A 56,146-nucleotide genomic window follows, 5' to 3' on the forward strand; every position below is an offset into this window, starting at 1 on the left:
GTATCCGGTCGGGTATCAATCACTGTGGGCGCCTTCCCGCCTTGTGCGCCTCTCACCGTTCTCTCCCGAACCGACCGCTTCACATCGCAGTACCGCGATCGCAGCAGATCATTCATGCCCCGGACCCCACCCGTCCGCCCGACCGGACCTCTTCCATCCGCCCGGCCGGGCCGCCGGACGGTCCGCCGGACCGGCCGTCGAGCGGGGCCGGTCACCGGCCGGTGCAGGCCCTCCGGCGCTGCCCCGGCCACCCGCATTGCCCTGGGCCTTCCCCGCGCTCCCCGCGCCTTAGGGTGTGCTGCGTCCCACAGTGACGAGGAGAAGGCGAGGCAGCCCCGATGCCGCAGCGATCCCCGCTGGACCTGCCCGAAGGCGACCCCTTCGGCCCGCACAACCTCCCCTATGGCGTCTTCACCGCGCCGCACGCTCCTCAGCTGCGGAAAATCGGGGTGCGCTACGGAAACCATGTGCTGGACGTGGGCGCCGCCGCGGCCGCCACCGCCTCCCCGCACGCCGAGCCGCTGGGCGCCGACACCCTCAACCCGCTGATGGCCGCCGGCCGCCCGGTCTGGCAGGCCGTGCGCGCCGAGGTGCTCGACTGGCTCACCGACCCCGCGCACCGCTCGACCATCGAGCCCCTGATGCATCCCCTCCCCACCGTGGCGCTCCATCTCCCCTTCGAGGTGGCCGACTACGCCGACTTCTATGCGAGCGAGCACCACGCCACCAACACGGGCAGGATCTTCCGCCCCGACGGCGATGCGCTCACCCCCAACTGGAAGCACATGCCGATCGGCTACCACGGCCGGGCCGGCACCATCCTCGTCTCGGGCACGCCCATCGTCCGCCCGCAGGGCCAGCATCTGCCCCCGGCCGATACCTCCGCACCACACGCTTCCTCCCCCACTCCGGTCTTCGGCCCCTCCCTGCGCCTCGACTTCGAAGCGGAGGTGGCCTTCGTCGTCGGCGCCCCTTCCACTGTGAATACACCGGTGCCGCTCTCCGGGTTCCACGACCACGTCTTCGGCGTCTGTCTGCTCAACGACTGGTCCGCGCGCGACATCCAGGCGTGGGAGTACCGCCCGCTCGGCCCCTTCCTCGGCAAGTCCTTCGCCACCTCGCTCGCCGCGTGGGTCACCCCGCTGGACGCCCTCGTCGCGGCCCGTACCGGCCCTCCCGCCCGCGACGTCCCGCCCCTCCCCTACCTGGACGACAGCGCCGCCGAGCCCGGCGGGCTCGATCTGCGCCTGGAGGTCGCGCTCAACGGCCACCCGATCTCCCGCCCGCCCTTCTCCGCCATGTACTGGACCGCGGCCCAGCAGCTCGCCCATCTGACGGTGAACGGCGCCTCGCTGCGCACCGGCGACCTCTTCGCCTCCGGAACGGTCAGCGGTCCGCGCCCGGACGAGCTCGGCTGTCTCCTCGAACTCACCTGGGGCGGCCGCGACCCCCTGCGGCTCCCCGACGGCGCCCGCACCTTCCTGGAGGACGGCGACGAGGTGACCGTCACGGCCTGGGCGCCGGGCCCGCAGGGGACCCGTATCGGCCTGGGCGAGGTGACCGGCCAGGTGGTCCCGGCCGCGCCCTGACGCGGCTGCTAATTTGTCGTGCTCCTGCCCTGACGATCCCGGACGATCGAGGAGAAGCACGTGAAGAAGGCAGTGAGCATCGCCGGCACGGCGGCGGCGGCCGCCCTGCTGCTGACCGCATGCGGCAGCGACGGTGGCGACGACAAGAAGGACACATCCAAGGACCCCTCCTCCGCGTCGAGCGCCCCGGCGGAGGGGGGCGCGGACACGAAGGTCTCCGGCACCTATGTGGCGAAGGCCGGTGAGGGGGCCGTCATCCTGTCCATCAGCGGCAAGAAGGCCGTCCTGATGGCCGACAAGCACATCTGCAACGGCGAGTACGCCGACATGGGCGGGAAGATGCTCATGCTCAAGTGCGCCGACGGAAACACCGACCGCAGCGCGGGCAAGGTCACCGCGAGCGCGGACGGCAAGACTCTCACGGTCGACTGGGACGCGCTCGCCAAGAACGACACGTTCATCAAGGCGACATCGCCCGGCGACCTCCCCTCGGGCCTGCCGACGTCGCTGCCCTCCGGCCTTCCGACCGATGTGCCGACCGACCTCCCGACCGGCTGAACCACGGCGCCGGACCCCCTCCGGCACCCGGGCCCCTGGCGCGCAGGCGCGCCGGGGGCCCGTCGCGCACCGTGGCAGATCTTGCCGCCGCGGACACGAAACCGCAGGCAGAAGCCCGGCGAGCCGTCTCACCGCGCCTCCGCCTGCCCTTCGGCCCGTGCCTCCGTCGGCACCTCGGTCTGGGCGTGTGGCAGGCGGCGGACGGACGGATAGGCCAGGGGGAGCAGGGCCGCGGCCGCGTAGCAGAGGGCGGCGCAGGTCGCCACGTCGAAGCCACCGAAGGCGTGCGCGAGCGGGCCGACAGAGAGCTGGCCGATGGGATTGGAGATGTAGGAGAGCAGATCGTTGTAGGCCGCGACGCGGGAGAGGACGTGGGATGGGATGTGCTCCTGCATGGAGGTGTCCCAGGCGGTCCCCGTCAGCGAGGTACCGAGCCCGGCCAGGAAAGCGGCGGTGATCAGCCAGGGCTCACGCAACTGCGCGCCGATTGCGAGAAGCGGGAGAGCGCCGAGGGCGCAGGCGAGCAGACCGGCGCGGAGCAGGTGCCGGACCGCGAGCCGATAGATCAACGTGCTCATCAGCAGCATGCCGGCTCCTCGGGCGCTGAGCAGGAAGCCCCACGTCGCCTCGCCGCTGAGCTGCTTGGTGAGTTCCGGGCCGAGGACCTGCCACGTACCGGTCTGCACGAGGTTGATCACGCAGAAGGAGAGGGTGACGGACCAGACCCAGCCGGTTCCTCGGAACCGCGCCCATCCCTCGCGCAGGTCGCGCCGGAGCGTGACCCGGCGTGCCGCAGGGATGGTGGTCCCCACGGCGGCCGGGAGCCGGGCGAGGCAGCCGGCAGCCAGCAGGTACGTCAGCGCGTCGAAGCCGATGGCCGGTCCGCCGCCGACCGCGACAACCAGCAGTCCTGAGATGCTCGGCCCGAAGACCTTGGTGCCGTTGCGCACGGAGGCCAGCAGCGAGTTGGCCTGCCGGAGTTCGCCCTTGGCGACCAGCTCCGGGACCAGTCCGCGCAGCGCGGGCGTGGTGAATGCGGCGAGCACCCCGTTGAGGAACTCCAACCCGGCCACCACGGGCAGTGAGTAGTGACCGGTCAGCAGGACCGCGGCGACACAGCCCTGGGTGAGCGCGGAGCCGAGGCTGGCGGCTACCAGGACGGTCCGCCGCGGCAGGCGGTCGGCGGTGGCGCCCCCGATGAGGAGGAAGACGAGCAGCGGCACCATGCGCGCGGCCAGCACCGCACCGAGGTCGCCGGCCCGGCCCGACGCGTTGAGCACCGCGAGGGACAGCGCGACGGGCGCCATCGAGCTGCCGAGCAGCGACACAAGCTGTCCGGTGAAGAACCAGCGGAAGTCTGTCTGCCGCAGAAGGGGAGGAAGCACCGCTGGAGTCTGCGGGACCGGTGCGGGCGGACACTATCGTTTCGGCAGAGGGCGAAAGAAGAGCCATGGGGAAAGGGCCGATGGACGGATGGTGCTGCTGCGCTTGGACTCGATGGCCTTGTCGCGATCACGCTTCGCCCTGTCGCCGCTCGCGGAGACGCTGGGCTCGATGATCGTCCTCAGCCGGCCCTGTACGGACCCGTGGCTGTCCGCCTGGCACGGCCGCCATCAGGCGGTGTTCCGTGCCCGGCTGAACGCGGACCCCTTCGCCAAGGGCCTGGTCCGGCTCATCGGCTCGACGAAGTACCTCCCTGACCACCTCACGCTGCCGCCGATCGGGGGCATGGGCACTACGCTGGAGTCCGAACTCGCCGAGGTCGTACTGATACCGGACGAGACGGTGCGACACGGCTTGGAGAAGGCGGTGGCTCACAGCTGGAAGGACCACAACCTGGCCTGGCTCTCCGGGCGCGACTGGTCGACCCGCACGGCCGAACTATTCCGCGACGTCTGGCGTGACCACCTCGCCGACGAATGGCCGCGGCGCCGGACGCTGCTCGAACGCGACGTCACCTACCGTGCGGGTCTACTCGCTGCGTACGGTTGGCCGCGGGCCCTGCAGCAGATGAGCCGTCGCAGCGCCTGGGTCGGCGCGGACGCGATCCGCTTCAGCGACCGCCCGGGGCCGGACCGCATCGTCGGCGCCGACGGCATGCTCTTCGTCCCGGTCACCAAACAACGCGGCAGCTGGCTGTGCAAGGGGCCGTCAGGCCCATACGCACTCGTCTATCCGGCACGCGGTGCCGGTGAGACGGCCGGCCCGGGCCGCCCCGCCCGCGCGCTCGCCCGCTTGCTCGGCCCAGGCCGCGCCACGATTCTGCGTGAACTGGAACGCCCGGCGACCAGCAGCGAACTCGCCGCGCAACTGGGTCAGTCGCTCGGCACGATCGGCGGTCACCTGGCCGTGTTACGGGAGGCGGAACTGGTAGTCGGTACACGAGTCGGCCGCCGCGTGGTCTACCGTCGCACTGAACTCGGCGACCAGCTGGCCGGAGACCAGATGAGTAGGTCTGATAGATCGCGGGCCCCCGCCGGACCGTGTCTGGTTTGCCCCTGATCTTCGTTCTCATCACCTCACCGAACCGGCCGCCGCGGAGCTGGAGGTGAGGACCCCCGCCAACCGCGGACCCGGCCGCGCGTGGGACATGGGCCCGGCCATCGAGGCCGCCGTCCCGGAGGCCGCGACCGCCGCCCCGGAGGCCGCGACGAAACCCACGGGGGTGGCCCGGACGTCCTTGTCCGGGCCACCGCCCTGGAGGCCCTGGCCTCGGCGGGGTGCCCGGCGCCGCTGGACGCCGAGACGGTGGCGGCGCTGGGCAATGCCGCCTGGCAGGTGCGGAAGGGGGCGGCGACGGCGCCGTCCGCCGCCGGGCCGGGGCTCGGCGGCCCGGCGTTGGCCCGTGCGCTGGGCGACGCGCACGCTGACGTCCGTAAGGCGGCGGTGCCGGCGCTGCGGCCGCTGGCGGAGCGGGAGCCGGGGGTCCGGGTCGGGAGGCCCTGTTCTCGGTCCGCTCCGATCCGGACGCGGATGTCCGTGCCGACGCGGCCAAGGCGGCGGCCCAGGGTCGCGCCTGCGGCGGGCTGCCCCCATCCCGCCCCTTCCCGAAACTGTGGGCGCCGCCCCCCAGACCCCGTTTTCAGGGGGGGCTCCGCCCCCGGGCCCCCGCCGGGGCTCCGCCCCGGACCCCGCTCCTCAATCGCCGGAGGGGCTGTAATTGCGCCTCCCACACCGGGACCTACGCGCCCCTGCGTCCGGGAAGGGGCGGGGAATGACTCCGGCCGGGCACGGGCACCGTCTCGGTGGCCGTGCCCGGCCGGGGGCCAGGGAGCCCCCTGGTACGAGAAGGGGCGGGGTGGGAATGGCTAGCGGACGAAGACGCCCGCCTGGCTCGCGAGGTCCAGGAAGTACTGCGGGGCGACGCCCAGGACGAGCGTGACCGCCACGCCGATCGCGATGGCCGACGAGGTCAGCGGGCTCGGCACGGCCACGGACGGGCCGTCCGTGCGCGGCTCGCTGAAGAACATCAGCACGATCACCCGGATATAGAAGAACGCGGCGACCGCCGAGGAGATCACACCGACCACCACCAGCGCGCCCGCCCCACCGTCGGCCGCCGCCTTGAAGACCGCGAACTTCCCGGCGAAGCCGCTGGTCAGCGGGATACCGGCGAAGGCCAGCAGGAAGACCGCGAAGACGGCGGCCACCAGGGGCGAACGGCGGCCGAGTCCGGCCCACTTGGACAGGTGGGTGGCCTCGCCGCCCGCGTCCCGCACCAGGGTGACCACCGCGAAGGCGCCGAGGGTCACGAAGGAGTACGCGGCGAGGTAGAAGAGGACGGAGGAGATGCCGTCGGGCGTGGTGGCGATGACACCGGCCAGGATGAACCCGGCGTGGGCGATCGAGGAGTACGCCAGCAGCCGCTTCACATCGGTCTGGGTGATGGCCACGATCGCGCCGCCCAGCATGGTGACGATGGCGACGCCCCACATCACCGGCCGCCAGTCCCAGCGCAGTCCCGGCAGCACCACGTACAGCAGCCGCAGCAGCGCGCCGAAGGCCGCGACCTTGGTGGCCGCCGCCATGAAGCCGGTCACCGGGGTGGGGGCGCCCTGGTAGACGTCGGGGGTCCACATGTGGAACGGCACGGCGCCGATCTTGAACAGCAGCCCCATCAGCACCATCGCCCCGCCGATCAGCAGCAGCGCGTCATTGCCCATGGTCCCGGCGAGCGCCGGGGTGACGTTCCTGACCTGGCCGTCGACGACGTCCGCGATCCCGGAGTAGGCGACCGTGCCCGCGTAGCCGTACAGCAGGGCGATGCCGAAGAGCAGGAACGCCGAGGAGAAGGCGCCCAGCAGGAAGTACTTGACCGCGGCCTCCTGCGACAGCGCGCGATGGCGCCGGGCCAGCGCGCACAGGATGTACAGCGGCAGGGAGAAGACCTCCAGCGCCACGAAGAGCGTCAGCAGATCGTTGGCGGACGGGAAGACCAGCATGCCGCCGACCGCGAAGAGGACCAGCGGAAAGACCTCGGTGGTGGTGAACCCCGCCTTGACCGCGGCCTTTTCGGCGTCGCCGCCGGGCACGGCGGCGGCCTGGGCCGCGAAGGAGTCGACGCGGTTGCCGTGCACCACCGGATCCAGCCGCCGCTCGGCGAAGGTGAACACCGCCACCAGCGCCACCAGGAGAATGGTCCCTTGCAGGAAGAGCGCCGGTCCGTCGACCGCGATCGCGCCCATGGCCGCGACACGGGCCTTGCTGGTGCCGTAGTCACCGGCGGCGAGGCCGATCACGGCGGCGAAGGCCGCGGCCAGGGCGACCACCGAGACGAAAAGCTGCGCCACGTACCGCTGGCGGCGCGGAAGGAGCGCCTCGATCAGGACGCCGACGATCGCGGCGCCCAGCACGATCAGCGTGGGCGACAGCTGCCCGTACTCGATATCGGGCGACGGGATCTTGTCGGGCGCCGCCGCCGCTGTTGTCCACAGGCTGTGGACAGTGGCCGCGTGGGTCACTTGGCACCTCCGGAAGCACCGTCGTGGGGGGCACCGCCGTGGTTGGCGCCCTCGGGCATCGGGCTGTAGCTGAACCAGCCCGCATCGGTCACGGGGTGATCGGGCTTGGGATCCTTCTTGTCCACCACGGACATCGTGTGGTCGACCGCCGGGTTGACGATGTCGGCCAGCGGCTTCGGATAGACCCCGAGGAAGATCAGCAGCGCGATGAGCGGGGCCACGACGACCAGCTCACGCACCCGCAGATCGGGCATGGACCGCACCTCGGCCTTCACCGGACCGGTCATGGTGCGTTGGTAGAGGATCAGGACGTAGAGCGCCGCCAGCACTATTCCGACGGTCGCGATCACGCCGAACGCCGGGTAGCGGCTGAACGTGCCGACCAGCACCAGGAATTCGCTGATGAACGGCGCGAGCCCGGGCAGCGAGAGGGTGGCGAGCCCGCCAATCAGGAAGGTGCCGGCGAGCACCGGGGCGACCTTCTGCACCCCGCCGTAGTCGGCGATGAGCCGCGAACCGCGCCGGGTGATCAGGAACCCGGCCACCAGCATCAGCGCGGCCGTGGAGACGCCGTGGTTGACCATGTAGAGGGTGGCGCCGCCCTGGCCCTGGGTGGTCATCGCGAAGATGCCCAGGATGATGAAGCCGAAGTGGGAGATCGAGGCATAGGCGATCAGCCGCTTGATGTCCCGCTGGCCGATCGCCAGCAGCGCTCCGTAGATGATGCTGATGAGCGCCAGGATCATGATCGCCGGGGTGGCCCACTTGCTGGCCTCCGGGAAGAGCTGGAGGCAGAAGCGGAGCATCGCGAAGGTGCCGACCTTGTCGACCACCGCGGTGATCAGCACGGCGACGGGGGCGGTGGACTCCCCCATCGCGTTGGGCAGCCAGGTGTGCAGCGGCCACAGCGGCGCCTTCACCGCGAAGGCGAAGAAGAAGCCGAGGAAGAGCAGCCGCTCGGTGCTGGTCGCCATGTCCAGATGGCCGCCCGCCCGCGCCTGGACGATCTCCTGGAGCGAGAAGGTGCCGGTGCCGAGCTGATCGGCGGTGACCGCGTACAGACCGACCACCGCGGCGAGCATGATCAGCCCGCCCGCCAGGTTGTAGAGCAGGAACTTCACCGCGGCGTACGAGCGCTGAGTGGCCGTCTCCTCCTCGGAGCGGCCCCCGGCGCGGTCCCCGAAGCCCCCGATGAGGAAGTACATCGGGATCAGCATGGCCTCGAAGAAGATGTAGAAGAGGAAGACGTCGGTGGCCTCGAAGGAGATCACCACCATCGCCTCGACCATCAGGATCAGCGCGAAGAAGCCCTGGGTGGGCCGCCAGCGGCGGTTGGGGCGGGCGCCTTCCAGCGGATCGGCGTCATGCCAGCCCGCCAGGATGATGAAGGGGATGAGCACGGCGGTGAGCGCGATCAGCGCGACCGCGATCCCGTCCACGCCCAGTTCGTAGCGGACGCCGAAGTCCTTGATCCAGGCGTGGGACTCGGTGAGCTGGAAGCGGGCGCCGCCGGGGTCGAAGCGGACCAGCACGATCGCCGCGAGGGCGAGGGTGACCAGGGAGAAGCCCAGCGCCACCCACTTGGCGGCGGCGCGCTGGGCGGCGGGCACGGCGGCGGTGGCCACCGCGCCGAGCGCGGGTACCACGGCCATGGCCGTCAGCAGGGGAAATGACATGACTCAGACCGCCCTCATCAGCAGGGTCGCGGCGATGAGCACCGCCGTACCGCCGAACATCGAGACCGCGTACGTACGGGCATAGCCGTTCTGCAGCTTTCGCAGCCGGCCGGAGAGCCCGCCGACGGAGGCCGCGGTGCCGTTGACCACCCCGTCGACCAGCTTGTGGTCGACGTAGACCAGACCGCGGGTCAGATACTGGCCTGGTTTGACGAGCGCGACATGGTTGAAGTCGTCCTGGAGCAGATCGCGCCGGGCGGCCCGGGTGAGCAGCGATCCGCGGGGGGCGGTCCGCGGCACCGGCCGGCGTCCGTACTGCGCCCAGGCGAGGGCGACACCGATCACCAGCACCACCATCGTCCCGGCGGTGACCGCCGCGGCGCTGAGCGGGGAGTCGCCGTGGCTGTGGCCGGTGACCGGCTCCAGCCACTTCAGGAACGCGTCGTTCACGCTGAACAGCCCGCCCGCGAAGACCGATCCCACGGCCAGGACGATCATGGGGATGGTCATGGACGAGGGCGACTCGTGCGGATGCGGCTCGGCGTGCGCCCCGGCCGACTCGGCGGCGGGCTCGGCGCTGGGCTCCTCGGGCGAGGGCGTGGTGCCCCAGCGCTTCTCGCCGAAGAAGGTCAGGAGCATCACCCGCGTCATGTAGTACGCGGTGATGGCCGCGCCCAGCAGGGCCGCGCCGCCGAGGATCCAGCCCTCGGTGCCGCCCTTGGCGAACGCCGCCTCGATGATCTTGTCCTTGGACCAGAAGCCGGACAGCCCGGGGAAGCCGATGATCGCGAGATAGCCGAGCCCGAAGGTGATGAAGGTGATCGGCATGTACTTTCGCAGGCCGCCGTACTTGCGCATGTCGACCTCGTCGTTCATGGCGTGCATGACCGAACCGGCCCCGAGGAAGAGCCCCGCCTTGAAGAAGCCGTGGGTCACCAGGTGCATGATCGCGAAGACATAGCCGATCGGGCCGAGCCCGGCGGCCAGGATCATATAGCCGATCTGCGACATGGTGGACCCGGCCAGGGCCTTCTTGATGTCGTCCTTGGCGCAACCGACGATCGCACCGAACAGGAGCGTGACCGCGCCGACCGCGACCACCGCGGCCTGGGCGTCCGGCGCGGCGTTGAAGATCGCGCCGGAGCGGGTGATCAGATACACGCCCGCGGTCACCATGGTCGCCGCGTGGATCAGGGCCGAGACCGGGGTCGGGCCCTCCATCGCGTCCCCGAGCCAGGACTGGAGCGGCACCTGGGCCGACTTGCCGCAGGCCGCGAGCAGCAGCATCAGCCCGATCGCGGTGAGCTTGCCCTCGCCCGCGTCACCCGCGTCGGTCAGCACCGGGGCGAAGGTGAAGGTCCCGAAGGTCGTGAACATCAGCATGATCGCGATCGACAGGCCGACGTCGCCGACGCGGTTGACGATGAACGCCTTCTTCGCCGCCGTGGCCGCGCTGGGCTTGTGCTGCCAGAAGCCGATGAGCAGGTACGAGGCGAGGCCGACGCCCTCCCAGCCGACGTACAGCAGCAGGTAGTTGTCGGCGAGGACGAGCAGCAGCATCGCCGCGAGGAAGAGATTGAGATAGCCGAAGAAGCGGCGGCGGCGCTCGTCGTGCTCCATATAGCCGATCGAGTAGATGTGGATCAGCGTGCCCACACCGGTGATCAGCAGGACGAAGGTCATGGACAGCTGGTCGAGCTGGAAGGCGACGTCCGCGCGGAAGCCGCCCACCGGGATCCAGCTGAAGACCTTGCTGTGCAGGGCCCGGTCGTGCTCGCCGCGGCCGAGCATGTCGGCGAAGAGCACCGCGCCGATGACGAAGGAGGCGGCGGCGAGCACGGTGCCGATGTAGTGGCCCTTGCCGTCCAGCCGCCGCCCTCCGCACAGCAGCAGGGCCGCGCCGAGCAGCGGGACCGCGACAAGCAATCCGATGAGGTTCTCCACTTGAACGCGACCCCTTCTAGAGCTTCATCAGGCTGGCGTCGTCGACCGAGGCCGAGTGGCGGGAGCGGAAGATGGTCACGATGATCGCGAGACCGACCACAACCTCCGCCGCGGCCACGACCATCGTGAAGAAGGCGATGATCTGGCCGTCGAGATTGCCGTGCAGCCGGGAGAAGGTGACGAACGCCAGGTTGCACGCGTTCAGCATCAGCTCGACGCACATGAAGAGGACGATCGCGTTCCGCCTGATGACGACGCCGGCCGCACCAATGGTGAACAACAGGGCGGCCAGGTAGAGGTAGTTGACCGGATTCACTTGGCGACTCCCCTCGGATTCGGCGCACTGCCCGCGCTCTCGCCGTCTTCGCCGTTTTCGCCGTCCTCGGAAGCGCCCGGCTTCCCGGGGCCCCCGGACGGCTTGCCGGTCTCGTTCTTCCGGCCCAGCCAGCGCTGCGAGCGCTGCTCCAGCGCCGCCAGCTCGGCCAGCGCCTCGCTGGAGACGTCCCGGATCTGACCGCGGCCGCGCAGCGTGGCGTTGACGGTGAGGTCGGACGGGGTGCCGTCGGGGAGCAGACCGGGGATGTCCACCGCGTTGTGCCGCGCGTACACACCGGGCGCCGGCAGCGGCGGCACGTTCCGGCCGGTGCGCACCCGCGCCTCGGACTGCTCGCGCTGGGTACGGGCCCGCTCGGTGCGCTCGCGATGGGTCAGCACCATCGCGCCGACCGCCGCGGTGATCAGCAGCGCGCCGGTGATCTCGAAGGCGAAGACGTACTTGGTGAAGATCAGCGACGCCAGGCCCTCCACATTGCCGCCGGAGTTGGCCTGGCCCAGGCCGTTCCACGTCTTCAGCGAGGCATTGCCGATCCCGGCGCACAGCAGGATGCCGAAGCCGAGCCCGCAGAGGGCGGCGAGCCAGCGCTGCCCCTTCAGGGTCTCCTTGAGGGAGTCGGCGGCGGTGACACCGACCAGCATCACCACGAAGAGGAACAGCATCATGATCGCGCCGGTATAGACGACGATCTGGACGACGCCCAGGAAGTACGCGCCGTTGGCGAGGTAGAAGACCGCCAGGACGATCATGGTGCCCGCCAGGCACAGGGCGCTGTGCACGGCCTTGCGCATCAGGATCGTGCACAGCGCGCCGATCACGGCGACGGTGCCGAGCACCCAGAACTGGAGGGCCTCACCGGTGGAGGTGGTGGAGGCCGCCGCGGCCAGAGTGCCGCCGCTCATGCCTGCACCCCCTGCTGTCGCTCCTGCGACTCCTCGTTCCCCGCGGCCTGGTCGGACAGGGTCTCGCCCTTGCTGACCGCGGCCTGCTGGGTGGTGCCGGGCGCGGCCTCGGTCACCAGGCCCCGGTAGTAGTCCTGCTCGTCGGTGCCGGGGTAGATGGCGTGCGGGGAGTCGACCATGCCGTCCTCGAGGCCCGCGAGCAGCTCCTCCTTGGTGTAGATGAGCGATTCGCGGGTGCGGTCGGCGAGCTCGTACTCATTGGTCATGGTCAGCGCCCGGGTGGGGCACGCCTCGACGCACAGGCCGCACAGGATGCAGCGCAGATAGTTGATCTGGTAGACGCGGCCGTAGCGCTCGCCGGGCGAGTAGCGCTCCTCGTCGGTGTTGTCCGCGCCCTCCACATAGATCGCGTCGGCGGGGCAGGCCCAGGCGCACAGCTCGCAGCCGATGCACTTCTCCAGCCCGTCCGGATGCCGGTTGAGCTGGTGGCGTCCGTGGAAGCGGGGCGCGGTGGGCTTCTTCACCTCTGGGTACTGTTCGGTGAGCCGCTTCTTGAACATGGCCTTGAAGGTCACGCCGAAGCCGGCCACCGGATTCTGGAAGTCAGACACCGTCGGCCTCCTTTCCGTCACTGACAGTGTCGGGGCCACCACTGACAATCAACTCACGCTCGGTGCGCGGACGTCGGCGGGGGACGGGCGGCAAGGTCTGGCCGGGCAGCGGTGGCACCGGGAAACCTCCCGCCATCGGATCGAAGGCGGGCTCCGGTCCCTGTTCCGCTCCGGCCTCGGCCTGCGCCGAACGGTCGCGGAAGAAGTCGACCACGAAGGACAGCAGCAGCAGTGCGATCACCGCGCTGCCCACGTAGAGCACGATGTCCTGGTAGTCGTAGTTCTCGTTGCGCAGCGCCCGGACGGTGGCGACCAGCATCAGCCAGACCATCGAGATCGGGATGAGCACCTTCCAGCCCAGCTTCATGAACTGGTCGTAGCGGACGCGCGGAAGCGTGCCGCGCACCCAGATGAAGACGAACAGCGACGTCACGACCTTGCCGACGAACCACAGCAGCGGCCACCAGCCGTGGTTGGCGCCCTCCCAGAAGGTGCTGATCGGCCAGGGCGCCCGCCAGCCGCCGAGGAAGAGGGTGACGGCGACCATCGAGACGGTGACCATGTTGATGTACTCGGCGAGCATGAACATCGCGAACTTGATCGAGGAGTACTCGGTGTTGAAGCCGCCGACCAGGTCGCCCTCGGACTCCGGCATGTCGAACGGCGCCCGGTTGGTCTCACCGATCATCGAGACGATGTAGATGAGGAACGAGACCGGCAGCAGCACCGCGTACCAGCGGTCCTGCTGCGATTCCACGATCTGCGAGGTCGACATCGACCCGGAGTAGAGGAAGACCGCCGCGAAGGAGAGCCCCATCGCGATCTCGTAGCTGATCATCTGGGCGCAGGAGCGCAAGCCCCCCAGGAGCGGATACGTCGATCCGGAGGACCAGCCCGCCAGCACGATGCCGTAGATGCCGACCGAGGCGGTGGCGAGGATGTAGAGGACGGCGATCGGCAGATCGGTCAGCTGCATCGCGGTGCGGTGCCCGAAGACCGAGACCTCGCCGCCGGCCGGGCCGAACGGCATCACCGCGACCGCCATGAAGGCGGGGATGGCCGCCACGACCGGCGCCAGGACGTAGACCACCTTGTCCGCGCCCTTGACGACCACGTCCTCCTTGAGCATCAGCTTCACGCCGTCCGCGAGGGACTGGAGCATGCCCCAGGGGCCGTGGCGGTTGGGCCCGATGCGCAGCTGCATCCAGCCGACCACCTTGCGCTCCATGACGATGGAGATGAGCACGGTCACCATCAGGAACGCGAAGCAGAAGACGGCCTTGATCACGATCAGCCACCACGGGTCGCGGCCGAACATCGACAGGTCCTCTGCGGCGAGAATCCTCACTGGGTCACCTCCGTCGCGGGGGCAGTGATCGTCACGACATCGCCGGGGCGGGCCCCCAGATCACGCTGGACACCACCGCCGACGGAGGCCAGCGGCAGCCAGACCACCCGGTCGGGCATCGCGGTGACGCTCAGCGGCAGTTGGACCGATCCGGCCGGGCCGGTGACGCGGACCAGCTGACCGTCCTCGACCCCGGCCTCGTCCGCCGTGGCCGCCGACAGCCGGGCCACGGCCGCGTGGCGGGTCCCGGCCAGCGCCGGATCGCCGTCCTGGAGCCGGCCCTGGTCGAGCAGCAGCCGATGGCCGGCGAGGACCGCCTCGCCCTCGGCCGGCCGGGGCAGCGGACCGCCCGTCTCCAGCGAGGCGGTGGCGCGCGGGCCCTGCCAGGTGCCGAGCCGGGTCATCTCGGCCCGTACGGCCTCGACGTCCGGCAGGTCCAGGGGCGCGTCCAGCGCGTCGGCCAGCATGTGCAGCACCCGGGCGTCCGGGAGCGTATGGCGGCGGGTCATCTGGTCGGGCTTGAGTGCGGCCTCGAACGGCCGGGCCCGGCCCTCCCAGTTGAGGAAGGTGCCGGACTTCTCGACGACCGCCGCGACCGGCAGCACCACATCGGCCCGCTCGGTGACCTCCGAGGGCCGCTGCTCCAGGCTGACCACGAAGTCCACCGCGGCCAGGGCTTCCAGGGCCCGCGCCGGATCGGGCAGATCGGCGACCTCGACGCCCGCGACCACCAGCGCGCCGAGCCCGCCGACCGCCGCGGCCTCGATGATCTGGCCGGTGTCCCGGCCCACCTGGTGCGGCAGGTCGACGGTGCCCCAGACGGAGGAGACCTCCTCACGGGCCCGCGGGTCATGGGCCGGGCGGCCGCCGGGCAGCAGCCCGGGCAGCGCCCCCGCCTCGATCGCGCCCCGCTCCCCCGCGCGGCGCGGGATCCAGGCGAGCGTGGCCCCGGTGGCGGCGGCGGCCCGTACGGCGGCGGTGAGCCCGCCCGCCACGGACGCCAGCCGCTCGCCGACGATGATCACCGCGCCCTCTTCGCGCAGCGCCTCGGCGGCCCGCTCCCCGTCCGCGTCCAGACCGGTGCGGCCCGCGATGGCGTCCAGCCACTCGGTCTCGGTGCCCGGGGCGGCCGGCAGCAGAGTGCCGCCCGCCTTCTCGAGGCCCCGGGTGGCGTGGGTGGCGAGCGAGAAGGTGCGCTGTCCGTGCCTGCGGTGCGCCTTGCGCAACCGCAGGAAGACGCCGGGCGACTCCTCCTCGGCCTCGAAGCCGACCAGCAGCACGGCCGGTGCCTTCTCCAGCGCGGTGTAGGTGAGTCCGCCACCGTCCAGGTCACGCCCCCGGCCCGCGATGTGGGTGGCCAGGAAGTCGGCCTCCTCGTCGCTGTGCCGGCGGGCCCGGAAATCGATGTCGTTGGTGTCCAGGGCGAGCCGCGCGAACTTCGCGTAGGCGTAGGCGTCCTCGACGGTCAGCCGGCCGCCGGTGAGCACGCCGGTGCGGCCGCGCGCCATGCTGAGCCCCTCGGCCGCCGCGTCGAGCGCCTCGGGCCAGCTCGCCGGCTCCAGCTTCCCCGTCTCGCGGTCGCGCACCAGCGGGGTGGTGAGCCGCTCCGGCAGCTGGGCGTAGCGGAAGCCGAAGCGCCCCTTGTCGCAGATCCACTCCTCGTTGACCTCGGGGTCGTCCGCCGCCAGCCGCCGCATGACCTTGCCGCGCCGGTGGTCGGTGCGGGTGGCGCAGCCGCCGGCGCAGTGCTCGCACACACTCGGCGAGGAGACCAGGTCGAAGGGGCGGGAGCGGAATCGGTACGCCGCCGAGGTCAGGGCGCCCACCGGGCAGATCTGGATGGTGTTCCCGGAGAAGTACGATTCGAACGGGTCGCCCTCGCCGGTGCCCACCTGCTGGAGCGCGCCCCGCTCCAGCAGCTCGATCATCGGATCGCCCGCGATCTGGTTGGAGAAGCGGGTGCAGCGCGCGCACAGCACACAGCGCTCGCGGTCCAGCAGCACCTGGGCCGAGATCGGGACCGGCTTGGCGAACGTCCGCTTCTGGCCCTCGAACCGGCTGTCGGCCTGTCCGGCGCTCATCGCCTGGTTCTGGAGCGGGCATTCACCGCCCTTGTCGCAGACCGGGCAGTCCAGCGGGTGGTTGATCAGCAGCAGCTCCATCACCCCGCGCTGGGCCTTCTCGGCCACCGGCGAGGTGAGCTGCGTCTTGACCACCATCCCGTCGGTGCAGGTGATGGTGCAGGAGGCCATCGGCTTGCGCTGGCCCTCCACCTCGACGATGCACTGGCGGCAGGCGCCGGCCGGGTCGAGGAGCGGATGGTCGCAGAACCGCGGGATCTCGATGCCGAGCAGTTCGGCGGCTCGGATGACCAGCGTCCCCTTGGGGACGGAGATCTCGATCCCGTCAATCGTGACGGAGACCAGATCTTCTCGCGGCACCGCCGCCTCCCCGCCCGACGAGGGTGCGTTGGTGGTCACGGTCATGCGTTCACCCCCAGGTGAGTGGAGCGCGGCTCGTCGGCCCACACAGTGGACTTGGCCGGGTCGAACGGACAGCCTCCGCCGGTGATGTGCTGCTCGTACTCCTCGCGGAAGTACTTCAGCGAGGAGAAGATGGGGCTGGCCGCGCCGTCGCCGAGGGCGCAGAAGGACTTGCCGTTGATGTTGTCGGCGATGTCCGCCAGCTTGTCGAGGTCCTCCATGCGCCCCTTGCCGGCCTCGAGGTCGCGCAACAACTGGACCAGCCAGTACGTGCCCTCGCGGCAGGGTGTGCACTTGCCGCAGGACTCATGCGCGTAGAACTCGGTCCAGCGGGTCACGGCCCGCACCACACAGGTGGTCTCGTCGAAGCACTGGAGCGCCTTGGTACCCAGCATCGACCCGGCCGCGCCCACGCCCTCGTAGTCCAGCGGGACGTCGAGGTGCTCATCGGTGAGCAGCGGGGTGGACGAGCCGCCCGGGGTCCAGAACTTCAGCCGGTGGCCGGGGCGCATCCCGCCGCTCATGTCGAGCAGCTGGCGCAGGGTGATCCCGAGCGGGCCCTCGTACTGTCCGGGGTTGGCCACATGGCCGGACAGCGAGTAGAGCGTGAAGCCCGGGGACTTCTCGCTGCCCATCGAACGGAACCATTCCTTGCCCTTGTTGAGGATCGCGGGAACCGAGGCGATGGATTCGACGTTATTGACAACAGTGGGGCACGCGTACAGACCGGCGACCGCGGGGAAGGGAGGCCGCAGCCGGGGCTGGCCGCGGCGGCCCTCCAGCGAGTCCAGCAGCGCGGTCTCCTCACCACAGATGTACGCACCGGCGCCCGCGTGCACGGTGATGTCGAGACCGGGCAGTCCGTCCACCCCGAGCTTCCGCCTCCGCTGTTCCGCGGTGCCGAGGTAGCCCTCCTCGTACGCCTCGCGCACGGCCTCGTGCAGCCGCCGCAGCACGGGGACGACCTCGCCGCGCAGATAGATGAAGGCGTGTTCGGAGCGGATGGCATGACAGGCGATGATCATGCCCTCGATGAGGGAGTGCGGATTGGCGTAGAGAAGGGGGATGTCCTTGCAGGTGCCCGGTTCCGACTCATCGGCGTTGACGACGAGATAGTGCGGCTTGCCGTCGCCCTGCGGAATGAACTGCCACTTCATCCCGGTGGGGAAGCCGGCGCCGCCGCGGCCGCGCAGACCCGCGTCCTTCACCAGCGCGATCACCGCGTCGGGGTCCATCGCGAGGGCCTTGCGCATGCCCTCGTAGCCCTCGTGGCGCAGATAGGTGCGCAGGGACCAGGAGTTCGGCTGGTCCCAGAACGCGGAGAGCACGGGTGCCAGCAGTTTCTCGGGGCTGTGCCCATTGATCTCGGTTGTCACGGTCATCACTCCCCCTCCTCGGCGACCGGACCGGCCGGGTGGTGCGGATCGGAGGCGGAGGTCCGCTGCGGCGCGTCGTGCGAGCTGGGATGCGTCGGCGGCGCCTCGTCCTGCGGGGCGTCCGCGGACCTCGGCGAGACGACCCGGCCGGGGGCGACCTCACCCTTGGCCAGCCGCAGCCCGACCAGCGAGGCGGGCCCCGCGGAGCCACCGGCCTCGACGGCGCCCGGACGGGCGTCGGGGAAGCCGGCCAGGATGCGGGCGGTCTCCTTGTAGGTGCACAGCGGCGCGCCCCGGGTCGGCTCGACGGTCCGGCCCGCCCGCAACTCGTCAACCAGCGCCTTGGCGGATTCGACGGTCTGGTTGTCGAAGAACTCCCAGTTGACCATCACCACGGGTGCGTAGTCGCAGGCCGCGTTGCACTCGATGTGCTCCAGGGTGACCTTGCCGTCCTCGGTGGTCTCCCCGTTGCCCACGCCCAGGTGGCTCTGCAGCTCCTCGAAGATCGCGTCGCCACCCATCACCGCGCACAGGGTGTTGGTGCACACCCCCACCTGGTAGTCGCCGGAGGGCTTGCGCCGGTACATCGTGTAGAAGGTGGCGACCGCGGTGACCTCGGCGGTGGTCAGGCCCAGCATCTCGGCGCAGAACCGCATGCCGGTGCGGGTGACATGGCCCTCCTCGGACTGCACCAGGTGCAGCAGCGGCAGCAGCGCGCTACGGCTGTCCGGGTAGCGGGCGATCACCTCCCGGGCGTCCTCCTCGAGCCGGGTGCGCACCTCGGCCGGGTAGTCGGGGGCCGGCAGCTCCGGCATCCCCAGCTGGACATCAGTCACCGGTCCACTCCTCCCATCACGGGGTCGATGGACGCGACGGCGACGATCACATCGGCGACCTGGCCGCCCTCGCACATCGCCGCCACGGCCTGCAGATTGGTGAAGGACGGGTCGCGGAAGTGGACGCGATACGGGCGGGTGCCGCCATCGCTGACCACATGGGCGCCCAGTTCGCCCTTGGGCGACTCGATCGCCGTGTACGCCTGTCCGGGCGGGACCCGGAACCCCTCGGTCACCAGCTTGAAGTGGTGGATCAGGGCCTCCATGGAGGTGCCCATGATGTTCTTGATGTGGTCAAGGGAGTTGCCGAGGCCGTCCGGGCCGAGCGCGAGCTGCGCGGGCCAGGCGATCTTCTTGTCCGCGACCATCACCGGGCCCGGCTCCAGCCGCTCCAGGCACTGCTCGACGATCCGCAGCGACTGACGCATCTCCTCCAGCCGGATCAGGAACCGGCCGTAGGCGTCGCAGGTCTCGGCGGTCGGCACCTCGAAGTCATAGGTGTCATAGCCGCAGTACGGATCGGTCTTGCGCAGATCGTGCGGCAGCCCGGTGGCCCGCAGTATCGGGCCGGTGACGCCCAGCGCCATGCAGCCGGCGAGGTCGAGGTAGCCCACGTCCTGGAGCCGGGCCTTGAAGATCGGGTTCCCGGTGGCGAGCTTGTCGTACTCGGGCAGGTTCTTCCGCATCGTCTTCAGAAGGGCCCGGATCTGGTCGACCGCCCCCGGCGGCAGGTCCTGGGCGAGCCCGCCGGGCCGGATGTACGCGTGGTTCATCCGCAGACCGGTGATCAGCTCGAAGACGTCCAGGATCAGCTCGCGGTCCCGGAAGCCGTAGATCATGATGGTGGTCGCGCCGAGCTCCATACCGCCGGTGGCGATGGCCACCAGATGCGAGGAGAGCCGGTTGAGCTCCATCAGCAGCACCCGGATCACCGAGGCGCGGTCAGGGACCTGGTCCTCGATGCCGAGCAGCTTCTCGACGCCCAGGCAGTACGCCGCCTCGTTGTAGAAGGGCGTCAGATAGTCCATGCGCGTCACGAAGGTGGTGCCCTGCGTCCAGTTCCGGAATTCGAGGTTCTTCTCGATTCCGGTGTGCAGATAACCGATTCCGCAGCGGGCCTCGGTGACCGTCTCACCGTCGATCTCCAGGATCAGCCGGAGCACCCCATGGGTGGAGGGGTGCTGCGGACCCATGTTGACGATGATCCGCTCGTCGTCGGCCTTCGCCGTGGCGGCCACGACCTCGTCCCAGTCGCCGCCGGTGACGGTGTAGACGGTGCCTTCTGTTGTCTCGCGCGCGGAGGCGGAAGGCGTTGCGTGGGGGGCAGTCATCAGCTGTACGACCTCCGCTGGTCCGGAGCCGGGATCTGGGCGCCCTTGTACTCGACGGGGATGCCGCCGAGCGGGTAGTCCTTGCGTTGCGGGAAGCCCTGCCAGTCGTCGGGCATCATGATCCGCGTCAGCGCGGGATGACCGTCGAAGATCAGGCCGAAGAAGTCGTAGGTCTCGCGCTCATGCCAGTCGTTGGTCGGATAGACATCGACGATCGACGGGATGTGCGGGTCGTCATCCGGAGCGCTCACCTCCAGCCGGAGCATCCGGCCATGGGTGATCGACCGCAGGTGGTAGACGGCGTGCAGCTCACGGCCCTTGTCGCCGGGGAAGTGGACTCCGCTGACGCCGGTGCACAGCTCGAAGCGGAGCGCCGGGTCGTCGCGCAGGGTCCGGGCGACCCGCGGAAGGTGCTCCCGGGCGATGTGGAAGGTCAGCTCACCGCGGTCCACAACGGTCTTCTCGATCGCGTTCTCCGGGAGCAGCGACTGCTCCTCGAGCGCGCCCTCGAGTTCGTCGGCGACCTCGTCGAACCAGCTCCCGTACGGCCGGGTGGCCTGGCCTGGCAGCCGTACGGGGCGCACCAGCCCGCCGTAGCCGGTGGTGTCGCCGCCGTTGTTGGCGCCGAACATCCCGCGCTGGACGCGGATGGGCTCGCCCTGGTCGCCGCGGCGGCCGGGGAGGTTCTCAGCGTTGAGGTCCTTGTCCGGGTTGACCCCGTTGGCCCCGTTGGCCTCGCTCACCGAAGCAGCCCCTTCATCTCGATCATCGGCAGCGCCTTCAGCGCCGCTTCCTCCGCCTCACGGGCCGCACGCTCGCGATTGACGCCGAGCTTCTCCTCGCGGATCTTCTCGTGCAGCTTGAGGATCGAGTCCATGAGCATCTCGGGCCGTGGCGGACAGCCGGGCAGATAGATGTCGACCGGGACGATGTGATCGACGCCCTGCACGATCGCGTAGTTGTTGAACATCCCCCCGGAGGAGGCGCAGACGCCCATGGAGATGACCCACTTCGGGTTCGGCATCTGGTCATAGACCTGGCGCAGCACCGGGGCCATCTTCTGGCTGACGCGCCCGGCGACGATCATCAGATCGGCCTGGCGGGGCGAGCCGCGGAAGACCTCCATGCCGAAGCGCGCGAGGTCGTAGCGCCCCGCGCCGGTGGTCATCATTTCGATGGCGCAACAGGCCAGGCCGAAGGTGGCCGGGAAGACGGAGGACTTACGGGCCAGCCCGGCGGCCTGTTCCACGGTGGTGAGCAGGAACCCACTCGGGAGCTTCTCTTCGATACCCATGCGATGTTTCCCCTATCTCCTCTAGAGCCCCTTTAGTCCCACTCCAGGCCGCCACGCCGCCACACGTAGGCGTAGGCGACGAAGACCGTGAGCACGAAGAGGAGCATCTCCACGAGCCCGAACAGGCCGAGGGCGTCGAAGGTGACGGCCCAGGGGTAGAGGAAGACGATCTCGATGTCGAAGACGATGAAGAGCATCGCCGTCAGGTAGTACTTGATGGGGAAGCGCCCACCGCCGGCCGGATGCGGAGTCGGCTCGATGCCGCACTCATAGGCTTCGAGCTTGGCCCGGTTGTAGCGCTTGGGGCCGATGATCGCGGCCATGAAAACCGAGAAGATCGCAAAACCTGCCCCGAGGGCTCCCAGTACGAGGATGGGCGCGTATGCGTTCACCGTCCTCGCTCCCTTCAGTCGACGATGACTGCTTGGCGGACCGCACGGACATGCCGCCGCCCCACGAAGATCGCGCACATGTGAGGCAGTTCACAAGCCCGTTTCGCCTGCATCCTATGCCCGTCGGTCTGTGATCTGCGACACGGGGTACGACAACGTCTTTGTGATCTCCACCACCTGACGAAGGATCATGAAGTCGGATGAGCGGTGATCTTGTACGCGAAGCATCCGAACGACCACGAGAAGTGACATTCGGAGACGTCATCACAGGTGAGCGCGTTGCGCCCCTACCAAGACATGGTACATACATGCAAATTTGCTCTGGACGACGTCGACTGATAAGCGCCTTCCATCCTCATGGGTGACCTTCGTCCCGGGGCGATCGATCACGGGTTCGCGGCCGTTCATGATCACCGCTCCGCGCACGCGTTCACGAGCGGGTCGGAGCGAGTGAGCTATCCCACGCCCAGACGGGTTGTGGATCTAGATTTCACGGGAATCCTTTGTATGCGGGCCAGATCGGTGGTAGGTCCCGCGCTGCCCTGGTTTGGCCGTCAAATGCCGTGCGTAGACACATGATCGCGAAATGCGGGCAAGCCGACTGAGTGAGCCGCGGAGATCATTTGGCCCGGTTTTTGGTCGTGTGCACGCCAAATGTGGCGCACCCCACTTTTGTTGATCTGGGCCTTAGGGCCCTGGTAGCCAGTGACCTATGTCCCCAGTCGCACACATACCCAGCCACCGGAAGCCCCGCCGTGCCACGTCGACGCGTGCGCTCCGCGCAGGGGTGACCGGTGGCTTCCTCACCCTCGCGGTGGCCGGTGCCGCCGTGCCCGCCTCCGCCACGGAGAACAACGCCGCTCCCGCCGAGTCCACCCTGGAGATGCCGACCGTCAGCGCCACGCTGGCGAGCACGGCCGCCCAGACCGCGGACGCCACCCAGCAGGCTGCGTCCGACTACGAGCTCCAGGCCCAGAAGGACCAGGCGGCCGCCCACGCGAAGATCGCCGCCAAGAAAGCCAAGGCGGAGGCCGACCGCAAGGCGAAGGAAGCCCGGGAGGAGGCTCGTAAGGCAGCCGCCAAGCGGGCGGCCGAGGCCAAGGCCCAGGCGGCGAAGGCGTCGCGCTCCGCCGAGCGCACCACGCTCTCCACCACCAGCGTCAGCAACGCCTCCGGCAATGCCGCGACCCTGATCAGCTTCCTCAAGGCGCAGTTGGGCAAGGCGTACGTGCTCGGCTCCAGCGGTCCGTCCTCCTACGACTGCTCCGGGCTGACCCAGGCCGCCTTCAAGCAGGTCGGCGTGAGCCTGCCGCGGGTCTCGCAGGACCAGTCCACCGCCGGCACCCCGGTCTCGCTGGACTCCCTGCAGCCGGGCGACCTGCTCTACTGGGGCAGCGCGGGCAGCGCGTACCACGTCGGCGTCTACGTCGGCGGCGGCAAGTTCATCGGCGCCCAGAACTCGAGCACCGGGATCGTCGAGCGCCCGCTGGACTACGACATGCCCACCGGGGCCGTGCGCGTCCTGTAAGACGCCCGGACGCCCGCCGGTCATCTCTGGATCCTGAGGCCGCCGTTCCCGCCGTGGACGGCGGCCTCACGTCCTTCCCTCCCTACTGCGCGTACACCTTCTCCACGAACTCGCCGAGGAGGTCGTCGCTGAGGTGATGGGCCAGATCCGCCTCGGAGATCATTCCGACCAGCCGCTTGTTCTGGTCGATCACCGGGAGCCTGCGGATCTTGTGCTCCTCCATCTCCCGCAGGACGTCCCTGACATCGGCGTCCGCCGGAATCCAGCGCGGGGTGCCCTTGGTGAGCGCCCCGACGGGCGTCCCCGAGGGGTCGGCGCTCTCCGCGATGCAATCGACGACGATGTCGCGGTCGGTCACGATGCCGCACAGCCGCTCGTTGGCGTCGCTGACCGGCAGGGCCCCCACACCCAGCTCCCGCATCAGCTGGGCGGCACGCAGCACCGTCTCGTTCTCCGGTATCCACTGCGCGCCCGGGTGCATGATGTCCGCTGCCTTCGTCATGGTGTACCTCCTGCCAGGCCCACCGGCGGTGGATCCGGCCCTGTGGGCCCCTCGGTCCGGCGTCGCCGCGGCTGGCGCACACGGCGCCCCCTGCCTTCATTGTCACCACCGCCGCACGGCGACGTCATGTCGAGCCCGGCGGCGGCTGTCGGTACCCGGTGCCAGACTGAGTAACGAGGCAATCCCGGACAGAACGAGACCACCTCCGGCAGAACACTCCGGCAGAACTCCCCTGCGCCTTCGCGCCCGACCGTCGAAGGAGCGCCCCATGCTCACCACCGATTACGTCCCCGGCGCCCCCAACTGGCTCGATCTGGGCGCCTCCGACACCGAAGCGGCCGTGGCCTTCTACGGCTCCCTGCTGGGCTGGCGCTTCGAGTCGGCAGGCCCCGAAGCGGGCGGGTACGGCTTCTTCACCCTGGACCGTAAGACCGTCGCGGCCGTCGGGCCGCTCACCGAGGAGGGCGCGCGCTCCGCCTGGACGCCGTACTTCCACACCCCCGACGCCGAGGCGACCGCCAAGACCGTCGAGCAGGCGGGCGGCACGGTGCGGCTCGCTCCGTTCGACGTCTTCGAGGAAGGGCGGATGGCCCAGTTCACCGACCCCGGCGGCGCCCGCTTCGCCGTCTGGCAGCCCGGCAGGACGGCGGGGCTGGACGCGGTCACCGACCCCGGCACCCTGTGCTGGACCGAGCTGCACTCCCCCGATCCCGCCAAGGATCTCGCCTTCTACCGCAAGATCTTCGGCTGGGACACCGAGGAGATGTCCTTCCCCGGCGGGTCGTACACGGTGCTGATGACGTCCGGCGCCGGCCGGGAGGGCTCCTTCGGCGGCGTCGCCCAGCTCCAGGAGGGACATTCGACACCGCCGCAGTGGCTGCCGTACTTCGAGGTGACGGACTGCGACGCGGTGGTGGCCAGGGGGCAGGATCTGGGCGGTTCGGTGCTGATGCCGGCCATGTCGGCCGAGGGAATCGGCCGGATGGCGTGGCTGACGGATGCGGGCCGGGCGCCGTTCGGCGTCATAGCGAGCGGCGGCCCCGGCGCGTAAGCGCTCCGCTGGGAGGGCCGCAATACATACGTCGTCGAGCCATCTGCGGCGCCGTCGTGGCTGGTCGCGCCCCCGCGGCGGAGCCGCATATTCATACAGCCCCGCGCCCCTTCGGGGCGCCGGCCGCCCTCGGTCGAGCGAGGCCCTTACGGGGCCGTCAGGCGCGCGGGGTCACCTTCGTCAGGCCGTTGATGATGCGGTCCATGGCGTCGCCGCCCGTCGGATCCGTCAGATTCGCCAGCAGCTTGAGCGTGAACCGCATCAGCATCGGATGCGTCAGCCCGCGCTGCGCCGCCAGCTTCATGACCTTCGGGTTGCCGATCAGCTTCACGAAAGCCCGGCCCAGCGTGTAGTAGCCGCCGTAGGTGTCCTTGAGGACCTTCGGGTAGCGCTGGAGGGCCAGTTCGCGCTGGGAGGCGGTGGCGCGGGCATTTGCCTGGACGATCACATCCGCGGCGATCTGCCCGGATTCCATCGCATAGGCGATGCCCTCCCCGTTGAACGGGTTGACCATGCCGCCCGCGTCCCCGACGAGGAGCAGCCCGCGGGTGTAGTGCGGCTGGCGGTTGAAGGCCATGGGGAGCGCGGCGCCGCGGATCGGGCCGGTCATGTTCTCCGGGGTGTAGCCCCAGTCCTCCGGCATCGAGGCGCACCACGCCTTGAGCACCTCGCGCCAGTCGAGCTCCTTGAAGGAGGACGAGGTGTTGAGGACGCCCAGGCCCACATTGCTCGTGCCGTCGCCCATGCCGAAGATCCAGCCGTAGCCGGGCAGCAGCCGGTCCTCCGCGCCGCGCCGGTCCCACAACTCCAGCCAGGACTCCAGGTAGTCGTCGTCATGGCGGGGCGAGGTGAAGTACGTCCGCACGGCCACGCCCATCGGACGGTCCTCGCGCCGGTGCAGCCCCATGGCGAGCGAGAGCCGGGTGGAGTTGCCGTCGGCGGCGACCACCAGGGGCGCGTGGAAGGTGACAGGCGTCTTCTCCTCGCCCAGCTTGGCCTCGACCCCGGTGATCCGGCCGGTGCGCCCGTCGATGATCGGGGCGCCCACAGTGCAGCGCTCGTACAGCCGCGCCCCGGCCTTACTGGCCTGCCGCGCCAGCTGCTCGTCGAAGTCGTCGCGCTTACGGACCAGGCCGTAGTCGGGGTACGCGGCCAGCTCCGGCCAGTCGAGCTGGAGCCGCACCCCGCCGGCGAGGATCCGCAGGCCCCGGTTGCGCAGCCAGCCCGCCTCCTCGGAGATGTCGATGCCCATGGACACGAGCTGCTTGGTGGCGCGCGGGGTCAGGCCGTCACCGCACACCTTCTCGCGCGGAAAGGCCGTCTTCTCCAGCAGCAGCACGTCCAGCCCCGCCTTGGCGAGGTAGTACGCGGTGGTGGAGCCGGCCGGTCCGGCGCCGACGACGATCACATCGGCGCTGCGCTCCGAGAACCTGGAGGACGCGCTCTCGGTGGGTGCGGTCTCGCTCACGCGGGGTCTCCCCAAGCCTCGGTAACGGCGTGCCGGTCGCGCCGGGCACTGGACAGCTGCAGTCTATGGGGGGCGATACTCCGGCACTCGCGAAGGGCCGCTCTGTCCCGGTTACCGGCCGCCTTACGGCTTGTACGCCCGGTGGAGGGCCACCACGCCGCCGGTGAGGTTGCGCCAGGCCGGGCGCTCCCAGCCCGCCGAACGCAGCCGGGCGGCGAGACCGGGCTGGTCCGGCCAGGCGCGGATGGACTCGGCGAGGTAGACATACGCGTCCGGGTTGCTGCTGACCGACGTCGCGATCGGCGGCAGCGCGCGCATCAGGTACTCGGTGTAGACCGTGCGGAACAGCTGCCATGTGGGATGGCTGAACTCGCAGATGACGATCCGTCCGCCGGGCCGGGTCACCCGCAGCATCTCGCCCAGCGCCCCCAGGGTGTCCTGGACGTTCCGCAGGCCGAAGGAGATCGTGACGGCGTCGAAGACCCCGTCCGCGAAGGGCAGCCGGGTCGCGTCGCCCGCCGTCAGCGGCAGCCTGGGATGGCGCTTCTTGCCCTCGCGGAGCATCCCGAGCGAGAAGTCGCACGGCACCACGTACGCGCCCGCCTCCCGGAACGGCAGCGAGGACGTCCCCGTACCGGCGGCCAGGTCCAGCACCCGCTCACCGGCGCGCGCGTCCACGGCCCGGGCGACGGCCTTGCGCCACAGCCGGGCCTGCCCGAGCGACAGCACATCGTTGGTGAGGTCGTATTTGGCCGCCACGTCGTCGAACATGGCGGCGACTTCGTGCGGCTGCTTGTCCAGGGATGCTCGGCTCACGCCCCCATTGTTCACCTCGCGGGCCCCGCGCCCCCGGCCGGGGCCCGGCGTGCCTCAGCGGCGCCGGTGCACCAGCCGCCCGGCCACCACCGTGGCCAGGCAGGCACCGTCCGCGTCGAAGACGGCCAGGTCGGCTCGGACCGCCGGGGCGAGGGCGGGCGGGCGCGGCCGGTCCAGGACGGCGATGCCGCCCCGGTGGGCGGCCGCGCGCAGTTCGGCGTCGCCGAGGTGGTGGGCCAGGACGGCGGTCGCGCCCCGCCGCAGCAGTGCGTGGATCCGCTCCCGCGGGCTGGGCGCGTCCGGCACCGGGCCCTCGTGGACCAGGGCCGGGCCGAGCTCCCCGGGCCACTCCCGCACCCGGGCCCGCGGATAGGTCTCCCGCAGCTCCGCCAGGGGGCCGATGGCCGCGATGCGGTCGCCGTCGACCGCGACGGCGGCGTCGTGCAGCGGCGCCGCGTCGCCGGGGGTGGTCCGGACGACGGGCGCCGCGTGGAGCGTGAGCATCAGGACGCCTGGATCACCGTCAGCTCGGGGTGGGCCGTGCCACCGTCGATCGCCGTCGAGGACAGGTGCGAGACGACGTGGTCGTCGACCGGGTCGTTCGCCGGGTCGTCGTGCACCACCAGGTGCTCGTAGGTCGTGGCGCGCTGCGCGGGGACCCGCCCGGCCGCGCGGATGAGGTGGAGCAGCTCCATCCGGTTGGACCGGTGGCGGGCGCCCGCCGAGGAGACCACGTTCTCCTCCAGCATCACCGAGCCCAGGTCGTCCGCACCGTAGTGCAGGGCCAGCTGGCCGGCTTCCTTGCCGACGGTCAGCCAGGAACCCTGGATATGGGCCACGTTGTCGAGGAACAGCCGGGCGATGGCGATCATCCGCAGGTACTCGAAGACGGTGGCCTGCGTACGGCCCTTCAGATGGTTGTTCTCGGGCTGGTAGGTGTACGGGATGAAGGCGCGGAAGCCGCCCGTCCGGTCCTGTACGTCGCGGATCATGCGGATGTGCTCGATCCGCTCGGCGTTGGTCTCGCCGGTGCCCATCAGCATGGTGGAGGTGGACTCCACACCGAGGTTGTGGGCGATCTCCATGATCTCCAGCCAGCGCTCACCGGACTCCTTCAGCGGCGCGATGGCCTTGCGCGGCCGCTCCGGGAGCAGCTCGGCGCCCGCGCCCGCGAAGGAGTCGAGACCGGCCGCGTGGATGCGGCGGATGGCCTCCTCGGCCGAGACGCCCGAGATCCGCGCCATGTGCTCGACCTCGGAGGCCCCCAGCGAGTGGATCACCAGCTGCGGGAACGCCTGCTTGATCGCCGAGAAGTGCTTCTCGTAGTACTCCACCCCGTAGTCCGGGTGGTGGCCGCCCTGGAACATGATCTGCGTGCCGCCCAGCTCGACGGTCTCCGCGCAGCGGCGCAGGATGTCGTCGAGGTCGCGGCTCCAGCCCTTCGCGGTGTCCTTCGGAGGGGCGTAGAAGGCGCAGAACTTGCACGCCGTCACGCAGACATTGGTGTAGTTGATGTTCCGTTCGATGATGTACGTCGCGATGTGCTCGGTGCCCGCGTAGCGACGGCGCCGGACCGCGTCGGCCGCGGCCCCCAGCGCGTGCAGCGGAGCCGAGCGGTAAAGGTCGAGCGCCTCTTGCGGGGTGATCCGACCCCCGTCGGCGGCGCGGTCGAGGAGTGCCTGCACCTCTGCGTTTGCGGTCACCGGGGCGTACCTTTCGGAGGTTTATGGGTGGACCGACCCAGACTACGCCAGGGCCTGTACGCCTGTACGAGTACGTGCCAGGCACATCTGTAGCCCCCGGCACTCACCGCATTCGTCGCTCCGCGCTCACTTGAGCTTGCGGAGGGTGCCCGTGGGATCGCCCGCCTGTTCGTCCTTCGCCTTGTAGCTGATCGTTCCGTCGGACGTGAGGGTGAACCGCTCGTCCGTCGAGGCGTCGCTGCACCCCTGCTGGGGCTCGGAGCCCTTGAGGCGCGCGTCGAGGTGGAGTTGTTTCGGGGCCGCCGAGACCAGCTTCCATGTGAAGTCGCAGCGCAGCACCGACAGCTTGACCCGGCCACTGGCGACGTCCCGCCCGGTGGGCCCCTGCCGGAAGGTGATGGTCAGGGTGCCCACCGGGATGCCCGAGTCGGAGGTCAGATCGCCCTGCCAGGTGCCGATGAACCCCTTGGGCACATCGCCCTTCCCGGATCCGGTGTCCCCGGCTCCCGGCCGCTGTTCCGTGGCGGACGGACGGGGTTTGCTGCCGGCGTTCTGGTCGGAACTGTCGTCGGAGCCGCCGGGGAGCACCTGGAAGAGCACGGCGGCGGTCGTCGCGGCGGCCAGCGCGCCCGCGACGGACAGCACCAGCGTGCAGCTCAGCGCCTTGGGGCGCTTCTTACCGCCGACGGCGGCGGAGAGCGAGACACTGCGGCCGCCGCCCGGCTTCGACGACGGCGGGGCGGGGAGCGGGTGGGCGGCGGACTGATCCTCCTCCCCCCGCGGCCTGTCGGCGTACGACGGGTCGGGCGGGCCGAAGGCGCCCAGCACGGGCGCGGCCGGGGCCGGTCCCAGGGCCGGGGTGGGCGGCGGGGTCGGACGGTCCTCGACGGACGGCGTGGCGTCGGAGGGCTCGGCGGCGGGCGGCTCCGTGACGGACGGCCGGGCATCGGACGGCTCGGGCGCGGACGGCGGGGCCACGGCCTCGGCCTCCAGGTCGAGCAGCTCCACCACCTGCCGGCTCACCCGCTCGACCAGCGCCCCCGGCAGCCAGCCCGGCCTCGCCAGCCCCGAGGCGCCGTCCTCCGGGGCGAGGCGCCGCACGATCTGCTCGGGGGTGGGGCGGTCGGCCGGGTTCTTGGCGAGGCACGCGGCGACCAGATCGCGCAGTTCCCCGGTCAGCTCGCGGCCGAACCGGGGCTCGTCGTGCACCACCTTGTACAGCAGCGCGGCCGAGGTGTCGCCCGGGAACGGCGGTTCACCGGTCGCCGCGTACGCCAGCACCGCGCCGAGCGAGAAGACATCGGCCGCGCCCTCGACGTTCTCGCCCAGGATCTGCTCGGGCGCCATATAGCCGGGCGAGCCGATGGAGGCACCGGTCGTGGTCAGCGACACCGTGCCCTCGGTGGCCCGGGCGATGCCGAAGTCGATCAGCCGCGGACCGTCGAGCGCGAGCAGCACGTTGGACGGCTTGACGTCGCGGTGGACCAGGCCGAGGGCGTGCACCGCGGCCAGTGCCTCGGCGAGTCCCGCGCCCAGCGCCCGCACCGACGACTCGGGCAGCGGCCCCTCGTCGGACACGGCCTGGTTGAGCGGAGGGCCCGCCACATAGCCGGTGGCCACCCACGGAATGCGTGCTTCCGGGTCGGCGTCCAGGACCGGCGCGGTGAAGGCGCCGCCGACCCGGCGCGCGGCGTCGACCTCGCGCCGGAAACGGGCGCGGAACTCCTCGTCCAGCGCGAAATGGGCGTGCACGACCTTCACCGCGACCGTGCGCCCGCCCGCGCTGCGGCCCACAAAGACCCGGCCCATACCGCCGGAACCGAGCCGACCGAGCAGCCGATAGGCGCCGATGACCTGCGGATCGTCCGCTCCCAGCGGATCCATCGCGTTGCCTCCCCCTCCGTGCGCCGGTCCAGCTTAGGGGGTGTTCCGGCCATCCACCGCAGGTCGTGCGGTCGGGAAGGTCAGCTCAGCAGCTCGACCCGGACGTCCGCGGGGTATCCGGTCGTCGGCCCCGTACGGCGGGCGAACTCGGCGATGCCCTCCAACTGCGCCTGGCCGAGGCTGAAGTCGAGGGTGGTGAAGTACCGCTCCAGCACCGATGCCTCGAGCTGCTCCCAGCGCGCCGCCTGCTCGGCGACCTTGCCGACCTCCTCCAGGGAGAGGTTCCGCGAGGACAGGAACGCCTCGTGGACCTGCCGGACGATCTCCGGCTCCCGCTCCAGGTACTCGCGGCGGGCGGCCCACACCGCGAAGACGAAGGGGAGTCCGGTCCACTCCTTCCACATCTGCCCCAGGTCGTGGACCCGCAGACCCAGCCGGGGCGCGTCATGGAGGTTGGCCCGCAGCGCGGCGTCGCCGATCAGCACCGCCGCCTCGGCCTCCTGCATCATCAGGCTGAGGTCGGGCGGGCAGGTGTAGTAGTCGGGGGCGAGTCCGTACCGCTCGGCGAGCAGCAGTTGGGCCAGGCGTACGGAGGTACGCGAGGCGGAACCGAGTGCGACGCGCGCCCCGTCCAGCTGCTCGAGCGGCAGCTGCGAGACGATCACGCAGGACATCACGGGCCCGTCACAGCCCACCGCGATGTCCGGGAGCGCGACGAGATCGTCGGCATTGCGCAGATACTCCACCAGGCTGATCGGGCCGATGTCGAGATCACCACGGACCAGCAGGTCGTTCAGGGCGTCGGGAGACGCCTTGGTGAGGTCGAAATCCAGGAGCGATCCGGTCCTGGCGAGGCCCCAGTACAACGGCATGCAATTGAGGTACTGGATGTGCCCCACTTTTGGCCGACTCAGCCGATGACCGCGGGGCGGTCTGAGGCTTTCTGAGGCGTCCTGTGTACTCCGCGAGGGGGAACTCGGTGAATTGTCCACGTCTCGGAGGCTAGCCCCGCTCGCCCCGGGTAACGGCGGCGGGGTGGACCGGTAGCCTTGTGCTGACTGGCACGTAGGCGCTCGACCTGCGATCTTATCCACCTCAGAGGCCCGGGAAACCCCTCGTTTTCGTGATCTTCGGCTCTTTCCTCGCGCACACGGAGCGTGCTAGGCTCGCCGCAAGTTGCAGTTTGGTTTCCTTGCAGTACAGAGCCTGCGGAGCATGTAACCGCAGGCTTTTGTAGTTTTCAGACTTCTTGCAGGTTCTGGAGCAGGGCAACCCTTTGGCCCAAGGAGGGCTTATGGCTACCGGAACCGTCAAGTGGTTCAACGCCGAGAAGGGCTTCGGCTTCATCGCCCAGGACGGCGGCGGCCCCGATGTCTTCGTTCACTACTCCGCGATCAACGCGACCGGCTTCCGTTCTCTTGAGGAGAACCAGGCCGTGACCTTCGACGTCACCCAGGGCCCGAAGGGCCCGCAGGCGGAGAACGTCAGCCCCGTCTGATCAAGCAGCACCACCCAAGGAGCCCTGCTCCCCGCGCAGCGGGGAGGCGGGGCTCCTGCCTTTTGGGGCTCGTGGCTCGGGCCCCCTGGCTCTGGGCCCCTGGCTCCGGGCCCTGTGCCTGGATGTGATCAGTCCTCCAGCAGCCGGAAGTCGGCGAAGTCGAAACCCGGAGAGACCACACAGCTCACCAGGACCTCCTCGTCCGTCTCCGGACGGGCCGCCTGCCAGACGCCCGGCGGGATGACGGCCTGGGGGCACTGGCCGGAGGCGACATCGGGGCCCAGGAGCACCTCCGTTGGAGCCGCCTCCGGGGTGTCGCCCGTACCGCCCAACCGGAGCCGCAGCGGGCCGCCGCTGTGCCACAGCCACAGCTCTGCCGAGCGCACCACATGCCAGCGTGACTCCTCACCGGGAGTCAGCAGGAAGTAGATCGCCGTGGCGGTCGCGCGTTCGCCGTCGTAACCCGGCGGCCGCACCGTGACATCGCTGCGCCAGGTCTCCCGGTACCAGCCGCCCTCCGGATGCGGCTCGAGACCGAGCCATTCGGCCGTCGCGGGCCGTCGGGTCGTGGCCATGTCGTTCCCCGCTCTCACACGTCCGTCCGGGCCCGTCGAGGATAGCCCGTAGGCCGCACGCCCTTCTCAAGGCGCTCACACACCGCCCCTGAGGCGCTCATGTCGTCCTTACGGTGCTCACGGCGTGTAGGGACCCGGCGACGCACCGCTGACGCGGTGTGCCCGCGCAGGCTACGGTTTTGGCCATGGGGCACGGGCGGCGGGCGGTGACGGTGCACCATGTGCGGGCCGCGCTGCGCGGTGCGCAGCGGCTCGGCCTCGACACCGTCCCCCTGCTCCAGCGGGCCCGGATACCCCCACTGCTGCTCACCGACGACCGCGCCCGCGTCTCCCCCGAGCAGTTCGCCCGGCTGGTGCGCGCCCTGCACCGGGCCACGGGGGACGAGTTCCTGGGGCTGGGGACCGTCCGCAGCCGGCCCGGCACCTTCGCGATGATGTGCTACGCCTCGCTGGGCTGCCCCGACCTCGGCACGGCGGTGGAGCGCGGCGCCCGCTTCTACCGGCTCTTCCCGGGCGGCCCCAATCTGGCCCTGGAACGCGGCGCGGGCCAGTGCCGGGAGGCGGTGTTCGCCCTGCGCGGCGGGCTGGGCCCGCATGAGGACGCCCTTACGGCGGCCGAGAGCCATATCGTCGCCGAATGGCTCATGCTCATCTGGCACCGGGTCGCGGGCTGGCTGATCGGGCGCCGGATCCCGCTGCTGTGGGCCCAGTTCGCGTACCCCCCGCCCCCGTACGCCGATGACTACGAACCGCTCTTCGGCTGCCCGCCCCGCTTCGGGGCACCGCGCACCGCGGCCGGTTTCGACCGCCGCTGGCTGACCGCCCCCGTCGTCCAGGACGAGTCCACGCTCCGGACGCTGCTGCGGCACGCGCCCGCCGGGCTGCTCAGCCGCCGCGACTACGGCACGACCGTCGCCGAGCAGGTACGGCACGCGCTCACGGGTGCGCTGCGGACGCGCGGCGGCCCGGCCGACGTTCCACGCGCCCGGCACACCGCGCGGCTCCCGGAGTTGCCCGAGGTCGCCGCCCGGCTGGCGGTCAGCCCGGCGACACTGCGGCGGCGGCTGCGCGAGGAGGGCACGTCCTTCCAGGAGCTGAAGGACACCGTGCGGCGTGACGAGGCGGTCAGCAGCCTGGCCGAGGGGGTCGAACCCATCGCCGATCTGGCCTTACGGCTGGGCTTCTCCGAGGACACGGCGTTCCACCGGGCGTTCCGGCGCTGGACCGGGACAACACCGGGCGCATACCGACATGAGATGTGGAGTCAGCACATCTGAGCGCCCCGGTCAGCCACAGACGCCTCGCTCGTCCCTACGGTCCTCGCAGAGCGACTCACCACCACCAACAAGGCGCACCACCCGCACCGTTGGGAGAGCCGTATGCGCGTCCGCACCACCGTGCTCGCCGGCCTCGCCGCCCTCGCCCTGACCTCGGCGCTACCCGCCGCCCCGGCCGCCGCCGCATCGGGCACCTCGGCCGCCGGCACCGGCAGACCCGGCGACATCGTCACCTCCGCCCCCACCGCCTTCCACACCCAGCCAGGGGTGCCGGCCGCCACCAAGGCATGGCACATCACCTACCGTTCGACCACCGCCACCGGCCGCCCCGACGTCGTCTCCGGCACGATTCTCGTCCCCGACGACGGCAAGCAGGGCTCCCGGCCGCTCCTCACCTGGGGCATCGGCGCGGTCGGCCTCGCCGACGGCTGCGCGGTGTCCGGCCGGTTCCCGCGGGGCACCTCGGGCGAGGCCCAGTTGATCGACCTCGCGCTGCGCCGCGGCTGGGCCGTGGCCGTCACCGACTACGAGGGGCTGGGCACCCCGGACGACCACACCTATACGGCCGGCCGGTCCGAGGGCCACGCCGTCCTGGACGCTGCGCGCGCCGCCCAACGGCTTCCGGAGGCCGGGCTCTCACCGGACGCGCCCGTGGGCATCATGGGCTACTCCCAGGGCGGCCAGGCGGCCGGCTGGGCCGCCGAACTGCACGTCTCCTACGCCCCCGAGCTACGGCTGAAGGGCACGGTCGCCGGAGGCGTGCCCGCCGACCTCCCCACGACGCTGGAGTACAACGACGGCGGACCGGGCGCCGGGCTCGCCCTTATGGCGCTCACCGGACAGGACGCGGCCTTCCCCGCGCTGCGGCTCGACTCGTACCTCAACGACCGGGGCCGCGGCTATGTGGAGTTCATGAAGCGGAACTGCGTGCCGCTCAGCACCATCGGCGGGCTCTTCCGGCACAGGTCCGAGGTGACCGTAAGGGATCCATTGGCCAGCCCGGCCTGGCAACTGGCGCTCCGCGCCTCCTTCTTGGGCACCCGCTCCCCCGACCACCCCGTCTACCTCTACCAGGGCACGCTGGACGAGCTGATCCCGTACCGGGTCGGCGCGGCGCTGCGCGACCGCTGGTGCGCCCGGGGTGTGCCGGTGGAGTGGAGGGACTATCCGCTGGACCATGTCACCACGGCGGTGACCGGGATACCGGCGGCCCTGGAGTGGATGGCCGGACGGCTGGCGGACGAGCCGACGCGGGGCGACTGCGCCGCGTGAGGCCCCGCTGACGGGCCCGGCGCGGGCAACCGCGCCGCGTGAGGCCCGGCGGACGGACCCGGCACGTGGGCAACCGCACCGCGTAAGGCCCGGCGGACACCGTACGACGCCGCCCATCCGTCAGCCGACCCGCCCTTCAGCCGACCCGCTCGGGCGACCACCCCTGCCCCTGGAGCAGGTTTCCCAGCCCGGCCCAGGCGAAGTTCATCAGGGTGGCCGCGGCCTCCTTGGCCGACGGCCCGCCCGCTCGCCCGTCCGCCGTCCAGTCCGCGAGCGACTCGGCCGCGCCCACCAGCGCGTGCGCGAGCCCGGACACCTCGGTGCCCGCGAGGGTCCGGGCGCGCGCCTCTCCGCATGCCTGCTCCCGCGCCGCCGCGCCTATCAGCTGCGTCACGAACGCCACGATCTCCGCCCGCATCGCGACCACTTCACGGGCGAAGGACCGCCCCTGCGTACGGGCCTGCACATGCAACAGCGTCCAGCCGTCCGGATGTTCGGCCGTGTGCGCGAAGAAGCCGCTCAACCCGCTCCACAACTGCCGGTCGGCGGGCGCGTCCCGCTCCACGGCGGCCCGGACCGCGGTCACCAGCGCCGCTGCCTCCCGCCGTATGCACGCCGTGAACAGCTCGTCCTTGGAGTTGAGATAGAGATAGACCAGCGGTTTGGAGACCCCGGCCAGCTCGGCGATGTCGTCCATCGAGGCGTTCTGATAGCCGCTGCGCGCGAAGGCCCGCACCCCCGCGTCCAGCATCTGCTGCTCCCGCACCGCCCGCGGCACGCGCTTGCTCCCCGTCGCCCCGCCCACGCAGGCCGCCCCCTTCGATCGTGCCCCCGCACACATATCGCGGACAAGCCTACGCGGGACCACCGTCAGCGCTCTTGCCACGGCCGCCCGACGACATCAAAGTTTCAACTGACCACGCACCGTGCCCCGTTCAGCTCCGTAACGCAGTGCCGCGAAGGAGAACGAACGATGCCGAACCGCCGTCGCACGCTCGCCGCGCTCACCGCGCTGGCCGCCGCACAGCTCCTCCCCGCCCGCGCGGAAGCCCGTTCCCCGGAGCCCGGCTCCTCGAAGGCCCGGTCCCCGGAAGCCCTTGCCGGACGCGCGGCGTCCACCCGCGCGCGCCTCATCGCCGCGGAGCGGGTCGGCGAGCGCGTCCTGGACCTGACGATCGACTCGCCCGCCCTGGGCCGCGAGGGCCACGCCCGTGTCCTCCTCCCCACCGGCTACGACCGCAGACCCCACCACCGCTGGCCCGTCCTCTACCTGCTCCACGGCTGCTGCGACCCGGGCCCCGGCTGGGAGGCATGGACCCGCAACACCGATGTCGAGGCCATCACCGCCGCCACCCCGGCCCTGATCGTCTCCCCCGAGGGCGGTCCCGCCGGCTTCTACTCCAACTGGTGGAACGGCGGCCACTACGGCCCGCCCGCCTGGGAGACCTTCCACCTGGCCGAACTCCGCCCCCTGCTGGAGCGCGCCCTGCGGGCCAACGGCCGCCGGGCGATCGCCGGTCTGTCCATGGGCGGCTTCGGCGCCCTCTCCTACGCCGCCCGCCACCCCCGCCTCTTCCGCGCGGCGGCGTCCTTCAGCGGCGTCATCCACACCACCCTGGACCCCGCCGGCATCCAGGCCATCCTTACGGGCCAGGGCGCCGACCCGACGGCCCTCTGGGGAGACCCCACCGCCCAGTCCGCGCTCTGGGACGCCCACAATCCGTACGCCCTCATCCCCCGGCTCCCCCGCGGCTACCCGCTCTACGTCGCCTGCGGCAACGGCACCCCCGGCCCCCTCGACCCGCCGGGCCGCCCCGAGGACGGCCTGGAGCGCGGCCTCGGCGAGATGGCCCAGCGCTATGTGCGCCGCGCCCGCGCCCACGGCCTGGCCCTCACCGCCCACCTCTACGGCCCCGGCACCCACACCTGGCCCTACTGGGAACGCGAACTCACCCGCGCCCTCCCCCTGCTCACCGCCCGGCTCGTCTGACACGGGAGGTTTGCTACGGTCGGGAGGACCCGACGAGACGCGCCGTACCGGGACCCGCAAAGACGACGCACCCCCGTAATCGAGAGACTTCACGGAGGTGCCGTCATGGCATGGGTCCTGCTGCTCACGGCCGGGCTGTTCGAGATCTGCTGGTCGATCGGCATGAAGCTGAGCGACGGCTTCACCCGGCTGTGGCCCAGTCTGTTCACCGTCGCCGGTCTGATCGTGAGCATGGGGCTGCTGAGCGCGGCGGTGAGGAGCCTGCCCATCGGCACCGCCTACGGCGTCTGGGTCGGCATCGGCGCGGTCGGCACCGCCCTGCTGGGCATGCTCCTCTTCCATGAACCGGTCACCCCGGCCCGGATCTTCTTCCTGCTGCTGCTGGTGGTGGCCATCGTGGGCCTGGAGGCCACGGCGGGCGGGTGAACAGCACGGTGCCCCCGGACCGAGGAGAGGTCCGGGGGCACCGCCTGTCGCTCGGCAGGTGTTACGCGGCGGCCAGCTGGGGCTCCGGCTCGTCGCGGTCGTCCAGCGGGGAGGCGCTTGCGTGGGCGTACGCCTCGTGGTCGAGGATCTTCTCGCGGGCCGAGACGATCACCGGTATCAGCGACTGCCCGGCCACGTTGGTGGCGGTCCTCATCATGTCCAGGACCGGATCGATGGCCATCAGCAGGCCGACGCCCTCCAGGGGGAGGCCCAGGGTGGAGAGGGTCAGGGTCAGCATGACCGTGGCACCCGTAAGGCCGGCGGTGGCGGCGGAGCCGATCACCGAGACGAAGGCGATCAGGAGGTAGTCGCCGACGCCGAGGTTCACGTCGAAGATCTGGGCGATGAAGATCGCGGCGATCGCGGGGTAGATCGAGGCGCAGCCGTCCATCTTCGTCGTCGAGCCGAAGGGCACCGCGAAGGAGGCGTACTCCTTGGGGACGCCCAGCCGCTCGGTGACCTTCTGGGTCAGCGGCATGGTGCCGACCGAGGAGCGGGAGACGAAGGCGAGCTGGATGGCGGGCCAGGCGCCCTTGAAGAAGTTCAGGGGGTTGACCTTGGCGACCGTCGCGAGCAGCAGCGGGTAGACGCCGAACATCACCAGCGCGCAGCCGACGTAGATGTCGGCGGTGAAGGTCGCGTACTTGCCGATCAGGTTCCAGCCGTAGTCGGCGATGGCGGTGCCGATGAGGCCCAGGGTGCCCAGTGGGGCGAGCCGGATGACCCACCACAGGGCCTTCTGGAGCAGTTCGAGCACCGACTGGCTCAGGGTGAGGATCGGCTGGGCCTTCTCGCCGAGCTGGAGGGCTGCGACGCCCGCGACGGCGGCGATGAAGACGATCTGCAACACGTTCAGCTCGGTGAACGGGGTGATGACGTCCGTCGGCACGATGCCGGTGAGGAAGTCCAGCCAGGAGCCCGCGTGGTCGGGCTTGGCGCCGTCCTTGGGGGTCAGGTCGGTGCCCGCGCCCGGGTTGGTCACCAGGCCGATCGCCAGGCCGATGGCGACGGCGATGAGCGAGGTGGCCATGAACCACAGCAGGGTGCGGGTCGCCAGCCGGGCGGCGTTGTTGACGTTCCGCAGATTGGTGATCGAGATCAGGATCGCGAAGAACACCAGCGGGGCGACGGCCAGCTTCAGCAGCTGGACGAAGATGGTGCCGATCTTGTCGAGCGTGGTCACCAGCCAGCCGACATCACCGCTGCGGGCGATCCAGCCGAGCACCACACCGAGGACGAGGCCCAGCAGGATCTGCGCCCAGAAGGGCACCTTGGGCAGGCGGAAGGATGACGACCCCTGGGGGGACGCCTTGAGGGCGGACGACAACGGACACACTCCGGTGGAGGTAAGAGGGGGAGAAAGCCAGGAGTCCGTACGGGATCTCCGGCCGCTGTGCGCGAAGTGGATCAGCGGCGACGACAGGCCGCGGACAGGCAGCGGCAAAGATCGATGTGCAGGCGCGCCACGAGCGGAACGCTCGCTGCGATGTGGGGCGCGGCTGCTGTCTTCATGACAAGTACGTTAACACCGGCCCTTTGGGGAACTCAAAGGAAATCTTTGACTTCCGGGAAGGCCCGAGGGTCTCCGGGGGCCTCCGGCGGGCTTCTGAGGGGCCGAAAGACATCAACGCCCCTTGCGCCAGCGGAAGCTGGCACCAGGGGCGTTGATGGAGTGTGTGAGCTGGTGTGAGGAGGGTTACAGCCCGGCGCCGGTCAGACGCCGTCCTCCTGGCTCTGGTTCGCCGCCAGCCGCTCCTTGGCGCGATCCACCTTCTCCGCGACCTGGACGGCGACGGCGTCCCGCTGCTTGCGCAGCATCACCCAGCTGAGCGGCGCGGAGACGACCAGCGCGAGCAGCGCCACCCAGAAGAGGTTGGACTTGCCGAGGCCGGAGGGCAGCACCCGGAAGTAGACCAGGGCCCAGATGGCCAGGAAGGAGCCGACGAAGATTCCCAGGCGCATGAGGGTGTAGCGGAACATGGCACTCGGCGTGAAGGACACGTCTCGTCCTTTCTCCTGGGAGTTCTGTGGGGAGTTCTGCTGCGAGGCCTTCCGGGGGCTACCGCCGGAAGACCTGTCCTCCCAGTGAACCACGGCCGGTTTCTGATCAATTCAGCGGCAGCCACATGGTGACGTCGTCCCGGAAGTCGTCGTCCGCGACCTTGATCGCGCCGGGCACCCGTCCGACCTCCTTGTAGCCGCACCGCTCGTAGAAGAGGTCCGCCCCGCTGCCGCCGCGGCAGGTGAGCCGTATCCCCCGGATGCCGTCCATATCGCGCGCGGCGTCCTCGGCGGCCGCCATAAGGGCGCGGCCGTACCCCTTGCCCTGATGGGAGGGGTGCACCATCACGGTGTAGAGCCAGCACCAGTGGCGCATCAGCCGGTGGGTGTTGAAGGTGAAGAAGGCGGTGGCGGCCACCGCGCCGTCCTCGTCGCGGCCGAGGAGCAGACGGGTGCGGCCCTCCGTCATCGCGGCGAGGTGCTTGAGCAGCTCGAGGCGTATGTCGTCCTTGACCACGGGCGGTACGAAGCCGACGGCGCCCCCCGCGTTCGAGACGTCGGTCCAGAGGGCGCAGACGGAGTCGAGCAGCTCGGGGGTGGTTTCGGGGTCGAGTTCACAGCGCAGGGGCATGCGATCGACGATACCCAGGGGGTCTGTCAGCGCCCCCTCGCCCCACGCCCCTCGCCCCGAGACCCGCGCCCCGAGACCGTACGCACTGCGGTCCGGCCGCTCAGCCCAGCGCCTCCGCCGCGACCCTCAGATCGGCCACCAGCCCCCCGTACACCGCCTCCCGGTCATCGGCCCGCAGCACCGCGGAGGGGTGGATCGTGGGGACGATCAGGGCGCCGCGCGCCGGGCCCGACGGGGCGCCCTCCAGCCGCGTGCCGCGCTGCTTGGTCACCCGGAACGACGAGCCCAGCAGCGCCTTCCCCGCCGTGGCGCCGAGCGCCACGACCACTTCGGGCTCGATCAGCTCCAGCTCGGCCTCCAGCCAGGGCCCGCAGGCGGAGAGCTCGCGCAGGCTCGGTGCCTTGTGGATGCGCCGCTTGCCGCGCTCGGGGACGTGGGTGAACTTGAAGTGCTTGACCGCGTTGGTGATGTATGTCTCGTCCGGGTCGATCCCGGCCTCGTCCAGGGCCCGGTCGAGGACCCTGCCCGCCGGGCCCACGAAGGGCTTGCCCTGCCGGTCCTCCTGGTCGCCCGGCTGCTCGCCGACGAGCACGACCCGGGCGTCCGGGTCCCCGGCGCCGAAGACGGTCTGCGTGGTGTCGCGGTACAGCGGGCAGCCGTGGCATCCGGCCGCCGCTTCCCGGAGCGCGCCCAGGTCGGCGCCCTCCGGGACGAAGGGGGCGGCGGTGTACGCGTCCTCGGGGCTCTTCGTACCGGCCATGGCCCCCGAGTGCCCCGATCGGCGGCCGTCAGACAACGAACCGCCGGGCGGAGGGCGATACGGGTCACACCGGCGGCACGCCCGCGATGTGCGTCATACGCCCCGTACGGATCACACCCGCATCGGCTGCGGGGCCTCGCGGCGGGCCGGGTCCGGGCCCTCGAACTCGCGGATGACCTCGTAACGGGTGTTCCGCTCCACCGGCCGGAACCCGGCGTCCCGGATCAGGTCGAGCAGATCGTCACGGGTGAGCTTGTTGGGCGTCCCATAGTCATCGGCGTCGTGGGTGATCTTGTATTCGACGACCGACCCGTCCATGTCGTCCGCGCCGTGGTTGAGCGCGAGCTGTGCGGTCTGCACGCCGTGCATCACCCAGAAGACCTTGACGTGCGGCACGTTGTCGAAGAGCAGCCGGGAGACCGCGAAGGTCTTCAGGGCCTCCGCGCCGGTGGCCATGGTGGTGCGGGCCTGAAGGCGGTTGCGGATCTTGCCGTCCTTCATGTCCACGAAGTCGTGCTGGTAGCGCAGCGGGATGAAGACCTGGAAGCCGCCGGTCTCGTCCTGGAGCTCACGCAGGCGCAGCACGTGGTCCACCCGGTGGCGGGGCTCCTCGATATGCCCGTAGAGCATCGTGCAGGGCGTCTTGAGCCCCTTCTCGTGCGCGAGCCGGTGGATGCGCGACCAGTCCTCCCAGTGGGTCTCGTGGTCGACGATGTGCTGCCGGATCTCCCAGTCGAAGATCTCGGCGCCGCCGCCGGTGAGCGACTCCAGTCCGGCGTCGATCAACTCGTCGAGGATCTCCGAGGCCGGCATGGAGGAGATCTTCTCGAAGTGGTGGATCTCGGTGGCGGTGAACGCCTTGAGGGAGACCTGCGGAAGGGCCTCCTTGAGCGCCTTGAGCGACCGGGGGTAGTAGCGCCAGGGGAGGGTCGGGTGCAGGCCGTTGACGATGTGGAGCTCGGTGAGGTTCTCGTTCTCCATCGCCTTGGCGAGGCGGACGGCCTCCTCGATGCGCATCGTGTAGGCGTCCTTCTCGCCGGGCTTGCGCTGGAAGGAGCAGTACGCGCAGGACGCGGTGCACACGTTCGTCATGTTGAGGTGGCGGTTGACGTTGAAGTGCACGACGTCGCCGTTCTTACGGGTGCGCACCTCATGGGCGAGACCGCCCAGCCAGGCCAGATCGTCGGACTCGTAAAGGGCGATGCCGTCCTCCCGCGAGAGCCGCTCGCCCGCACGGACCTTCTGCTCCAACTCCCTCTTGAAACCCGCGTCGTGTGTGGTCCCCGTCACCCCGGTCGCCTCCCAATACGTCTGCTGATGTCAGCCTTCGCCGAGACTACGCCTCGATGTCCTCGGGAAGCTCGCCGACCCGGTTTTCCCACTTCGTGGACAGCACGATCGTGGTCCGGGTGCGGGAGACGCCCTTGGTGCCGGAGAGCCGGCGGATCGTCCGCTCCAGGCCGTCCACGTCGGATGCGCGCACCTTGAGCATGTAGGAGTCGTCGCCCGCGATGAACCAGCAGTCCTCGATCTCGGCGAGCTCGCGCAACCGGTGGGCCACCTCCTCGTGGTCGGTGGCGTCCGAGAGCTGGATGCCGATCAGCGCGGTGACGCCGAGCCCCAGGGAGGCGGCGTCCACGGTCGCGCGATAGCCGGTGATCACCCCGGCGGCCTCCAGGCGGTTGATCCGGTCCGTGACGCTGGGCCCGGAGAGGCCGACGAGCCTGCCGAGCTCCGCGTAGGAGGCCCGGCCGTTCTCCCGCAGGGCCTGGATGAGCTGCCTGTCCACCGCGTCCATATGCACGTACGCCTTCCATTATTCAAAGTTTGAGCGAGATTACATGTAGAATCTAAGGCATCAGGGCCACAAGCCCTGTAAATCTTTTAGGCGATCGACCATCCCTCAGGAGATGAGACTCACCGTGTACACGATCGAGGGTCTTGAGGCCCGCATGCTCGAGCTGCGGGACCTGGCCAACCGCTCGCGTGCAGCCCGTACCACCGACCGGCCCGTCTCCCGCGCGGCCCGCCGTGCGGCCGTCGTCGCGGCCCGCACCGCGCGCACCAGGCGGCGCTGGACCCGCTAGGGCCTGTCGTCAAAGGGGGCACCCTGCTCCCGACGCCTGGCACGGCCGCTCGCCGCGTTGTCGCGTCGCCCAAGTACGCCCAGTACGAGGGCGACGCTCCGCCTTGCGATCGACCGCACCAGACTCCCCCAGCTACCGCCGGGAGGTGCCCCCTGCTCGCGGCCGGGCGCACCCTTTGACGACAGACCCTAGGCCGTTCCCCGGTCCCGGTCCCCACCGAGCTCCCCCTCCCACCGGCGGTACAGCTTGTGCGGCACCCCTGCCGCGTCCAGCACCCGCCCCGCGACGAAGTCCACCAGATCCTGGATGTGCGTCGCCCCCGCGTAGAACGCCGGCGAGGCGGGCAGCACCACCGCGCCCGCCTCGTCCAGCGCCACCAGGGCCTTCAGCGTCTGTCCGCTCAGCGGTGTCTCGCGCACCGCCACCACGAGCTTGCGCCGTTCCTTGAGCGTGACGCTCGCGGCCCGCTGGAGCAGATCCTTCGACAGCCCGAGCGCCACCCCGGCCACACACGCGGTGCTCGCCGGGACGATCAGCATCCCCTTGACCGGATACGAGCCGGAGGACGGCCCGGCCGCCAGGTCCCCGGGCGCCCAGTGGGCCACGTCCGCCACCTCGGCGGGCACCTCGAAGGCGTCGGGCGTGCCGTCCGCGCCACGCGCCAGCCAGCGGCGCAGATCGTCGCGCCAGTGGGCGTCCCGGAACCCGATCCCCGTCTCGTCCAGCAGCGTCAGCCGTGACGCCCGGCTGACCACCAGGTCGACCGCCTCCCCCGCCGCCAGCAGCGCGCGCAGTACCGAGGCGGCGTACGGCGTCCCGGACGCGCCGGACACACCGACCACCCAGGGACGGCGCCCGCCCACTTCTTCGTGCGGCCCGTACGGCCCATGCGGCCCGTATGGCTCGTGCGGCGTCTCCACGTCACCGAGCCTATCCGGCGGGTCTCACAGGCCGAGGCCCCGCACCACCAGGTCGAGGAGCGCGCAGCAGAACAGGGCGATCCCGATGAAGCCGTTGACCGTGAAGAAGGCGCGGTTCAGCCGGGACAGATCGCCCGGCCGCACGATCGTGTGCTCGTACGCGAAGGCCGCCGCGACGATCGCCAGCCCGACCCAGAAGAACGCCCCGGCGTCCGTGGCCAGCGCGTACCAGACCAGCAGGGCCGTGGTGACCACATGGCAGACGCGCGCCCCGTAGAGCGCGCCCGCGATGCCGAACCGGGCCGGCACCGACCGCACCCCGTGCGCCCGGTCGGCCGCCACGTCCTGGCAGGCGTAGATCAGGTCGAAGCCGCCGATCCAGACGCCGATCGCGAGCCCCAGGATGGCCGCGTCCCACGACCACTCGCCGGTGACCCCGATCCAGGCGCCGACCGGGCCGATGGCCTGGGCCACGCCCAGGATGGCGTGCGGATAGTCGGTGAACCGCTTGCCGTACGGATAGACCACCATCGGCACCACCGCGATCGGCGCCAGCGCCAGGCAGAGCGGGTTCAGGAGCGCCGCCGAGCCCAGGAAGACGGCGAGCGCGATGAGCGCGCCGGTCCACGCGGTGCGCACCGACACGGCGCCGGTGACCAACTCGCGGCCGGCGGTGCGCGGATTGCGGGCGTCGATCTCGCGGTCGATGATCCGGTTGCAGGCCATGGCGAAGGTGCGCATGCCCACCATGGCGATCGTGATCAGCAGCAGCCGCGTCCAGTGGACGGTACCGTCCCACAGGTGCATCGCGGTCAGCGCGGCGATGTAGGCGAAGGGCAGCGCGAAGACCGAATGCTCGATCATCACCAGCCGCAGAAACGCGCGGACCCGGCCGGGCGGCGCCGGTTCGGGGCCGAAGAGATCGGGGGTCGCGGAATCGGCGCTCACAGCCCGTACTCCTTCCATCGCTTTGTCACCCGATCGGCGGTCTCCGGATCGGACATGACCATGCGCGGCCATCCGCCGTCGCGCGTATAGCCCTCCTCGGGCCATTTCGCGGTGGCGTCGATCCCCGCCTTGCCGCCCCAGAACTGCTGGTACGAGGCGTGGTCGAGATGGTCGACGGGGCCTTCGACCACGGTCAGATCGCGGGCGTAGTCGGTGTTCCCCAGAGCTCGCCAGGAAACCTCGTGCAGATCGTGGACATCGCAGTCGGCGTCGACCACGACGATCAGCTTGGTGAGCGACATCATGTGGGCGCCCCAGATGGCGTGCATCACCTTCTGCGCGTGCTTGGGGTACTTCTTGTCGATCGAGACGATCGCACAGTTGTGGAACCCGCCGGACTCGGGGAGGTGGTAGTCCACGATGTCCGGGATGATGATCTTGAGTAGCGGGAGGAAGAACCGCTCGGTCGCCCTCCCCAGCGGCCCGTCCTCGGTCGGCGGACGGCCCACCACGATCGACTGGAGCAGCGGCCGCCGCCGCATCGTCACACAGTCGATGGTCAGGGCCGGGAACGGCTCCTGGGGCGTGTAGAAGCCCGTGTGGTCGCCGAACGGGCCCTCCGGCAGCGTCTTCCCGGGCTCCAGCCAGCCCTCGATGACGACCTCGGCGGCCGCCGGGACCTGGAGTGGCACCGTCTTGCAGTCCACCATCTCGACCCGCCGCCCCTGGACGAACCCCGCGAAAAGGTACTCGTCGATGTCGCCGGGCAGCGGCGCGGTCGCGGCGTAGGTCACGGCGGGCGGCGCGCCGAAGGCGATCGCCACCGGGAGCTTCTCCCCGCGCCGGGCGGCCACTTGGTAGTGGTTGCGGCTGTCCTTGTGAATCTGCCAGTGCATGCCGATGGTGCGGTGGTCATGGCGCTGGAGGCGGTAGAGGCCGAGGTTGCGCACCCCGGTCTCCGGGTGCTTGGTGTGGGTCAGACCGAGGTTGAAGAACGATCCGCCGTCCTCGGGCCAGGTGAACAGCGCCGGAAGCTGGTCCAAGTCGACGTCCTCACCGGTGAGGACCACCTCCTGGACGGGCGCCTCCTTCACCTTCCGCGGCGGCACATGGGCCACCGAGCCCAGCTTCCCGAACGCCTCGCGCAGGCCGACGAACCCCTGCGGCAGTTCGGGCTTGACCAGCCCGCCGATCTTCTCGCTGATCTCGTCGTACGAGCGGAGCCCCAGGGCCTTCAGGAGGCGGCGGTCGGTGCCGAAGACATTCATGGCCAGCGGCATCGCCGAGCCCTTGACGTTCTCGAAGAGCAGCGCGGGCCCGCCCGCCTTGTTGACCCTGTCGACGATCTCCCCGACCTCGAGATAGGGATCGACCTCGGCCTTGACCCTCTTGAGGTCGCCTTCCCTGTCGAGCGCCCGCAGAAAGGAACGAAGATCGTCATAAGCCATACGTCCCAGTATCCGGTACGCACTACCCTGGTCCCGTAACTGGGGGCTCGAGCCACCGCCCCGAACACCACACGCAGGGGGAATCGCCTCATGCTACGGGTGCTGATGATCCTGGTGCCGCTGGCACTGAGCATCTACGCGTTCATCGACTGCATCACCACCGACGAACAGGACATCCGCTATATCCCCAAGCCCATCTGGGCGATCCTCGTCCTGCTGTTCCCCGTCGTGGGCTCCGTCTCCTGGCTGATCGCGGGCCGCAAACGCGCCGTCCCCGGAGGCGCCGGCCGGCCCGGCGTCCGGGGCACGGGCGGCGGCGGGGGCGGGGGCGGCTGGGTCGCCCCTGACGACAACCCCGAGTTCCTCAAGTCCCTGAACGACAAGGGCCGTAAGGACGACGCGAACGAACCGGCCGACACGCCCGGCGACCGCGAGAGCGACGAGGAGCGGCTGAAGGACTGGGAGGCCGACCTCCGCCGCCGCGAGGAGGAGCTGCGCCGCAAGGGCGAGGGGCCGGGCTCCGGTTCGGGTTCCGGGTCCGGGTCCGGTCCGGAGGACACCCCGCCGGCCGCGTCCTGAAGAACGGCCGCGTCCTTTAGGAGCGGCCAGGCGGCCGGAGAAGCGCGCCAACGGCCGGTTCCCTGACCCGGGTCAGGGAACCGGCCGTCGCGTTGTCCGGTGTCAGACCCCGGCGTAGGAGTGCTTGCCGGTGATGAAGATGTTGACGCCGTAGTAGTTGAACAGGTAGCAGCCGAAGGCGATCAGCGCCAGGTAGGCGGCCTTGCGGCCCTTCCAGCCGACGGTGGCGCGGGCGTGCAGGTAACAGGCGTAGGCGACCCAGGTGATGAAGGACCAGACCTCCTTGGGGTCCCAGCCCCAGTAGCGGCCCCAGGCGGCCTCGGCCCAGATCGCGCCCGCGATGATCGTGAAGGTCCACAGCGGGAAGATCGTGGCGTTGATCCGGTACGCGAACTTGTCCAGCGACGCCGCCGAGGGCACCCGCTCCAGAACGGACTTGGCGAACCGGCCGAACTGCTTGCCCTCCGGGTTCTCCAGCTGGACCTCGTAGCGGTCGCGGAAGAGGTAGAGCAGCGTGGCGACGGCCCCGATGTAGAGCGAGGCGCCGGAGACGATCGCGCAGCTGACGTGGATCCACAGCCAGTACGAGTGCAGGGCCGGAACCAACTGGTCGCTCGCGGTGTACAAGACAGAGACGGCGAGACCGAGGTCGAGGAGGACCGTGGTGACGAGGGGCAGCCCGATCCAGCGCACATTCTTCTTCAGCGCCAGCAGCACGAGATATGTGGCCACCGCGACCATGGCGAAGGTCGTGGAGAACTCGTACATGTTGCCCCACGGGGCCCGCTGCACCGACAGCGCGCGGAAGAGGACGCCCGCGGCATGAAAGAGGAAGGCCAGTACGGTCAGGCCCACCGCGATCCGGCCGTACACATCGCCCTGTTCGGTGCCGCCGGCGGCGCCCGGCCCGTCCGGGACGTCGCGGCTGCCCGCCGCGGAGCGGGTGACGATCTTCGGCCGGTCCAGGACGGCGGTGCCACCGCCCTGCCCGCCGACCCGCACGGTCACCTTGGGGCGCTGGGCGGCCTCGGCGTCGGCGGTGATCGCGGCGGCGGTGCGGCCGACGGCGCTGCGGCTGCCGAACACCCACTCGGCGATATGCGCCAGGAAGGCGAGGGTGTAGACCGCCATCGCCGAGTAGATCAGCACGTTGCTGTAATGAGCCAGGTTCTCGTTGACTTCGGCGGCGAGGTTCACGCGCGCGCTCCTTCGGCAGGATCTGCGGGATCTGCGGTGTCGGATGCGGATTCCGAGGCGGAGTCCTCGGTGGATTCCTTGGCGGAGGATTCCTTGGCGGAGTCCTTACCGGAGTCCTCGGTGGAGTTCCGGTCGGGCTCCGGGTCGGGTTCCGCTTCCGGGGCCGGGGGTGCGTCCGCCTGGAGACGGACGGCCAGATCGGCGAGTTCTTCGGGCAGCTTGGCGTACTCACTGCGGCCGAGCCCCGCCATCTCGACCACGGTGCTGCCGTCGTGGCCCGTCACCGCGCGCACCCACACCCGGCGGCGCTGGATGAACAGGGAGGCGGCCAGGCCCACCAGGGCGGCCACGGCACCGATGAGGGCGCCCTGGTCACCCGGCTTGTGCGAGATCTGGAAGCTGGCCCATTCCTTGACGCCGTCGAACGACAGCGTTCCGGCGCCGTTCGGCAGCTTCATGGTGTCGCCCACCTTGAGTGCCCGGGCGAACTTGGTCTTGCCGTCAGGCTCCAGGAACTGCTTCATCCGCGACTTGTCCAGCTGGTACACGCTCTGCGGAGTGCCGCCGTCCACGCCGAGGCTGCCGTGGTAGGCCGTCAGGACCAGCGTCGGATTGTCCAGCGCCGGGAAGACGGAGAACATGCCCTGGCTGCGCACCCAGGTCGGCAGGAACTGCCCCTGGAAGCCGATTTGGTCCTTCTTGCCGTTCTTGTCCCTATAGTCCGGGACCTTGATGACCATGCTCTCGGTGAGGTTGGCCCCGTCGATCGGCAGGCCGACCACCGGGCCCTGGTGCACCACCTCGCCCTTGCCGTCCCGGATGGTGACGACCGGCGAGTAGCCGTGGTTCAGCAGGAAGACCTTGTAGCCGGCGATCTCCAGCGGCTCGTTCACCTTGACGGAGGTCTTGTGGCTGGCGCCGTCCGCGCCGTCCCAGTAGGTCACATCGGCGCGGAAGGTGCGCGGGGTGCGCATCTGCGGACCGCTGCGTTCATAGGTCGCGGTGAAGCGGTCCAGCTGGAAGCCGAAGGGGGCGAGATCGTCGCTGTTGAACAGCTGCCCCGTCTTGATGTCGTCGTACTGGGTGAGGCTGTTGGAGAAGCCGCCGCCCTCGGTGATCAGGCTGCTGCCCTCGGTCTTCCACAGCTGCCCGGCGGCGAAGGACACCAGCAACACGATCAGCGCGGTGTGGAAGAGCAGATTGCCCACCTCGCGCAGATAGCCCTTCTCCGCGGCCACCGCGTCACCCGAGGCCTCGATGCGGAAGCGGCGCCCCTTCATGATCTTCCGGGCGGCCGCCAGCACCTGCTCCGGCTCGGCCTCACTGCGCCAAGTGGTGTACGCGGGAAGCCGGGTCAGCCGGCGGGGCGCGGCCGGCGGGCGGCCGCGCAGCTGGCCGATGAACTGCCAGGTGCGCGGCACGATGCAGCCGATGAGCGAGATGAACAGCAGGAGGTAGATCGCCGAGAACCACACCGAGCTGTAGACGTGGAACAGCTGCAGCTTCTCGTAGATCGGAGTGAGCGTCGGGTGCCGATCCTGGAAGTCCTGCACCTTGAGCTGGTCGATGCTGGTCTGCGGGACCAGCGAGCCGGGGATCGTGGCGAGGGTGAGCAGCAGGAGCAGCAGCAGCGCCACCCGCATCGAGGTCAGCTGCCGCCAGAACCACCGGGCCCAGCCGAGCGGCCCCAGCGAGGGGACGCTGATCTCCTCGGCCGGGGCGGTGGACAGCTGCGACCCCGCGGCGCCGAGCTCGCGCTCCTCGGCGGTCGCGCCACCCTCGGGCGGCGGGCCGGCCTCCTTGCCGGCCGCGGTGTCGGTATCGGTGGTGGACATCGATCAGATCCCAACGTTGAAGCCCTGAGCCCAGGTCTGCATGGAGCCCATCATGGTGTCCCAGACACCTGTGAGCAGCAGCACCCCCAGGGCGACGAGCATGCCGCCCCCGGCTCGCATCACCCAGACGTAGTGCCGCTTGACCCAGCCGAAGGCACCCAGCGCCCGGCGGTAGGCCACGGCGACCACCACGAACGGCAGCCCGAGCCCCACGCAGTACGCGGCGGTGAGCAGGGCCCCGCGCCCCGCACTCGCCTCATTGAACGCCAGGGCGTTGACGGCGGTGAGCGTCGGCCCCAGGCACGGCGTCCAGCCGACGCCGAACAGGGCGCCCAGCACCGGCGCGCCCGCGAGCCCCAGCGTGGGCTTGATGTGGAAGCGGAACTCCCGCTGTCCGAAGCCCCCCAGCACCCCCATGAAGGCGAGGCCCATCACGATCGTGACGACCCCGAGAATCTTGGAGATGGTCTCCTTGTGCTCCTGGAGCGTCCAGCCGAAGTTGCCGAAGAGCGCGCCCCCGGAGACGAAGACCGCGGTGAAGCCGAGCACGAAGAGCGAGGCACCCGCGACCATCCGGCCGCGCTTGGCCTCGGCCAGATCCGTGCCCGTGACCCCTGTGACGTACGACATATAGCCGGGCACCAGCGGCAGCACACAGGGGGAGAAGAACGAGACCAGTCCACCGAGCAGGGCGATCGGAAGCGCCAGCAGCAGCGCCCCGGTCAGGACGGTCTGGTTGGGATCGGTCGCGGCGGCCAGCGTGTTCACGAAAGGTCACTTCTCCGCGATCAGCGGGGTGACCATCGTGCGCAGGCGCTCCTCGCTGAGCGGCGTCAGAGCGCGGGCCGCGATCCTGCCCTCCCGGTCCAGCACGATCGTCGAGGGGATCGCCTGCGGATTGAGGCTGCCCTTGGGAAAGCGCAGCATGAGCTTCCCGATGGGGTCGTACAGGCTCGGGTAGTCGACGCCGTATTCCTTCTCGAACCTGAGCGCGGGGGCGCGGTTGGAGTCACGGGTGTTGATCCCGATGAACCGCACACCCTTGGCCTTGGTGTCCTTGGCCACCTTGGCGAGGTTCGACGCCTCGGCCCGGCAGGGGGCGCACCAGGAGCCCCAGACGTTCAGGACCACGATCTTGCCCTTGTAGTCCGCCACGTCCAGCGGCTTGCCCTCCAGGGTCTTCCCCGAGAGCTGAGGTGCGTCCTTACGGTTCTCCTTGGCGACGGTGTCCACGCCGCCCTTGCCCTGGACGAACTTGGTGTCGGCGGAGCCGCCCGAGGTGCCGCCTCCGCCGCAGGCGGTCAGGGACAGCGCGGCAACCGTGGCCCCGACGGCCAGCACGGTTGCGCGACGACGGGTCGCGAGGCCCCGAGGGGCACGGCAGGCACTCATGTGAAAAGTTTCGCATGGCCCTTTTGGGGATCTTCGCCACCCCCCTCCGGGCGCCCCGCCGTGCCCCGCGGGGCCTCGCCCCCGGCTCACCCCTGGCTCGCCCCGCGCCCACCGGCGCCGTCAGCCGCCGTTCGCGCTCCACGCCTGGCCCACACCGAGCCCGCGCAGCTCGGCCAGGACCGCGGGGTCCTGGGCGTCCAGCCAGTCGGTGAGCTGCTTGAAGGAGACCAGGCGGACGTCCTTGTGCTTCTCGTCGGCCATGTGCTTGAGCGCCTCCTCGACGGCGTCCATATAGATGCCGCCATTCCACTCCTCGAAGTGGTTTCCGATGAAGAACGGGGCGCGATTGGTCTCATAGGCCCGCTTGAAACCGGCTATGTACGCCTCGGCGGCCTGCTTGCGCCAGCCCGGGTAGTTCGCGGGCGGGGCATTGGTGGAATTCTTCGACTGGTTCGCCAGGATGTTGTAGTCCATCGAGAGCACCTCGAAGGTGTGCCCCGGAAAGGGAATCTGCTGCAGCGGGAAATCCCAGACGCCCTGCTTCTTCGACGGCCACACCTGGAGTCCGCCGGGCGAACTGGCGTCATAGCGCCAGCCGAGTTCCCGGGCCGTCGGCAGCAAATTGGTCTGGCCCTTCAGACACGGAGTGCGGCCGCCGATGAGCTCCTTGTGGTAGTCGAAGGGCAGCGGATCCACATCGGTGAAACGCGTATTCGTCTTCCACTCCGTGACGAAGGACATGGCCTGGTCGATCTCGGACTTCCACTGCGCGGACGTCCAGTTCTCCACCGAGCCGCTTCCGGAGCAGAAGTGGCCATTGAAATGGGTGCCGATCTCATGGCCCTCGAGCCACGCCTCGCGCACGTTCCGCAGCGTGGCCTTGATGTGGTCATCGGTGAGATAGCCGATGTCGGAGGCGCCCACCGGGTTGTTCGGCGGCCGGTAGAGCGACTTCTTCGACTCCGGAAGGCAGTAGATACCGGAGAGGAAGAAGGTCATGCTCGCGCCGTGGTCCTCGGCCAGCTTGCGGAACCGCGGGAAGAGACCGTTGCCGACCTCTCCCGCACCGTCCCACGAGAACACCACGAACTGCGGCGGCTTCTGCCCCCGTTCCAGCCGCTCCGGCTTCGGGGCCTCCTTACGCCGCTCACCGTGCGAAGTGGAGCCGTCACCGATCGGCTTCGCCTGGGTCGTCTTCTCGGGCTTCGGCGTACCGGAACCGGACCCCGAGGAACAGCCGGCGACGGCCAGTGATGCCGCCGCTCCCATACCAAGACCGAGGATCCCCCTCCGGCTGACCTCACGCATAACGTCCTCAATTCGCACTCGCCGTTCTGATTGCCCGGGGCGTCCGGACAACCCTGGAGATGGCGAGGCGAATAGCGAGGTTCCGAAAGAACGCGGTCAATTACACGGCGGACACAAAGTCTCCATTCGGTGCCACACCCCACGGCCCAACGGCCATGCGCCCGTCACGCACCCCGCGGGCCGCCCACCGCGAGCCACGCACCGCGGGCCGCACCCCCGGACCGACCGCGGCCGGGCGCACCACTCAGGCGCCGTAGCCCTTGGAGGCCCCCTTCACCGGCTTGGCGCCGGCGCGCAGATGGGGCGGAACGAGATCACGGGCCGGTTCGCTGTAGCCCACCGAGACGATCCGGTCGCCGCGGAAGGTGAAGCTGGTGAGGCTGGCCAGGGTGCACTGCCGCCTGCGCGGGTCGTGCCACAGCCGCCGCCGCTCCACGAAGCTGCGCACGATCCAGATCGGCAGCTGATGGCTGACGCACACCGCCTCGTGCCCGCGCGCGGCGTCCCGCGCCCGGCCCAGCGCCGCCATCATCCGCACCACCTGGTCGACATAGGGCTCACCCCAGGACGGGCGGAACGGGTTGGTGAGATGGCGCCAGTTGCCCGGTTTGCGCAGCGCGCCGTCGCCGACACCGAAGGTCTTGCCCTGGAAGACGTTCGCCGCCTCGATCAGCCGCTCGTCCGAGGCCACGTCCAGGCCGTGCGCCTTGGCGATCGGCGCCGCCGTCTCCTGCGCCCGCTCCAGCGGGGAGGCGACCACATGGGTGATGTCACGGTCGGCGAGGTGCTCGGCGACCCGGTCGGCCATCTGCCGTCCCAGATCGGAGAGGTGGTAGCCGGGCAGCCTGCCGTAGAGCACGCCCTCCGGGTTGTGGACCTCGCCGTGGCGCATCACATGGACGACGGTGATGTCGTTCTCGCTCTGTGTCATGTCATCCATCATTCAGTGGCCTCGGCGGCGGCCCGCGCCGCCCCCGGCAGAGCCGCCGCCACCCGCTCCAGCGCCTTCTCGTCGTGCGTCGTGGAGACGAACCACGACTCGAAGGCGGACGGCGGGAGGTAGACGCCCTGGGACAGCATCGAATGGAAGAAGGCGGTGAAGCGGAACGCCTCCTGCGCCTTGGCCTTCTCGTAGTCGGTGACCTCGTCGGCGGTGAAGAAGACCGAGAACATGTTGCCCGCGACCTGGACCCGGTGCGCCACGCCCTCCTTGGAGAGCGCCTCGGTCACCATCGCCCGCAGCCGCTCGGAGGCCGCGTCAACCCGTCCGTACGCCGCGTCGTCCAGCAGCCGCAGCTGGGCGACGCCCGCGGCCGTGGCGACCGGGTTCCCGGACAGGGTGCCCGCCTGGTAGACCGGGCCGGCCGGGGCCAGGCGCTCCATGACGTCGGCGCGCCCGCCGAAGGCCGCGGCCGGGAAGCCGCCGCCCATGACCTTGCCGAAGGTCATCAGGTCAGGCTCCACGCCGTCCAGCCCGAACCACCCGGCCCTGGAGACCCGGAAGCCGGTCATGACCTCGTCGGAGATGTAGAGCGCGCCATGATCGACGCAGAGCTGCTTGAGACCCGCGTTGAACCCGGGCAGCGGCGGCACCACGCCCATGTTGCCCGCCGAAGCCTCGGTGATCACACAGGCGATCTCCCCGGGGTGCGCGGCGAAGGCCGCCCGGACCGCCTCCAGGTCGTTGTACGGCAGCACCACGGTCTCCCCCGCCTGCGCTCCCGTCACCCCCGGAGTGTCCGGCAGCCCGAAGGTCGCCACCCCGGACCCGGCCGCGGCCAGCAGGGCGTCCACATGCCCGTGGTAGCAACCGGCGAACTTGATCACCTTCGACCGCCCGGTGAACCCACGGGCCAGCCGGATCGCCGACATCGTCGCCTCGGTGCCGGAGGACACCAGGCGCACCTGCTCGACCGGGGCGACCCGCGCCACGATCTCCTCGGCGAGTTCGACCTCGCCCTCACCCGGCGTGCCGAACGACGTACCGCGGGCGACGGCGGCCTGCACGGCCGCGGTGACCTCGGGGTGGGAATGGCCGAGGATCATCGGTCCCCACGAGCACACGAGGTCCACGTACTCGCGTCCGTCGGCGTCGGTGAGGTACGGACCGTCCCCGGACACCATGAACCGGGGCGTACCTCCCACGGCGCGGAACGCCCGCACCGGAGAGTTCACGCCGCCGGGCGTCACGGCGGCCGCGCGATCGAAAAGCGTCTGCGAAACTGGGGCTGCGTACGGATAGCTCACGCACGCCATGTTGTCAGAGGCGGACGTACTCCCGCGGCCGGGCGTTTCACAGCTCTATGGTGGGGGAGGTCTCTGTGAACAGAGATCGGGTTGCGCGGTAGTGGCCGCGAGTGGTCGGGTGGAGATATGCATCGCGGTGGCGAACTGGGTGAAGGGACTGACGACCGAGGCCCCGAGCGTGCCCGGCCCGGACGCCATCGGCGGGACGAGGCGGGCAGGGCAGGCAGAAGCGGGGGCCGCATGGGGGTGACCTACAAGTACTTCGGTGCGCCGGACGGCGCCACCGCGGCCAGGGTCCCCATCTCCATGCGCCCCGAGGAGCTCGGCGGCGACGAGCTCGGCCACGGCATGTTCACGAAGATCAAGCCGGAGACGGTGGCGGCGATGGTCCTCACCGGCATCGAGGGTGTCCCGCTGCACAAGGTCCCTCCGCTCGAACTGGTCGTCCTCCACCCGGACTACGCGGTCGTCAAACTCCCGATGACCGCCGTCGATCCGCTGCGCGGCGTGGGCGAGGAGGCCGTGGGCGCCGCGGCCTTCATCTGGTCCACGGTCCCCGACCGCGGCGGCCCCCGGGACGCCTTCACGGTCTATCAACTGCTCCACGAGTGGCAGGACTTCAGCCACCGGCTGCACGAGGCGGGACACCAGCCGTACTGCCTGGTCTGGCCCTGAGCCGGGGGCCGTGGCTCCAAGCGCGGAGGGCCGAGCCCGGGGCCGTGGCTCCGAACGCGGGACCGTGGCCCTGAGGCCATGGTCCCTATGACGCGGAGGCGGCGCGCAGCAGGCGGAGTTGGCCGATCTCGGTGGTGTTCTTCATCAACTCGGCGTTCACCCAGGCGGCCATGTGAGCGATGGTGTGCTCGGGATCCCGGTCCCAGGGGAACGGCGCGATGGCGTCCAGGTCCTCCTCGGTGAGCCGGTCCAGTACGGCCGTCCACTCCCCCCGCAGACCGCGCAGCCACTCGATGGCCGCCTTACCGTCACCGGGCCAGCCGACCTCGGTCCGCTCCCGCGGCTCGCGTCCCTCCGCGTGGTCGATGGTCACGCTCCACCACCAGCCGATGTGCCAGCTCAGCCATCCGATGGTGGGTACGGGCACGGGGTC

At 70.4% G+C, this 56,146-nt stretch carries 55 protein-coding genes and 1 riboswitch (1 of these 56 running past the window's edge); of the genes, 13 read left to right on the top strand and 42 right to left on the bottom strand.

Annotation, left to right across the window (positions count from 1 at the left end; all coding sequences use genetic code 11):
• The first annotated feature begins 338 nt into the window (after window positions 1-338).
• Together fahA and ACMTAK_RS22650 are read left to right on the top strand one after the other, a co-directional pair.
• Window positions 339-1,589 (top strand): fumarylacetoacetase, encoded by a 1,251-nt coding sequence (gene fahA, locus ACMTAK_RS22645; protein ID WP_413807894.1) that lies wholly within the window; start codon window positions 339-341, stop codon window positions 1,587-1,589.
• 60 nt (window positions 1,590-1,649) lie between these two features.
• On the top strand, window positions 1,650-2,147 hold the full coding sequence (locus tag ACMTAK_RS22650; RefSeq protein WP_413807895.1) for a hypothetical protein: 498 nt from the start codon (window positions 1,650-1,652) through the stop codon (window positions 2,145-2,147).
• A gap of 128 nt (window positions 2,148-2,275) precedes the next feature.
• Here the strand turns inward: ACMTAK_RS22650 and ACMTAK_RS22655 are convergent, their stop codons facing one another.
• Window positions 2,276-3,532: an MFS transporter gene (locus tag ACMTAK_RS22655; protein ID WP_413807896.1), complete on the bottom strand. Its 1,257-nt coding sequence runs from the start codon at window positions 3,530-3,532 to the stop codon at window positions 2,276-2,278.
• Window positions 3,533-3,620: 88 nt separating this feature from the next.
• On the opposite strand from ACMTAK_RS22655, the gene ACMTAK_RS22660 reads away from it, so the two are divergent.
• Entirely contained in the window at window positions 3,621-4,649 is a 1,029-nt protein-coding gene (locus ACMTAK_RS22660; RefSeq protein ID WP_413807897.1) for an ArsR/SmtB family transcription factor, read from the top strand.
• 12 nt (window positions 4,650-4,661) lie between these two features.
• On the opposite strand, the gene ACMTAK_RS22665 is transcribed toward ACMTAK_RS22660, so the two are convergent.
• The 15 genes from ACMTAK_RS22665 to ACMTAK_RS22735 all read right to left on the bottom strand — a co-directional run bounded on the left by ACMTAK_RS22665 (window position 4,662) and on the right by ACMTAK_RS22735 (window position 21,635).
• Window positions 4,662-5,012 carry a hypothetical protein gene (locus ACMTAK_RS22665; protein WP_413807898.1) on the bottom strand — a complete coding sequence of 117 codons (351 nt, stop codon included), beginning with the start codon at window positions 5,010-5,012 and terminating at the stop codon, window positions 4,662-4,664.
• A gap of 443 nt (window positions 5,013-5,455) precedes the next feature.
• Window positions 5,456-7,108 carry an NADH-quinone oxidoreductase subunit NuoN gene (nuoN, locus tag ACMTAK_RS22670; protein ID WP_413807899.1) on the bottom strand — a complete coding sequence of 551 codons (1,653 nt, stop codon included), beginning with the start codon at window positions 7,106-7,108 and terminating at the stop codon, window positions 5,456-5,458.
• On the bottom strand, window positions 7,105-8,784 hold the full coding sequence (locus tag ACMTAK_RS22675; RefSeq protein WP_413807900.1) for an NADH-quinone oxidoreductase subunit M: 1,680 nt from the start codon (window positions 8,782-8,784) through the stop codon (window positions 7,105-7,107). Before ACMTAK_RS22675 ends, nuoN begins: the two co-directional genes overlap by 4 nt.
• Before the next feature lie 3 nt (window positions 8,785-8,787).
• Window positions 8,788-10,728, bottom strand: a complete 1,941-nt coding sequence (gene nuoL, locus ACMTAK_RS22680; protein WP_413807901.1) for an NADH-quinone oxidoreductase subunit L — start codon at window positions 10,726-10,728, stop codon at window positions 8,788-8,790.
• A gap of 16 nt (window positions 10,729-10,744) precedes the next feature.
• Window positions 10,745-11,044, bottom strand: coding sequence for an NADH-quinone oxidoreductase subunit NuoK (gene nuoK, locus ACMTAK_RS22685; protein WP_046084223.1), 300 nt, complete (start codon window positions 11,042-11,044; stop codon window positions 10,745-10,747).
• Window positions 11,041-11,964 carry an NADH-quinone oxidoreductase subunit J gene (locus ACMTAK_RS22690; protein WP_413807902.1) on the bottom strand — a complete coding sequence of 308 codons (924 nt, stop codon included), beginning with the start codon at window positions 11,962-11,964 and terminating at the stop codon, window positions 11,041-11,043. Before ACMTAK_RS22690 ends, nuoK begins: the two co-directional genes overlap by 4 nt.
• Window positions 11,961-12,575: an NADH-quinone oxidoreductase subunit NuoI gene (gene nuoI / locus ACMTAK_RS22695; RefSeq protein WP_413807903.1), complete on the bottom strand. Its 615-nt coding sequence runs from the start codon at window positions 12,573-12,575 to the stop codon at window positions 11,961-11,963. The genes ACMTAK_RS22690 and nuoI overlap by 4 nt, the downstream gene beginning before the upstream one ends.
• Window positions 12,568-13,893 carry an NADH-quinone oxidoreductase subunit NuoH gene (gene nuoH / locus ACMTAK_RS22700; protein ID WP_413812964.1) on the bottom strand — a complete coding sequence of 442 codons (1,326 nt, stop codon included), beginning with the start codon at window positions 13,891-13,893 and terminating at the stop codon, window positions 12,568-12,570. The genes nuoI and nuoH overlap by 8 nt, the downstream gene beginning before the upstream one ends.
• A gap of 26 nt (window positions 13,894-13,919) precedes the next feature.
• Window positions 13,920-16,409, bottom strand: a complete 2,490-nt coding sequence (locus ACMTAK_RS22705; protein WP_413807904.1) for an NADH-quinone oxidoreductase subunit G — start codon at window positions 16,407-16,409, stop codon at window positions 13,920-13,922.
• A complete protein-coding gene (nuoF, locus tag ACMTAK_RS22710) occupies window positions 16,406-17,788 on the bottom strand; it encodes an NADH-quinone oxidoreductase subunit NuoF (RefSeq protein ID WP_138914455.1) in 1,383 nt (460 codons plus the stop codon). Before nuoF ends, ACMTAK_RS22705 begins: the two co-directional genes overlap by 4 nt.
• Window positions 17,788-18,597: an NADH-quinone oxidoreductase subunit NuoE gene (gene nuoE / locus ACMTAK_RS22715; RefSeq protein ID WP_051573350.1), complete on the bottom strand. Its 810-nt coding sequence runs from the start codon at window positions 18,595-18,597 to the stop codon at window positions 17,788-17,790. The genes nuoF and nuoE overlap by 1 nt, the downstream gene beginning before the upstream one ends.
• A 17-nt stretch (window positions 18,598-18,614) precedes the next feature.
• Window positions 18,615-19,949: an NADH-quinone oxidoreductase subunit D gene (locus ACMTAK_RS22720; RefSeq protein ID WP_413807905.1), complete on the bottom strand. Its 1,335-nt coding sequence runs from the start codon at window positions 19,947-19,949 to the stop codon at window positions 18,615-18,617.
• Window positions 19,949-20,692 (bottom strand): NADH-quinone oxidoreductase subunit C, encoded by a 744-nt coding sequence (locus tag ACMTAK_RS22725; protein ID WP_413807906.1) that lies wholly within the window; start codon window positions 20,690-20,692, stop codon window positions 19,949-19,951. Before ACMTAK_RS22725 ends, ACMTAK_RS22720 begins: the two co-directional genes overlap by 1 nt.
• Window positions 20,689-21,243 carry a NuoB/complex I 20 kDa subunit family protein gene (locus tag ACMTAK_RS22730; RefSeq protein ID WP_020869380.1) on the bottom strand — a complete coding sequence of 185 codons (555 nt, stop codon included), beginning with the start codon at window positions 21,241-21,243 and terminating at the stop codon, window positions 20,689-20,691. The genes ACMTAK_RS22725 and ACMTAK_RS22730 overlap by 4 nt, the downstream gene beginning before the upstream one ends.
• A gap of 32 nt (window positions 21,244-21,275) precedes the next feature.
• Window positions 21,276-21,635 (bottom strand): NADH-quinone oxidoreductase subunit A, encoded by a 360-nt coding sequence (locus tag ACMTAK_RS22735; RefSeq protein ID WP_020869381.1) that lies wholly within the window; start codon window positions 21,633-21,635, stop codon window positions 21,276-21,278.
• 712 nt (window positions 21,636-22,347) lie between these two features.
• Here ACMTAK_RS22735 and ACMTAK_RS22740 point away from each other — a divergent pair.
• A complete protein-coding gene (locus ACMTAK_RS22740) occupies window positions 22,348-23,163 on the top strand; it encodes a C40 family peptidase (RefSeq protein ID WP_413102665.1) in 816 nt (271 codons plus the stop codon).
• Window positions 23,164-23,245: 82 nt separating this feature from the next.
• On the opposite strand, the gene ACMTAK_RS22745 is transcribed toward ACMTAK_RS22740, so the two are convergent.
• On the bottom strand, window positions 23,246-23,665 hold the full coding sequence (locus ACMTAK_RS22745; protein WP_413807907.1) for a CBS domain-containing protein: 420 nt from the start codon (window positions 23,663-23,665) through the stop codon (window positions 23,246-23,248).
• A 268-nt stretch (window positions 23,666-23,933) separates the two neighbouring features.
• On the opposite strand from ACMTAK_RS22745, the gene ACMTAK_RS22750 reads away from it, so the two are divergent.
• A complete protein-coding gene (locus tag ACMTAK_RS22750; RefSeq protein WP_413807908.1) occupies window positions 23,934-24,716 on the top strand; it encodes a VOC family protein in 783 nt (260 codons plus the stop codon).
• Window positions 24,717-24,873: 157 nt separating this feature from the next.
• On the opposite strand, the gene ACMTAK_RS22755 is transcribed toward ACMTAK_RS22750, so the two are convergent.
• From ACMTAK_RS22755 to ACMTAK_RS22780, 6 genes are all read right to left on the bottom strand, one after another.
• A complete protein-coding gene (locus ACMTAK_RS22755) occupies window positions 24,874-26,184 on the bottom strand; it encodes a geranylgeranyl reductase family protein (protein WP_413807909.1) in 1,311 nt (436 codons plus the stop codon).
• Window positions 26,185-26,307: 123 nt separating this feature from the next.
• The gene (locus ACMTAK_RS22760; protein ID WP_413807910.1) at window positions 26,308-27,000 is read right to left on the bottom strand and encodes a demethylmenaquinone methyltransferase; all 693 of its coding nucleotides are present in this window, start codon (window positions 26,998-27,000) and stop codon (window positions 26,308-26,310) included.
• 54 nt (window positions 27,001-27,054) lie between these two features.
• Window positions 27,055-27,504 (bottom strand): imidazolonepropionase-like domain-containing protein, encoded by a 450-nt coding sequence (locus ACMTAK_RS22765; protein ID WP_413807911.1) that lies wholly within the window; start codon window positions 27,502-27,504, stop codon window positions 27,055-27,057.
• Window positions 27,504-28,703: a cyclic dehypoxanthinyl futalosine synthase gene (gene mqnC, locus ACMTAK_RS22770; protein WP_413807912.1), complete on the bottom strand. Its 1,200-nt coding sequence runs from the start codon at window positions 28,701-28,703 to the stop codon at window positions 27,504-27,506. The genes ACMTAK_RS22765 and mqnC overlap by 1 nt, the downstream gene beginning before the upstream one ends.
• Window positions 28,704-28,829: 126 nt before the next feature.
• Entirely contained in the window at window positions 28,830-30,587 is a 1,758-nt protein-coding gene (locus tag ACMTAK_RS22775; protein WP_413807913.1) for a serine/threonine-protein kinase, read from the bottom strand.
• Between the two features lie 80 nt (window positions 30,588-30,667).
• Complete coding sequence (locus tag ACMTAK_RS22780) at window positions 30,668-31,579, bottom strand: menaquinone biosynthetic enzyme MqnA/MqnD family protein (RefSeq protein ID WP_413807914.1); 912 nt, start codon at window positions 31,577-31,579, stop codon at window positions 30,668-30,670.
• A 302-nt stretch (window positions 31,580-31,881) separates the two neighbouring features.
• Here ACMTAK_RS22780 and ACMTAK_RS22785 point away from each other — a divergent pair, with 302 nt between their 5' ends.
• A complete protein-coding gene (locus tag ACMTAK_RS22785) occupies window positions 31,882-32,085 on the top strand; it encodes a cold-shock protein (protein WP_014054052.1) in 204 nt (67 codons plus the stop codon).
• A gap of 128 nt (window positions 32,086-32,213) precedes the next feature.
• Here ACMTAK_RS22785 and ACMTAK_RS22790 read toward each other — a convergent pair whose 3' ends face one another.
• Complete coding sequence (locus ACMTAK_RS22790) at window positions 32,214-32,660, bottom strand: cupin domain-containing protein (RefSeq protein WP_413807915.1); 447 nt, start codon at window positions 32,658-32,660, stop codon at window positions 32,214-32,216.
• Between the two features lie 185 nt (window positions 32,661-32,845).
• Here ACMTAK_RS22790 and ACMTAK_RS22795 point away from each other — a divergent pair, with 185 nt between their 5' ends.
• Entirely contained in the window at window positions 32,846-33,937 is a 1,092-nt protein-coding gene (locus ACMTAK_RS22795; protein WP_413807916.1) for an AraC family transcriptional regulator, read from the top strand.
• 102 nt (window positions 33,938-34,039) lie between these two features.
• Window positions 34,040-35,209 (top strand): lipase family protein, encoded by a 1,170-nt coding sequence (locus ACMTAK_RS22800; RefSeq protein WP_413807917.1) that lies wholly within the window; start codon window positions 34,040-34,042, stop codon window positions 35,207-35,209.
• 136 nt (window positions 35,210-35,345) lie between these two features.
• Here ACMTAK_RS22800 and ACMTAK_RS22805 read toward each other — a convergent pair whose 3' ends face one another.
• Complete coding sequence (locus tag ACMTAK_RS22805) at window positions 35,346-35,960, bottom strand: TetR/AcrR family transcriptional regulator (protein WP_413812965.1); 615 nt, start codon at window positions 35,958-35,960, stop codon at window positions 35,346-35,348.
• A gap of 222 nt (window positions 35,961-36,182) precedes the next feature.
• Here ACMTAK_RS22805 and ACMTAK_RS22810 point away from each other — a divergent pair, with 222 nt between their 5' ends.
• Together ACMTAK_RS22810 and ACMTAK_RS22815 are read left to right on the top strand one after the other, a co-directional pair.
• Entirely contained in the window at window positions 36,183-37,199 is a 1,017-nt protein-coding gene (locus ACMTAK_RS22810; RefSeq protein ID WP_413807918.1) for an alpha/beta hydrolase, read from the top strand.
• An 8-nt stretch (window positions 37,200-37,207) separates the two neighbouring features.
• Window positions 37,208-37,271: riboswitch (guanidine-III (ykkC-III) riboswitch) on the top strand.
• A 33-nt stretch (window positions 37,272-37,304) separates the two neighbouring features.
• Window positions 37,305-37,625, top strand: coding sequence for a DMT family transporter (locus ACMTAK_RS22815; protein ID WP_413807919.1), 321 nt, complete (start codon window positions 37,305-37,307; stop codon window positions 37,623-37,625).
• Between the two features lie 61 nt (window positions 37,626-37,686).
• Here the strand turns inward: ACMTAK_RS22815 and ACMTAK_RS22820 are convergent, their stop codons facing one another.
• The 6 genes from ACMTAK_RS22820 to ACMTAK_RS22845 form a co-directional block, all read right to left on the bottom strand.
• Window positions 37,687-39,012 (bottom strand): dicarboxylate/amino acid:cation symporter, encoded by a 1,326-nt coding sequence (locus ACMTAK_RS22820; protein ID WP_262701515.1) that lies wholly within the window; start codon window positions 39,010-39,012, stop codon window positions 37,687-37,689.
• Window positions 39,013-39,398: 386 nt separating this feature from the next.
• A complete protein-coding gene (locus ACMTAK_RS22825) occupies window positions 39,399-39,686 on the bottom strand; it encodes a DUF4229 domain-containing protein (protein WP_413807920.1) in 288 nt (95 codons plus the stop codon).
• 106 nt (window positions 39,687-39,792) lie between these two features.
• Window positions 39,793-40,317, bottom strand: coding sequence for a GNAT family N-acetyltransferase (locus tag ACMTAK_RS22830; protein WP_413807921.1), 525 nt, complete (start codon window positions 40,315-40,317; stop codon window positions 39,793-39,795).
• 100 nt (window positions 40,318-40,417) lie between these two features.
• Window positions 40,418-41,077, bottom strand: coding sequence for a UdgX family uracil-DNA binding protein (locus ACMTAK_RS22835; protein ID WP_413807922.1), 660 nt, complete (start codon window positions 41,075-41,077; stop codon window positions 40,418-40,420).
• Window positions 41,078-41,188: 111 nt separating this feature from the next.
• Window positions 41,189-42,367, bottom strand: a complete 1,179-nt coding sequence (mqnE, locus tag ACMTAK_RS22840) for an aminofutalosine synthase MqnE (RefSeq protein WP_413807923.1) — start codon at window positions 42,365-42,367, stop codon at window positions 41,189-41,191.
• Window positions 42,368-42,413: 46 nt separating this feature from the next.
• On the bottom strand, window positions 42,414-42,875 hold the full coding sequence (locus tag ACMTAK_RS22845; RefSeq protein ID WP_020869409.1) for an Lrp/AsnC family transcriptional regulator: 462 nt from the start codon (window positions 42,873-42,875) through the stop codon (window positions 42,414-42,416).
• Window positions 42,876-42,987: 112 nt separating this feature from the next.
• Here ACMTAK_RS22845 and ACMTAK_RS22850 point away from each other — a divergent pair, with 112 nt between their 5' ends.
• The gene (locus ACMTAK_RS22850; protein WP_020869410.1) at window positions 42,988-43,164 is read left to right on the top strand and encodes a hypothetical protein; all 177 of its coding nucleotides are present in this window, start codon (window positions 42,988-42,990) and stop codon (window positions 43,162-43,164) included.
• Between the two features lie 188 nt (window positions 43,165-43,352).
• Here the strand turns inward: ACMTAK_RS22850 and ACMTAK_RS22855 are convergent, their stop codons facing one another.
• The 3 genes from ACMTAK_RS22855 to ACMTAK_RS22865 all read right to left on the bottom strand — a co-directional run bounded on the left by ACMTAK_RS22855 (window position 43,353) and on the right by ACMTAK_RS22865 (window position 46,480).
• Complete coding sequence (locus tag ACMTAK_RS22855) at window positions 43,353-44,027, bottom strand: UbiX family flavin prenyltransferase (protein WP_413812966.1); 675 nt, start codon at window positions 44,025-44,027, stop codon at window positions 43,353-43,355.
• Between the two features lie 81 nt (window positions 44,028-44,108).
• Entirely contained in the window at window positions 44,109-45,032 is a 924-nt protein-coding gene (gene mqnP / locus ACMTAK_RS22860; protein WP_413807924.1) for a menaquinone biosynthesis prenyltransferase MqnP, read from the bottom strand.
• Window positions 45,029-46,480, bottom strand: coding sequence for a menaquinone biosynthesis decarboxylase (locus ACMTAK_RS22865; RefSeq protein ID WP_413807925.1), 1,452 nt, complete (start codon window positions 46,478-46,480; stop codon window positions 45,029-45,031). Before ACMTAK_RS22865 ends, mqnP begins: the two co-directional genes overlap by 4 nt.
• Before the next feature lie 90 nt (window positions 46,481-46,570).
• Between ACMTAK_RS22865 and ACMTAK_RS22870 the strand changes: the two genes are divergently transcribed.
• Complete coding sequence (locus tag ACMTAK_RS22870; RefSeq protein WP_413807926.1) at window positions 46,571-47,059, top strand: PLD nuclease N-terminal domain-containing protein; 489 nt, start codon at window positions 46,571-46,573, stop codon at window positions 47,057-47,059.
• A 102-nt stretch (window positions 47,060-47,161) separates the two neighbouring features.
• Here the strand turns inward: ACMTAK_RS22870 and ccsB are convergent, their stop codons facing one another.
• The 7 genes from ccsB to hemL all read right to left on the bottom strand — a co-directional run bounded on the left by ccsB (window position 47,162) and on the right by hemL (window position 55,047).
• Window positions 47,162-48,256, bottom strand: coding sequence for a c-type cytochrome biogenesis protein CcsB (ccsB, locus tag ACMTAK_RS22875; protein ID WP_413807927.1), 1,095 nt, complete (start codon window positions 48,254-48,256; stop codon window positions 47,162-47,164).
• Window positions 48,253-50,091 carry a cytochrome c biogenesis protein ResB gene (gene resB / locus ACMTAK_RS22880; RefSeq protein ID WP_413807928.1) on the bottom strand — a complete coding sequence of 613 codons (1,839 nt, stop codon included), beginning with the start codon at window positions 50,089-50,091 and terminating at the stop codon, window positions 48,253-48,255. Before resB ends, ccsB begins: the two co-directional genes overlap by 4 nt.
• 3 nt (window positions 50,092-50,094) lie before the next feature.
• On the bottom strand, window positions 50,095-50,859 hold the full coding sequence (locus ACMTAK_RS22885; RefSeq protein ID WP_262701525.1) for a cytochrome c biogenesis CcdA family protein: 765 nt from the start codon (window positions 50,857-50,859) through the stop codon (window positions 50,095-50,097).
• A gap of 6 nt (window positions 50,860-50,865) precedes the next feature.
• Window positions 50,866-51,483, bottom strand: a complete 618-nt coding sequence (locus ACMTAK_RS22890) for a TlpA family protein disulfide reductase (RefSeq protein ID WP_413807929.1) — start codon at window positions 51,481-51,483, stop codon at window positions 50,866-50,868.
• 120 nt (window positions 51,484-51,603) lie between these two features.
• Window positions 51,604-52,791 (bottom strand): polysaccharide deacetylase family protein, encoded by a 1,188-nt coding sequence (locus tag ACMTAK_RS22895; protein WP_413807930.1) that lies wholly within the window; start codon window positions 52,789-52,791, stop codon window positions 51,604-51,606.
• A 244-nt stretch (window positions 52,792-53,035) separates the two neighbouring features.
• Window positions 53,036-53,722 (bottom strand): histidine phosphatase family protein, encoded by a 687-nt coding sequence (locus tag ACMTAK_RS22900; protein WP_020869420.1) that lies wholly within the window; start codon window positions 53,720-53,722, stop codon window positions 53,036-53,038.
• Between the two features lie 8 nt (window positions 53,723-53,730).
• Window positions 53,731-55,047 carry a glutamate-1-semialdehyde 2,1-aminomutase gene (gene hemL / locus ACMTAK_RS22905; RefSeq protein WP_413807931.1) on the bottom strand — a complete coding sequence of 439 codons (1,317 nt, stop codon included), beginning with the start codon at window positions 55,045-55,047 and terminating at the stop codon, window positions 53,731-53,733.
• Between the two features lie 117 nt (window positions 55,048-55,164).
• Between hemL and ACMTAK_RS22910 the strand changes: the two genes are divergently transcribed.
• On the top strand, window positions 55,165-55,713 hold the full coding sequence (locus tag ACMTAK_RS22910) for a hypothetical protein (protein WP_223864596.1): 549 nt from the start codon (window positions 55,165-55,167) through the stop codon (window positions 55,711-55,713).
• Between the two features lie 85 nt (window positions 55,714-55,798).
• On the opposite strand, the gene ACMTAK_RS22915 is transcribed toward ACMTAK_RS22910, so the two are convergent.
• Window positions 55,799-56,146, bottom strand: the 3' portion of a protein-coding gene (locus tag ACMTAK_RS22915; RefSeq protein ID WP_413812967.1) for a DinB family protein. 189 nt of this gene lie beyond the right edge of the window; 348 of the gene's 537 nt are visible here — the last part of the coding sequence; the start codon falls outside the window, past its right edge; the stop codon is at window positions 55,799-55,801.

It is taken from the genome of Streptomyces lacaronensis (assembly GCF_047337785.1).
GTDB classification, from domain to species: Bacteria; Actinomycetota; Actinomycetes; order Streptomycetales; family Streptomycetaceae; genus Streptomyces; species Streptomyces lycopersici.

Coding starts and splice junctions, on each gene's coding strand:
- fahA (WP_413807894.1), top strand. CDS start 339: ATGCCGCAGCGATCCCCGCTGGACCTGCCCGAAGGCGACCCCTTCGGC.
- ACMTAK_RS22660 (WP_413807897.1), top strand. CDS start 3,621: ATGGTGCTGCTGCGCTTGGACTCGATGGCCTTGTCGCGATCACGCTTC.
- ACMTAK_RS22675 (WP_413807900.1), bottom strand. CDS start 8,784: ATGTCATTTCCCCTGCTGACGGCCATGGCCGTGGTACCCGCGCTCGGC.
- ACMTAK_RS22690 (WP_413807902.1), bottom strand. CDS start 11,964: ATGAGCGGCGGCACTCTGGCCGCGGCGGCCTCCACCACCTCCACCGGT.
- nuoH (WP_413812964.1), bottom strand. CDS start 13,893: ATGTTCGGCCGCGACCCGTGGTGGCTGATCGTGATCAAGGCCGTCTTC.
- ACMTAK_RS22705 (WP_413807904.1), bottom strand. CDS start 16,409: ATGACCGTGACCACCAACGCACCCTCGTCGGGCGGGGAGGCGGCGGTG.
- nuoF (WP_138914455.1), bottom strand. CDS start 17,788: ATGACCGTGACAACCGAGATCAATGGGCACAGCCCCGAGAAACTGCTG.
- nuoE (WP_051573350.1), bottom strand. CDS start 18,597: ATGCCGGAGCTGCCGGCCCCCGACTACCCGGCCGAGGTGCGCACCCGG.
- ACMTAK_RS22720 (WP_413807905.1), bottom strand. CDS start 19,949: ATGACTGCCCCCCACGCAACGCCTTCCGCCTCCGCGCGCGAGACAACA.
- ACMTAK_RS22730 (WP_020869380.1), bottom strand. CDS start 21,243: ATGGGTATCGAAGAGAAGCTCCCGAGTGGGTTCCTGCTCACCACCGTG.
- ACMTAK_RS22740 (WP_413102665.1), top strand. CDS start 22,348: ATGTCCCCAGTCGCACACATACCCAGCCACCGGAAGCCCCGCCGTGCC.
- ACMTAK_RS22745 (WP_413807907.1), bottom strand. CDS start 23,665: ATGACGAAGGCAGCGGACATCATGCACCCGGGCGCGCAGTGGATACCG.
- ACMTAK_RS22750 (WP_413807908.1), top strand. CDS start 23,934: ATGCTCACCACCGATTACGTCCCCGGCGCCCCCAACTGGCTCGATCTG.
- ACMTAK_RS22765 (WP_413807911.1), bottom strand. CDS start 27,504: ATGCTCACGCTCCACGCGGCGCCCGTCGTCCGGACCACCCCCGGCGAC.
- ACMTAK_RS22775 (WP_413807913.1), bottom strand. CDS start 30,587: ATGGATCCGCTGGGAGCGGACGATCCGCAGGTCATCGGCGCCTATCGG.
- ACMTAK_RS22785 (WP_014054052.1), top strand. CDS start 31,882: ATGGCTACCGGAACCGTCAAGTGGTTCAACGCCGAGAAGGGCTTCGGC.
- ACMTAK_RS22790 (WP_413807915.1), bottom strand. CDS start 32,660: ATGGCCACGACCCGACGGCCCGCGACGGCCGAATGGCTCGGTCTCGAG.
- ACMTAK_RS22795 (WP_413807916.1), top strand. CDS start 32,846: ATGGGGCACGGGCGGCGGGCGGTGACGGTGCACCATGTGCGGGCCGCG.
- ACMTAK_RS22800 (WP_413807917.1), top strand. CDS start 34,040: ATGCGCGTCCGCACCACCGTGCTCGCCGGCCTCGCCGCCCTCGCCCTG.
- ACMTAK_RS22805 (WP_413812965.1), bottom strand. CDS start 35,960: ATGCTGGACGCGGGGGTGCGGGCCTTCGCGCGCAGCGGCTATCAGAAC.
- ACMTAK_RS22810 (WP_413807918.1), top strand. CDS start 36,183: ATGCCGAACCGCCGTCGCACGCTCGCCGCGCTCACCGCGCTGGCCGCC.
- ACMTAK_RS22815 (WP_413807919.1), top strand. CDS start 37,305: ATGGCATGGGTCCTGCTGCTCACGGCCGGGCTGTTCGAGATCTGCTGG.
- ACMTAK_RS22830 (WP_413807921.1), bottom strand. CDS start 40,317: ATGCCCCTGCGCTGTGAACTCGACCCCGAAACCACCCCCGAGCTGCTC.
- ACMTAK_RS22835 (WP_413807922.1), bottom strand. CDS start 41,077: ATGGCCGGTACGAAGAGCCCCGAGGACGCGTACACCGCCGCCCCCTTC.
- ACMTAK_RS22845 (WP_020869409.1), bottom strand. CDS start 42,875: ATGGACGCGGTGGACAGGCAGCTCATCCAGGCCCTGCGGGAGAACGGC.
- ACMTAK_RS22850 (WP_020869410.1), top strand. CDS start 42,988: ATGAGACTCACCGTGTACACGATCGAGGGTCTTGAGGCCCGCATGCTC.
- ACMTAK_RS22865 (WP_413807925.1), bottom strand. CDS start 46,480: ATGGCTTATGACGATCTTCGTTCCTTTCTGCGGGCGCTCGACAGGGAA.
- ACMTAK_RS22870 (WP_413807926.1), top strand. CDS start 46,571: ATGCTACGGGTGCTGATGATCCTGGTGCCGCTGGCACTGAGCATCTAC.
- resB (WP_413807928.1), bottom strand. CDS start 50,091: ATGTCCACCACCGATACCGACACCGCGGCCGGCAAGGAGGCCGGCCCG.
- ACMTAK_RS22890 (WP_413807929.1), bottom strand. CDS start 51,483: ATGAGTGCCTGCCGTGCCCCTCGGGGCCTCGCGACCCGTCGTCGCGCA.
- ACMTAK_RS22895 (WP_413807930.1), bottom strand. CDS start 52,791: ATGCGTGAGGTCAGCCGGAGGGGGATCCTCGGTCTTGGTATGGGAGCG.
- ACMTAK_RS22900 (WP_020869420.1), bottom strand. CDS start 53,722: ATGACACAGAGCGAGAACGACATCACCGTCGTCCATGTGATGCGCCAC.
- hemL (WP_413807931.1), bottom strand. CDS start 55,047: ATGGCGTGCGTGAGCTATCCGTACGCAGCCCCAGTTTCGCAGACGCTT.
- ACMTAK_RS22910 (WP_223864596.1), top strand. CDS start 55,165: ATGCATCGCGGTGGCGAACTGGGTGAAGGGACTGACGACCGAGGCCCC.